The sequence below is a fragment of the Formosa haliotis genome, assembly GCF_001685485.1.
Taxonomy (GTDB): domain Bacteria; phylum Bacteroidota; class Bacteroidia; order Flavobacteriales; family Flavobacteriaceae; genus Formosa; species Formosa haliotis.
The window spans coordinates 3,119,011-3,176,681 of sequence record NZ_BDEL01000001.1; the positions used below are offsets into that span (position 1 = coordinate 3,119,011).

Annotated in this window: 53 protein-coding genes, 2 tRNA genes and 1 pseudogene (2 of these 56 only partly in view); 43 read left to right on the forward strand and 13 right to left on the reverse strand. The window is 33.7% G+C overall.

The window, feature by feature from the left end; genetic code table 11:
• The 18 genes and pseudogenes from dnaE to A9D35_RS18940 form a co-directional block, all read left to right on the forward strand.
• Positions 1–2,720: the 3' portion of a DNA polymerase III subunit alpha gene (gene dnaE, locus A9D35_RS13030; RefSeq protein ID WP_066223684.1), read on the forward strand. 1,669 nt of this gene lie to the left of the window's left edge; 2,720 of the gene's 4,389 nt are visible here — the last part of the coding sequence; the start codon falls outside the window, past its left edge; the stop codon is at positions 2,718–2,720.
• Positions 2,721–2,853: 133 nt separating this feature from the next.
• Positions 2,854–3,171, forward strand: a complete 318-nt coding sequence (trxA, locus tag A9D35_RS13035; RefSeq protein ID WP_038532223.1) for a thioredoxin — start codon at positions 2,854–2,856, stop codon at positions 3,169–3,171.
• A gap of 117 nt (positions 3,172–3,288) precedes the next feature.
• Positions 3,289–4,218: a DUF58 domain-containing protein gene (locus A9D35_RS13040; protein WP_066223686.1), complete on the forward strand. Its 930-nt coding sequence runs from the start codon at positions 3,289–3,291 to the stop codon at positions 4,216–4,218.
• 70 nt (positions 4,219–4,288) lie between these two features.
• A tRNA-Asp gene (locus tag A9D35_RS13045) sits at positions 4,289–4,362 on the forward strand.
• 260 nt (positions 4,363–4,622) lie between these two features.
• A tRNA-Asp gene (locus tag A9D35_RS13050) sits at positions 4,623–4,696 on the forward strand.
• Positions 4,697–4,935: 239 nt separating this feature from the next.
• Positions 4,936–6,201, forward strand: coding sequence for a site-specific integrase (locus A9D35_RS13055; RefSeq protein ID WP_066223690.1), 1,266 nt, complete (start codon positions 4,936–4,938; stop codon positions 6,199–6,201).
• A 317-nt stretch (positions 6,202–6,518) separates the two neighbouring features.
• Entirely contained in the window at positions 6,519–7,355 is an 837-nt protein-coding gene (locus A9D35_RS13060) for a DUF932 domain-containing protein (RefSeq protein WP_066223693.1), read from the forward strand.
• 525 nt (positions 7,356–7,880) lie between these two features.
• Complete coding sequence (locus tag A9D35_RS13065; RefSeq protein WP_066223694.1) at positions 7,881–9,128, forward strand: GTPase-associated system all-helical protein GASH; 1,248 nt, start codon at positions 7,881–7,883, stop codon at positions 9,126–9,128.
• Between the two features lies 1 nt (position 9,129).
• Complete coding sequence (locus A9D35_RS13070; protein WP_218017735.1) at positions 9,130–9,864, forward strand: TRAFAC clade GTPase domain-containing protein; 735 nt, start codon at positions 9,130–9,132, stop codon at positions 9,862–9,864.
• A gap of 223 nt (positions 9,865–10,087) precedes the next feature.
• Positions 10,088–10,918, forward strand: a pseudogene (locus A9D35_RS19260) (TRAFAC clade GTPase domain-containing protein).
• The gene (locus tag A9D35_RS13080; RefSeq protein WP_066223696.1) at positions 10,915–11,949 is read left to right on the forward strand and encodes a GAP1-N1 domain-containing protein; all 1,035 of its coding nucleotides are present in this window, start codon (positions 10,915–10,917) and stop codon (positions 11,947–11,949) included. Before A9D35_RS19260 ends, A9D35_RS13080 begins: the two are co-directional and overlap by 4 nt.
• Before the next feature lie 8 nt (positions 11,950–11,957).
• Positions 11,958–13,451: an effector-associated domain EAD1-containing protein gene (locus A9D35_RS13085; RefSeq protein ID WP_066223698.1), complete on the forward strand. Its 1,494-nt coding sequence runs from the start codon at positions 11,958–11,960 to the stop codon at positions 13,449–13,451.
• Positions 13,452–13,457: 6 nt separating this feature from the next.
• On the forward strand, positions 13,458–13,865 hold the full coding sequence (locus tag A9D35_RS13090) for a hypothetical protein (RefSeq protein ID WP_066223700.1): 408 nt from the start codon (positions 13,458–13,460) through the stop codon (positions 13,863–13,865).
• 116 nt (positions 13,866–13,981) lie between these two features.
• Positions 13,982–14,602: a hypothetical protein gene (locus tag A9D35_RS13095; RefSeq protein ID WP_141675534.1), complete on the forward strand. Its 621-nt coding sequence runs from the start codon at positions 13,982–13,984 to the stop codon at positions 14,600–14,602.
• Between the two features lie 2 nt (positions 14,603–14,604).
• Entirely contained in the window at positions 14,605–15,639 is a 1,035-nt protein-coding gene (locus A9D35_RS13100) for a trypsin-like peptidase domain-containing protein (protein ID WP_066223707.1), read from the forward strand.
• Between the two features lie 3 nt (positions 15,640–15,642).
• On the forward strand, positions 15,643–16,569 hold the full coding sequence (locus tag A9D35_RS13105; protein WP_066223709.1) for a DNA/RNA non-specific endonuclease: 927 nt from the start codon (positions 15,643–15,645) through the stop codon (positions 16,567–16,569).
• Between the two features lie 148 nt (positions 16,570–16,717).
• Positions 16,718–16,999 carry a DUF4372 domain-containing protein gene (locus tag A9D35_RS19690; protein ID WP_369692204.1) on the forward strand — a complete coding sequence of 94 codons (282 nt, stop codon included), beginning with the start codon at positions 16,718–16,720 and terminating at the stop codon, positions 16,997–16,999.
• Positions 17,000–17,083: 84 nt separating this feature from the next.
• Complete coding sequence (locus tag A9D35_RS18940; protein WP_262487509.1) at positions 17,084–17,452, forward strand: transposase; 369 nt, start codon at positions 17,084–17,086, stop codon at positions 17,450–17,452.
• Between the two features lie 202 nt (positions 17,453–17,654).
• Here A9D35_RS18940 and A9D35_RS13115 read toward each other — a convergent pair whose 3' ends face one another.
• From A9D35_RS13115 to A9D35_RS13135, 5 genes are read right to left on the reverse strand one after another with little or no spacing between them, the layout of a single operon-like run.
• Positions 17,655–18,980, reverse strand: coding sequence for a patatin-like phospholipase family protein (locus tag A9D35_RS13115; RefSeq protein WP_066223712.1), 1,326 nt, complete (start codon positions 18,978–18,980; stop codon positions 17,655–17,657).
• Positions 18,981–19,019: 39 nt separating this feature from the next.
• Complete coding sequence (locus A9D35_RS13120; RefSeq protein ID WP_066223715.1) at positions 19,020–21,128, reverse strand: AAA family ATPase; 2,109 nt, start codon at positions 21,126–21,128, stop codon at positions 19,020–19,022.
• A gap of 7 nt (positions 21,129–21,135) precedes the next feature.
• On the reverse strand, positions 21,136–21,591 hold the full coding sequence (locus A9D35_RS13125) for a hypothetical protein (protein WP_066223716.1): 456 nt from the start codon (positions 21,589–21,591) through the stop codon (positions 21,136–21,138).
• Complete coding sequence (locus A9D35_RS13130; protein ID WP_066223718.1) at positions 21,584–22,681, reverse strand: trypsin-like serine protease; 1,098 nt, start codon at positions 22,679–22,681, stop codon at positions 21,584–21,586. Before A9D35_RS13130 ends, A9D35_RS13125 begins: the two co-directional genes overlap by 8 nt.
• On the reverse strand, positions 22,671–23,741 hold the full coding sequence (locus A9D35_RS13135) for a ComEC/Rec2 family competence protein (protein ID WP_066223720.1): 1,071 nt from the start codon (positions 23,739–23,741) through the stop codon (positions 22,671–22,673). Before A9D35_RS13135 ends, A9D35_RS13130 begins: the two co-directional genes overlap by 11 nt.
• 671 nt (positions 23,742–24,412) lie before the next feature.
• On the opposite strand from A9D35_RS13135, the gene A9D35_RS13145 reads away from it, so the two are divergent.
• The 5 genes from A9D35_RS13145 (at position 24,413) to A9D35_RS13165 (ending at position 28,710) form a co-directional block, all read left to right on the forward strand.
• Positions 24,413–24,745, forward strand: coding sequence for a single-stranded DNA-binding protein (locus tag A9D35_RS13145; protein ID WP_066223724.1), 333 nt, complete (start codon positions 24,413–24,415; stop codon positions 24,743–24,745).
• Positions 24,746–24,821: 76 nt separating this feature from the next.
• Complete coding sequence (locus A9D35_RS13150) at positions 24,822–25,265, forward strand: JAB domain-containing protein (RefSeq protein ID WP_066223727.1); 444 nt, start codon at positions 24,822–24,824, stop codon at positions 25,263–25,265.
• Between the two features lie 427 nt (positions 25,266–25,692).
• Entirely contained in the window at positions 25,693–26,268 is a 576-nt protein-coding gene (locus A9D35_RS13155) for a BfmA/BtgA family mobilization protein (protein ID WP_066223729.1), read from the forward strand.
• Positions 26,234–27,268, forward strand: a complete 1,035-nt coding sequence (mobB, locus tag A9D35_RS13160; protein ID WP_066223731.1) for a MobB family relaxase — start codon at positions 26,234–26,236, stop codon at positions 27,266–27,268. The genes A9D35_RS13155 and mobB overlap by 35 nt, the downstream gene beginning before the upstream one ends.
• Positions 27,265–28,710, forward strand: a complete 1,446-nt coding sequence (locus A9D35_RS13165) for a type IV secretory system conjugative DNA transfer family protein (RefSeq protein ID WP_066223733.1) — start codon at positions 27,265–27,267, stop codon at positions 28,708–28,710. The genes mobB and A9D35_RS13165 overlap by 4 nt, the downstream gene beginning before the upstream one ends.
• 3 nt (positions 28,711–28,713) lie before the next feature.
• Here A9D35_RS13165 and A9D35_RS13170 read toward each other — a convergent pair whose 3' ends face one another.
• The 3 genes from A9D35_RS13170 to A9D35_RS13180 all read right to left on the reverse strand — a co-directional run bounded on the left by A9D35_RS13170 (position 28,714) and on the right by A9D35_RS13180 (position 30,312).
• Positions 28,714–29,319: a nucleotidyl transferase AbiEii/AbiGii toxin family protein gene (locus tag A9D35_RS13170; protein WP_235817901.1), complete on the reverse strand. Its 606-nt coding sequence runs from the start codon at positions 29,317–29,319 to the stop codon at positions 28,714–28,716.
• A gap of 69 nt (positions 29,320–29,388) precedes the next feature.
• Positions 29,389–29,874, reverse strand: coding sequence for a helix-turn-helix transcriptional regulator (locus A9D35_RS13175; RefSeq protein WP_066223737.1), 486 nt, complete (start codon positions 29,872–29,874; stop codon positions 29,389–29,391).
• A gap of 69 nt (positions 29,875–29,943) precedes the next feature.
• Positions 29,944–30,312, reverse strand: a complete 369-nt coding sequence (locus A9D35_RS13180; RefSeq protein ID WP_066223739.1) for a helix-turn-helix transcriptional regulator — start codon at positions 30,310–30,312, stop codon at positions 29,944–29,946.
• 861 nt (positions 30,313–31,173) lie between these two features.
• Here A9D35_RS13180 and A9D35_RS13185 point away from each other — a divergent pair.
• From A9D35_RS13185 to A9D35_RS13195, 3 genes are read left to right on the forward strand one after another with little or no spacing between them, the layout of a single operon-like run.
• On the forward strand, positions 31,174–34,227 hold the full coding sequence (locus A9D35_RS13185; protein WP_066223741.1) for a SusC/RagA family TonB-linked outer membrane protein: 3,054 nt from the start codon (positions 31,174–31,176) through the stop codon (positions 34,225–34,227).
• Positions 34,228–34,246: 19 nt separating this feature from the next.
• Complete coding sequence (locus tag A9D35_RS13190) at positions 34,247–35,677, forward strand: RagB/SusD family nutrient uptake outer membrane protein (RefSeq protein ID WP_066223743.1); 1,431 nt, start codon at positions 34,247–34,249, stop codon at positions 35,675–35,677.
• Positions 35,678–35,705: 28 nt separating this feature from the next.
• Entirely contained in the window at positions 35,706–37,049 is a 1,344-nt protein-coding gene (locus A9D35_RS13195; RefSeq protein WP_066223745.1) for a TlpA family protein disulfide reductase, read from the forward strand.
• A 78-nt stretch (positions 37,050–37,127) separates the two neighbouring features.
• On the opposite strand, the gene A9D35_RS13200 is transcribed toward A9D35_RS13195, so the two are convergent.
• From A9D35_RS13200 to A9D35_RS13215, 4 genes are all read right to left on the reverse strand, one after another.
• Entirely contained in the window at positions 37,128–37,367 is a 240-nt protein-coding gene (locus tag A9D35_RS13200) for a DUF6520 family protein (RefSeq protein WP_066223747.1), read from the reverse strand.
• A 36-nt stretch (positions 37,368–37,403) separates the two neighbouring features.
• Positions 37,404–37,865 (reverse strand): MauE/DoxX family redox-associated membrane protein, encoded by a 462-nt coding sequence (locus A9D35_RS19695; RefSeq protein ID WP_141675536.1) that lies wholly within the window; start codon positions 37,863–37,865, stop codon positions 37,404–37,406.
• Positions 37,866–37,963: 98 nt separating this feature from the next.
• Positions 37,964–38,881, reverse strand: a complete 918-nt coding sequence (locus tag A9D35_RS13210; RefSeq protein WP_066223751.1) for a helix-turn-helix domain-containing protein — start codon at positions 38,879–38,881, stop codon at positions 37,964–37,966.
• A 53-nt stretch (positions 38,882–38,934) separates the two neighbouring features.
• Positions 38,935–39,312: a DUF7793 family protein gene (locus tag A9D35_RS13215; RefSeq protein WP_066223753.1), complete on the reverse strand. Its 378-nt coding sequence runs from the start codon at positions 39,310–39,312 to the stop codon at positions 38,935–38,937.
• Between the two features lie 247 nt (positions 39,313–39,559).
• Here A9D35_RS13215 and A9D35_RS13220 point away from each other — a divergent pair, with 247 nt between their 5' ends.
• From A9D35_RS13220 to A9D35_RS13240, 5 genes are all read left to right on the forward strand, one after another.
• Positions 39,560–41,989, forward strand: coding sequence for an aminotransferase class I/II-fold pyridoxal phosphate-dependent enzyme (locus A9D35_RS13220; protein ID WP_066223755.1), 2,430 nt, complete (start codon positions 39,560–39,562; stop codon positions 41,987–41,989).
• A 61-nt stretch (positions 41,990–42,050) separates the two neighbouring features.
• Entirely contained in the window at positions 42,051–42,896 is an 846-nt protein-coding gene (locus A9D35_RS13225; RefSeq protein WP_066223756.1) for an RteC domain-containing protein, read from the forward strand.
• A gap of 301 nt (positions 42,897–43,197) precedes the next feature.
• Positions 43,198–43,476, forward strand: coding sequence for a helix-turn-helix domain-containing protein (locus tag A9D35_RS13230; protein ID WP_066223757.1), 279 nt, complete (start codon positions 43,198–43,200; stop codon positions 43,474–43,476).
• 11 nt (positions 43,477–43,487) lie between these two features.
• On the forward strand, positions 43,488–44,018 hold the full coding sequence (locus A9D35_RS13235; protein WP_066223759.1) for a hypothetical protein: 531 nt from the start codon (positions 43,488–43,490) through the stop codon (positions 44,016–44,018).
• Positions 44,015–44,677 carry a P-loop NTPase family protein gene (locus A9D35_RS13240; protein WP_066223761.1) on the forward strand — a complete coding sequence of 221 codons (663 nt, stop codon included), beginning with the start codon at positions 44,015–44,017 and terminating at the stop codon, positions 44,675–44,677. The genes A9D35_RS13235 and A9D35_RS13240 overlap by 4 nt, the downstream gene beginning before the upstream one ends.
• Before the next feature lie 104 nt (positions 44,678–44,781).
• Here the strand turns inward: A9D35_RS13240 and A9D35_RS13245 are convergent, their stop codons facing one another.
• Positions 44,782–45,432, reverse strand: a complete 651-nt coding sequence (locus A9D35_RS13245) for an N-acetylmuramoyl-L-alanine amidase family protein (protein ID WP_066223763.1) — start codon at positions 45,430–45,432, stop codon at positions 44,782–44,784.
• Positions 45,433–45,609: 177 nt separating this feature from the next.
• Here A9D35_RS13245 and A9D35_RS13250 point away from each other — a divergent pair, with 177 nt between their 5' ends.
• The 12 genes from A9D35_RS13250 to A9D35_RS13305 form a co-directional block, all read left to right on the forward strand.
• Positions 45,610–45,897, forward strand: coding sequence for a hypothetical protein (locus A9D35_RS13250; RefSeq protein WP_066223765.1), 288 nt, complete (start codon positions 45,610–45,612; stop codon positions 45,895–45,897).
• A 17-nt stretch (positions 45,898–45,914) separates the two neighbouring features.
• Positions 45,915–46,214 (forward strand): hypothetical protein, encoded by a 300-nt coding sequence (locus A9D35_RS13255; protein ID WP_066223767.1) that lies wholly within the window; start codon positions 45,915–45,917, stop codon positions 46,212–46,214.
• Positions 46,186–48,633, forward strand: coding sequence for a TraG family conjugative transposon ATPase (locus tag A9D35_RS13260; protein WP_066223769.1), 2,448 nt, complete (start codon positions 46,186–46,188; stop codon positions 48,631–48,633). The genes A9D35_RS13255 and A9D35_RS13260 overlap by 29 nt, the downstream gene beginning before the upstream one ends.
• Positions 48,623–49,204 carry a TrbJ/VirB5 family protein gene (locus A9D35_RS13265; protein WP_066223771.1) on the forward strand — a complete coding sequence of 194 codons (582 nt, stop codon included), beginning with the start codon at positions 48,623–48,625 and terminating at the stop codon, positions 49,202–49,204. Before A9D35_RS13260 ends, A9D35_RS13265 begins: the two co-directional genes overlap by 11 nt.
• A gap of 10 nt (positions 49,205–49,214) precedes the next feature.
• The gene (locus A9D35_RS13270; protein WP_066223773.1) at positions 49,215–50,045 is read left to right on the forward strand and encodes a hypothetical protein; all 831 of its coding nucleotides are present in this window, start codon (positions 49,215–49,217) and stop codon (positions 50,043–50,045) included.
• Positions 50,046–50,071: 26 nt separating this feature from the next.
• A complete protein-coding gene (locus A9D35_RS13275) occupies positions 50,072–50,683 on the forward strand; it encodes a conjugal transfer protein TraK (RefSeq protein WP_066223775.1) in 612 nt (203 codons plus the stop codon).
• An 11-nt stretch (positions 50,684–50,694) separates the two neighbouring features.
• Complete coding sequence (traM, locus tag A9D35_RS13280; RefSeq protein WP_066223777.1) at positions 50,695–51,621, forward strand: conjugative transposon protein TraM; 927 nt, start codon at positions 50,695–50,697, stop codon at positions 51,619–51,621.
• Positions 51,622–51,637: 16 nt separating this feature from the next.
• Complete coding sequence (locus A9D35_RS13285; protein ID WP_066226094.1) at positions 51,638–52,441, forward strand: DUF4138 domain-containing protein; 804 nt, start codon at positions 51,638–51,640, stop codon at positions 52,439–52,441.
• A gap of 654 nt (positions 52,442–53,095) precedes the next feature.
• Positions 53,096–53,341, forward strand: coding sequence for a hypothetical protein (locus tag A9D35_RS13290; protein ID WP_159427060.1), 246 nt, complete (start codon positions 53,096–53,098; stop codon positions 53,339–53,341).
• A gap of 91 nt (positions 53,342–53,432) precedes the next feature.
• Complete coding sequence (locus A9D35_RS13295) at positions 53,433–55,748, forward strand: hypothetical protein (RefSeq protein ID WP_218017739.1); 2,316 nt, start codon at positions 53,433–53,435, stop codon at positions 55,746–55,748.
• Positions 55,749–56,455: 707 nt separating this feature from the next.
• Positions 56,456–57,643 (forward strand): DUF4221 family protein, encoded by a 1,188-nt coding sequence (locus tag A9D35_RS13300; RefSeq protein ID WP_066223784.1) that lies wholly within the window; start codon positions 56,456–56,458, stop codon positions 57,641–57,643.
• Between the two features lie 11 nt (positions 57,644–57,654).
• Positions 57,655–57,671, forward strand: the start of a protein-coding gene (locus A9D35_RS13305; protein ID WP_066223786.1) for a hypothetical protein. Its footprint extends 442 nt past the window's final position; 17 of the gene's 459 nt are visible here — the first part of the coding sequence; the start codon lies at positions 57,655–57,657; its stop codon lies off the right edge, out of view.

The following is a 57,671-nucleotide window of genomic DNA, read 5'->3' on the forward strand; positions in this document are numbered from 1 at the left end:
TAGCAAGGAATGTACTGTTGCCAAAATTCGATATCCCAGAAGAATTTCAGCATCCAGAAGATGAAATCGATGGTGGTAAACGAGGGGAAAATGCATTTTTAAGACATATAACCTATCAAGGTGCAAAAATTCGATATGGAGAAACCCTTTCAGAAGAGGTTATAGAACGTTTAGATTTTGAACTTTCTGTAATTGAAAATACTGGATATCCAGGGTACTTTCTAATTGTAGAAGATTTTATTCGAGAAGCCCGAAAGATGGATGTTTCTGTGGGGCCCGGACGTGGTTCGGCAGCCGGATCGGTAGTCGCGTATTGTTTGTGGATTACGAATATCGACCCCATGCTGTACAATCTGCTTTTTGAGCGTTTCTTAAATCCAGATCGTGTAAGTATGCCCGATATCGATATCGATTTTGATGATGAAGGTCGAAGTCGAGTTATGGATTATGTAATCAATAAATACGGAAGTAATCAAGTAGCGCAGATTATTACTTATGGTACCATGGCCGCAAAATCGTCTATCCGAGATACGGCGCGTGTACTAGATTTACCGCTTTTTGAAGCCGATAGAATAGCAAAATTAATTCCGAATATGTCAAAGCTGAATAAAATTTTCGGCTTAGATGAAAAAGGACTAAAAGATAAATTTAGAGCTGAAGATTTAGAAAAAGTTAACGAACTAATAAATCTGGCAGATGGTAAGAATTTAGAGGCCGATACCTTAAACTTGGCAAGACGCCTTGAAGGTTCTGTAAGAAATACGGGAATTCATGCCTGTGGGGTAATTATTACTCCAGACGACATTACCAAATTCGTTCCGGTATCTTTAGCTAAAGACTCCGATTTATACGTTACCCAGTTTGATAACTCGGTAGTAGAAGATGCGGGTCTACTAAAAATGGACTTCCTAGGGTTAAAAACGCTAACCCTAATTAAGGATACCGTTAAAATTGTAAAAGCAAAACATGATATCGATCTCGATCCTGAGAATTTTCCGCTAGACGATGTTAAAACTTACGAGTTATTCCAGCGTGGTGAAACGGTAGGGGTGTTCCAATACGAATCACCCGGTATGCAAAAGCACATGCAGTCTTTAAAGCCTACGGTTTTTGATGACCTTATTGCCATGAATGCCTTGTACAGACCTGGTCCTATGGAGTATATTCCTAGTTTTATTAGAAGAAAGCACGGGGAGGAAGAAATTGAATACGATTTACCAGCGATGGAAGAGTATTTAAAAGAGACCTACGGGATTACGGTGTATCAAGAGCAAGTAATGCTTTTATCGCAAAAATTGGCAGATTTCACTAAAGGTGAGGCCGATGTTTTGCGTAAAGCAATGGGTAAAAAACAAATTGCTGTACTTGATAAAATGAAACCTAAATTTATTAATCAAGCCAGCGAAAAAGGTCATGACCCTAAAAAATTAGAAAAAATTTGGAAGGACTGGGAAGCCTTTGCTAGTTACGCCTTTAACAAATCGCATTCCACCTGTTATGCATGGATTGCTTACCAAACAGCATACTTAAAAGCACATTATCCAGCAGAATATATGGCCGCTGTATTATCGAACAATATGAACGATATTAAGCAGGTAACCTTTTTTATGGAAGAATGTAAGCGTATGAAATTAAGTGTGCTTGGGCCAGATATTAACGAATCGTTTTACAAATTTTCTGTAAACGACGATAATGCTGTTCGATTTGGTATGGGAGCGGTAAAAGGCGTGGGGCACGGTGCTGTAATGACTATTGTTGATAATCGTAAAAAGGATGGACATTATAAATCTATTTTCGATTTTGCAAAACGTATCGATTTGCGAGCGGCGAATAAAAAAGCATTTGAAAATCTTGCTCTCGCAGGAGGTTTCGATTGTTTTTCGGATACACACAGAGCTCAATATTTTCAAGATGAAGGAGACGGAATTACCTTTTTAGAAAAGGCGGTTAAATACGGAAACAAACATCAGGAAAACGAGAATTCTGCCCAAGTAAGTCTGTTTGGAGATGCTAGCGAAGTGCAAATAGAAGAACCTTTAGTGCCACCAGCAGAAGAGTGGGGAACCATGGAAAAACTGGCCAGAGAAAAGGAAGTGGTAGGCGTTTATATTTCTGGGCATCCGTTAGATGATTTTAGAGTAGAAATGAAAAGTTTCTGCAATGCCAATTTAAGCATGTTTAGAAATTTGGAAGCCTGTTTAAATGCAGAACTTACTTTTGGCGGCGTGGTTACCGATGTGCAACATCGGGTAAGTAAACAAGGAAAAGGTTGGGCATTATTTACTATTGAAGATTATAATGACAGTTTTGAGTTTAGAATTTTTGGAGAAGATTATCTAAAATTCAGACATTTCTTTGTGGTAAATAGTTTTGTGTACGTAAAAACTTTTATTCGCGAAGGTTGGGTAAATAAAGACACAGGAAAGAAAAGCGATCCAAGAATTCAGTTTAATAGTTTTCAATTGTTGCATGATGTCATGGATCAATACGCGAAAAAATTGTCAATTCAGCTTAATATAAAGGACTTAACAAACTCTAAAGTGGCTCATTTAAAGCAATTATTAGATAGTCATGTCGGAACCAAAACTTTAAATTTTTTAGTGTACGACCAAGAAGATAAGGTAAAACTTCCTATGGTAAGTAGAACGCAAAAAATTACGATTTCGCAGGAATTACTAAGTGCTCTAGATGCGCAACAGGTGTATTATAAATTGAATTAAATCTGTTTTAATTATTGTCATAAAGTGAGACAATTTGACAATAAATAAAACATATACCACAGATGTAAGTTTTGGAATATTTTTTGACTAATTTTGTATTATAAACGAAGTGAAACTATAAAAACATAAAATAATGGCATTAGAAATAACAGACGCAAATTTCGAAGAAACTGTTTTAAAAAGTGATAAGCCAGTAGTTGTAGACTTTTGGGCTGCATGGTGTGGACCTTGCCGTATGGTAGGACCAATCATTGATGAAATTAGTACAGAATACGACGGTAAAGCTGTAGTAGGAAAAGTAGATGTAGATGCAAACCAAGATTTTGCATCAAAATATGGTGTACGTAATATCCCAACGGTTTTAGTATTTCAAAATGGAGAAGTGGTAGGACGTCAAGTAGGTGTAGCACCTAAAAAAGCCTATACAGATGCTATTGATGAACTTTTGTAATAGCATAAACATATAACATGTAATTAAAGGTTTGGCTTAATGCTAAACCTTTTTTATTTTTATACCTATTAGAGTTTTATGCCTAACTTAGGTATGTGTAGTTTTTAAACACAATTCATGGATTTAAAGGAAGAATTACAACATGTAGGCGGATTTGTTAATCTGGAATTGTTGGCAAAACAAGTGGTTGAAGGTTTTATTGCAGGTATGCATAAAAGTCCGTTTCATGGGTTTTCGGCCGAATTTGCAGAGCATAAAATCTATAATCAAGGAGAAAGCACAAAACATATAGATTGGAAGCTTTTTGCTAAAACCGATAAATTATACACCAAACGTTACGACGAAGAAACCAATCTACGCTGTCATCTTATTATAGATAATAGTAGCTCTATGCATTATCCAGAGTACGATAGTTTTTCTCTAGATCGACTTAATAAAATAGCGTTTTCGGCACTAGCCTCGGCATCTATCATGCATATTTTAAAACGTCAGCGCGATGCGGTTGGTTTAAGTATATATAGTAATACTTACGATTATTATGCACCCGAAAAAGGAAGTGATAGGCACAGACATATGCTGTTAAATGAATTGGAGCAGGTAGTGAGGTCTAAACCAAAAACCAAAACAACAGACACCTATACCTATTTGCATCATATAGCAGAAAAACTTCATAAACGGTCTTTGGTAATTTTATTCACAGATATGTTTCAGGAGTCGGTTAACGAGGATCAATTGTTTGAGGCACTCCGTCATTTAAAGTATAACAAACACGAAGTGGTTTTGTTTCATGTGATTGATAAAGATAAAGAGTTGCATTTTAATTTCGATAATACGCCTAGGCGCTTTGTAGATGTGGAAACCGGAGACTATATAAATGTCTATGCAGAGAATATTAAAGTGAATTATGAAAAAGAAATTTTGAATTATTTTGAGGCCTTGAAATTAAAATGTGGGCAATATCAAATAAAATATGTTGAAGCGGACATAAATAAAAATTTCGATAATATACTGACTACCTTTATGGTAGAACGCAGTAAATTTTTATAAAGTAAAAAAATAAGAAAAATACTTGTGCAATTAAAAAAGTGTTGTATATTTGCACTCGCAATAACGCAACGGTCTGGTAGTTCAGCTGGTTAGAATATTTGCCTGTCACGCAAGGGGTCGCGGGTTCGAATCCCGTCCAGACCGCAATATTGCTAAAAGCTCCAATAACTTGGAGCTTTTTTTGCATATAAATTTAGTTGTGTTGTTTAGATAAACTTAGTGTTTATCTATGGTTTAAGTTGTTAAACCAATGAAAGGCTTTCCTTTTTTCTTTATAGAAGATTGGGATGCTTTTTTGTTTTAAAGCAGTTTGTATGAAATATTTTAAAATTTACACATATTGTGTAATTAAATTGTTTGTATAATAAAAAAAGGGTGTATATTTGCACTCGCAATAATGCAACGGTCTGGTAGTTCAGCTGGTTAGAATATTTGCCTGTCACGCAAGGGGTCGCGGGTTCGAATCCCGTCCAGACCGCTTTTTAAGTAACAATTTGAATCAAAACCCTATTAATTATATGATTAATAGGGTTTTATCATTTTTGGAAATATTTTTTGAGAATTAATATTTAACTTTAATAATTCACAAAACGTCAACAGATAATTTTTAATCGTCAACGCTTTAAAAATTGTCTAAGATCCTAAATAGAAACTTTATTAAAAGTTGATTTGACTTTCGTCTGAATTAAAATTTTTAACAATTTAAAGACGAAAACTATGCGTACTTCTTTAACATTCTCGGTTTTGTTTTGGATTTATTCGAAGAGAGCCAAAAATAATCAAACAAATATTTATGCCCGAATTACCATGAATGGTGAAAAGGTCAATATCAGCCTTAGGCAAAAGGTGGATGTTGATGCTTGGAATGCAAAAAGCCAAAAAGTTATAGGGAATAGCCCGGCAGCCAAACAAATGAATTTGTATCTTGATGAGGTGAAATCGGATATTATTCAATGTTATAGAGATCTTAAATCTGAAAATAAAGTGCTTTCGGCTGGTCTTATCAAGTCGAGATATTTAGGGGAAGATAAAATAAATTATTCTCTTAGAGATATTTTTAATTTTCATAATGATACTATGATTTCTAAATTGAAGGCAGATACGATGGGTCATTATAAAACCACTCAGAAGTATATATTAGTATTTCTCTCTAATAAATATAAAGTTTCCGATATATATCTTCAAAATTTAGATTATGAATTCGTTATTGGTTTTGAAGCCTTTCTTCGGTCTTACCAATCAAGACCCTCACAAGGTTCTATTGGCAACAATGCAGCTATGAAACATATTCAAAGACTTAGAAAAATGGTTACACTAGCCTATAATCTAGAATGGATTAATCGAGATCCTTTTGTTAAGTTTAAACCGAAGTTGGAGAAAAAGGAACGTGAATTCTTAACGAAAATAGAGCTTCAAAGAATTGAAGAGTTTTCCTCTTCAATAGAAAGATTGATAGTTGTAAAGGATTTGTTTTTGTTTAGCTGCTATACAGGTATGTCTTATGTTGATATTATGAAACTTCAAAAGGATAATATAATACCAGGGGTAGATGATAGTGGTTGGATAATAACGGAAAGAATGAAAACTAAAACACCTGTTAAGATTCCAATACTGCCTACAGTAGAATTATTGATCCGTAAATATGAAAATCATCCAAGAACTAAATTGTTAAATGGCTTAATGCCATATATGTCTAATCAAAAATTAAATAGCTATTTAAAAGAAATTGCAGATATATGTGGTATTACTAAGAATCTAACTTTTCACATGGCCAGACATACTTTTGCAACAACTGTAACCCTTAGTAACGGTGTTCCTATTGAAACCGTATCGAAGATATTAGGACATACCAAAATCGTTAGTACTCAAATATATGCTAGAGTAGTAGAACAGAAAATATGGGAGGACATGCAAAAATTAAAAGATAGATTTTATCTAGAGAGAAATGAAATGACCAAGAATCATCCTAATACTTTGAAATAAGCGTTTAGAAAACTGTCTATAGAGGCTTCTAAAAACTAGTATTGTCATCAAATTAAATGATATCCCTTCAAATTTTGGAGGGATTTTTTTTTTGAATATTTGCAATAGGAAATACCAAAGCGAATCAATTACGTATGGATAGGTTAATAATATAATCAATATCTGTACAAAGGTAAACTCGTAAAATACTCCCATCAAAAGACTACGGCATAAAGCGCGTGTTATTGTAAAGCTTATTTATTCCGTTTCCTTTTGAGCTGAGATTTAACTTCCGTTTGGGAATTGCTCAAATATTGTTTAATCTAAATTCAAAAGCTATGTATTTACAAAATTTACAACAGGATGACATCTATGTGCCATCAGAGATGAAATCCTTAAAAACAATGACACAGATGGAATCCCGCAGAGGATTGGAGAATGCTATTATTTCTAATGGCAAAATTGTTAATGTGGTTTCGAATAGCTATGGCCATATACCGAATCAATTGTTTTTTAGGAAAGCGGAACAGATGTTAATTGATGCGCAATTGAATTATCACACCAGAACCATCAATAGGGATGACAGATCTTTTATTACTGACTTTATAATTGATGATCAAAGTCAATTTACGGTCAAAAATCATGAGGATCTGATATTACCTATGTTAAGATTTAAAAATTCTTATGATGGTAGTGAGAAGACCTCAGGACATTTTGGGTTTTACAGAAAAGTATGCTCGAATGGTCTCCATGTTTCTCAGACTGAAATTGAGTTTTCTATAAAGCATAATAAAAACAGTGTGCAGATGATTATGCCGAAGCTAAATAATCTTTTCGAAAAATTTATGGATAATGAATTTTATACAGTAACCCAAAAGTTCGATAAAATGAGAAATTTTAAAATCCTTGATATCAAAGAATTTGTCAAAGCTACTTTAGACCGAACAAAACTATTCAGATATGAATGTAGTGATAAGAATAGTGATCCATCTAAAAAATCTCGAGAAGTAATAGAGATACTGAATTATGAAGCTCTGTTACTTAATGAAGAACCAAATTTATGGTTGGGGTATAATGCCTTCAATGCCGTATTGCACAATACTTTAAAAAAAGGATTTGGACAACAAGAACGTCTCGATAGAAGATTGTTTGAAGATATTTATGATATGGCTTAATCTAAGTCGAAGGTTTAATCCAGTACCTTAAACTGGATTTTTAAACAGTCGCGTCTGAAAAAATCGTTAAAGATTTAGCTAGTTATTAAACAGATGATTTACCCGTCTGTTTTTATGTTTGATATGCTATATTTGGAGTTTTAAAATCCAAAAATAATTGTAATTTTATTTTGGCATATAATTTAATTGCATTTTTTAGCTCTGTTATCGTGTGCTGAATACTTTAAGGTTAGATCCATTTAAAATTCGTCTTTCATTTGGTATGGTACTAAAAGTTTTAATTTTAGTCAAACTATTTTAGGAAATGACAAAATTAAAGCAAGAGTTTATTAAGGTGCCTATAGATAATTAAAAAGGATAGAATTACTATTGTAAATAGTAAAGCTGAATCACTTTAAATTTTGAGTTTTTTTTAACGACTTTATTGTATATTTATTTACTAAAGAGTCTTATTAATTATTTTAAGATATAAGATCTAGTAACATCCTATTGCTCTTCTATTTAATAATTAACTTAAAAAATACTATGCTGCAAGATTACTTGAACTCAATGCTTTTATCAATTACTGATGAAGGTGATTTTAAAAAATTAGAAAAATCTGCTATTGAAATTTCCAAAAAAATAATTAAGGACAGATCAAAAATCGTTTCTTATACCTTAGCTGCAATAGATCCTGAAGTTAGTGTTGAAAGCTCTGTTATTGAGGAGGCAAGGTCTATCATTGTGAAGAATTGGAAAACGTTTACGGCTAATGCCAAAGACACGCCTCTAACATTTATTAGGGCGGTCATTCTGGAGGCTTTAAGTAGCATAAGCGCCGATATTAACCATTCGTTACTTATTTGGTTTTCGGCCAGAAATATTGTTCAGTACCATAAACTTATTGGTAAAGAAAGGGAAATCCTTTTGGAATTCATGGTAAAATTGGGTAATGATATCAATCAAAATGCTAATAAAGAATGGGCGTTGTCAAATAATGATACTTTGCCAAAAACCAGTCTTGAGCTTAAGGAAGTTTCAAGATATGCTCTTAATGATGATACTTTAAAAAAATATTTAGAAGATGCTTCGGGTCCAACAAATTCCACGGGCGTTAAAAATTTTGAATCTCCAAATTCAGTTTGGCCAAATTCAGGACAAAGTTGGTCACATCAATTTGCTCCGAGGGCTGCAAAGGGCATTAAAACTGCAATCGATCTTTCCTTAAAAGCAATTGTTGCCGTCGTAAATGAAAATAAAAACACGGTTCAAAGCAGTTTAAATAAAGCACTAGAGTCATTGCAAACAGAGATTTCAAATAGAACTAGTTCGTTGCAATTAAGATCAGAACTTTTATGGTGGAAAGAGGCAGGATATTCGTCCTCTATGGATAAAAGTTATGATGAGCTAGATAACAATATTTTGGGAATTGTATTGGCAAATGATTACTCATTTTTTATTCCTTTAATTTATCCGAAAAGCGTTGATTATTTTCTAAAAGAGACTTATAAAGGACTAAAAGGAAATGCAACGGAAGAATTAACTCTTGAGGAATTTTTTAAGACTATTCAAAAGCATACCGAGGAATTGAAATCTATATTACCAGAAGAGGAAGCATTAGTTGATAAATCAACACTATTAAACTTTGTAACCAGTTTAATATGGAACAAAAATGAATTAGCTCAATTTGAAGAGCTTTTGGGGATCCCCCTAGATATAAAACTGTCCTCAAAAGAACTGACAACTTGGTTGTTCCACGATTTTCAATTAGTTAAAATTATAAATACTAAATAGTATGACTGGAAAGTGTTCAAACCCAGATTGTGCTGCACCAATTAGTTGTCATGAAGGAAAAGAAAGACATACGGAATGTGAATTTTGGAATAAGACAAATATTTCAAAGTCTAAAGCGAAATCTACGTCTAAAAAGGAAAGAAAATCAGATTTGCCGTGGACTGGAGATGCTTTGACTACAGAGGAACTATCTAAAATAACTTATAGAAGCACTCCTGTAATTATTGGGGTAATAGGAAAAGCAGATGCAGGTAAAACAACATACTTGGCTATGCTTTTTACATTGCTCCTTAGAGGAATAAAACTTAAAGAGTTTGACTTTTGTGGTACCAAAACAATAAATACGTGGGATGCATTATATCAAAAACTAAAAGTTCAACAACAAGTTGTTACCTTTCCTGATCCTACTCCAGCCCAATACATCCGCTTATTACATTTAGCACTGAGAAATCAATCAAAAAAATTAAAAGACATTTTAATAACCGACGCATCAGGTGAGGTTTTTTCTTTATGGTCAAAAAATAGAAATGATGTAAATGCGGATAATGCAAGATGGGTTTATGAGCATTCTAATGCATTCATACTCTTTATTGATTGTGAAGATTTGATAAATAGAAAGGCTCAGGCAAAGACTGACATCGTGGATATGGCACAAATGTTAAAGTACGATTTGAAAAACCGACCTGTGATTGCTGTTTGGTCAAAAAGTGATAAAAAGGCGAAGTGCATCCAGTAATTCGTGAAAAACTTCAAGGGGAATTAATGGAGATTTTGATAACTATAAAGAGTTAGATATTAGCAACTTTTCAACGGATGATCCTGATATATTAGTTCATAAGAACAATATAGCTGTATTGGATTGGCTACTTTCCAAAGTGTTTTGTTTACAAAATTCAGAGATTCCGATTGAGAATGATAATACGGGAAATGATATTTTCTTAAATTATAAAAGCATGTAAATGGCGACATCTATATTACTAATTGGAAAACCTCATTCATCCAAGACGGTATTCCTTTCACAGTTTTACTCAAAATTGCAGCAAAATAAGAGTAAACTAAAACTTTATAAATCAGTGGATGATTTGTCTCCTATTGCAGGAGCAAGAGAAGCTCTGGCATCAGGAGAAGAACCTCAGACAACTCCGTCAGAAAAAAGCGTAAAATTTTACTTGCCCATTCAGGTAGCAGAAAAAGAGGTTGATTTGAAATGTCCGGAATATGGAGGAGAACAGGTTTTAACCATTGTTGAGAATCGGGAGTTAAATAAGGAATGGACAATTTCTATAAACGAAAGTGATAGCTAGATTTTGTTTGTCAGATTAAATAATGTGAACAAGCCTTTAGATATCAGTGATGTAACCTATTCTGAAGAATATCATGAAAACTCGAAAGAACTGGTGTCTGATGCCGAGTATAAAATATCGGACCAAAGCTTTTTTATCGAATTATTACAAATCCTTTTACATGCAAAAGGAACAAACTACCATAGGGTAAATGATAAGCCAAAGCTGACTATTGCTTTAACCTGTTGGGATGAAATGAATACAGAAGAAAAGCCTTATGATGTATTGAAATCCCAATTACCACTCTTATTAAACTTTTTGGAGTCTAACTGGGATAAAAATTATCTAAACATAATTGGTCTTTCCGCCCAGGGATTTTCTCTAACAATACCAGAGAACAAAGAAAAATATCAAATTGAAGGACCAGAGGAATTTGGCTATCTAGTATTGCCTGATGGCACTCGATCGAATGACATTACAGAACTAATAGAGCAAGCATTATTGTGAAAGTAACAATACATCAATCCATTTGCGGAGAAGTAAATAAAGCATGGGGCTTAATAAAAACCACCTTGCCTGATGTTAATATTGCTAAGAGTATTGCCTTTAGAACGGATTTACAAGATCAAACCAGTGGCATTAATTGGGAGCCAGCTATTCGTGGCTTTTCAGAAGGAGACTTCTTCCTAATTATGAAAACATTTGAAGATACAGCTTCTGATGTTAGAAGAGGCAGGAAGTTTTCTCATGTTTTGATGCTGCCTAAAAATGAGATTGTAAGCATTGATAATTTAGAACCAATTATCGACTTACTGTCCAAAGAAATAAATAAAAATATACTCTTGGAACCAATTTCAATAGAAATTTCATCAAGCAACACTACCGGTGTAATAGATAAGTTTCAAGGGAAATTCAACAAACTCATCAATGGTTATATCAACAGAAATAGATATAATAATACGTTGATCTGGATAGGGCAGGAATACTTTGATATGGCGGTTATAGAGTTGTGGAGAAGTTTAAATGTTGCTGAGAGACAAGATTTTTGCTTTGATATTGCCTTTAATAACGAAAATAAGGGAACAAGCCAGCTAAGTTTAATTGCTGTACCTGAAAGTGTGCAAAGTAAGTTTGTGAAATCAGACTTCTTTATTGTACGGCAGAATGATAACCATAAACCTACGGAGTTATTGGAACAATTGTTGATTGGTGATGCGTCAGTTCAGAAGCGTATTAATCGTTTCAAAAAAGCGATTGAATCAAAGTCATTATTAAGGGAAGATATAGCCTTAATAGCGAAAGGGATTGATACTTTTGAGCACGTGGAAAATAGTAAAGATCTTAAAAAGCTAAATACCCTTTCCCACATTATCGCAAAATATTCTCCTTTGCCAGAGCAAGGGATGGATTTTAAGAACCACCTGTTAACTATAATTGGCAAATTAGCTGAATCAGTAAACTTTTCGGATTTAATAGTATTAAGAAATTTCAAAACGGAAAGTTTCAAAAACTCAAAAAAACGTTATCATATGCATTAATAGCCTGGATGAAGAAAAATATATTTTCAATTGAAAATAATTCAGAGGGTTATAGTTTGTTTTTTGAACAAATAAAAAAGAGTGATCTGAGTTGGTGGGATAAAGTAATAATTCAAGAGCTTGAATCCTACTTAGGAACCGTTCAAGTTTCCAAGATTGCTGCTGTCTACGCTTGGTTAATGGAATCGCCATACATTCTGCCCATAATTAAATCTTTTATTGATAAATCCAAAAATGCTGAAAGCTTTTTTATTGAAAAATTACCTAAGAAAACTTCAAAGGAACTTATTGAAGAATTACAAAAATTCTCGATAAGCAATAATTGGCTAAGGTTGTACGCCCATCTATTGGATAGGCAATTTGAATTAGGTACTGCTCTAACAGAACTATTCAAAATTGATCAGGATGAAAATTATTTTGAAGCTATTGAGGTGATAATAGCAGGAAAAGATGATGACTCGGTTATTGATTATGCAGTTGATACTAGTGAACTTCGAATGATTAAAATTGCCGGTAAATCTTGCCATAATATACCTAAGCATCTGATGAGAATGGATATTTTAAATGACAATTGGCAGCTAATTTGGGCAGAGGCGATTGAAAATGGAAATCAAGTCGATACTGGTTTAAAAGAGCCTGAAATAGAAATACATAAATTGTTTGACCATCTTATTGGTGGCAATGTGGTTTCTGAAAGACTTATTGATAAAATTTCCCAATCCGAATTTGGAAATCTACTAACATATCCGAATAGGGCTGTTTTATGGGGGAAACTTTCTTTGTCTGCAAAAGGCAATTTCTTAATCAAAACGTCAGCTGAATTACTTGAACAACTCAGTAAAAATTCAACCATTGAGATACCGAACGATACTGTTTTGTTAGATCATATTAGTAGAAAGGGTGTTTTCGACTTTTTATATTATAATAGAAATAATATTAAATCAGTAATCCCAGTATTTGAAAAATTTTCTCAACTAAGTGACAATAACCTTCGGAATTATCTAAATAATTTTTCAGGACAAATTGATGCTATTGATGCTACTCAATTAGGGAGACTGATAGCAAGAAGACGTTTTTTTAATTCTGCTCATACCATTAATTCTAAGTCCTCTAAAAATAATAATTGGCGATTTGCACTGGTAGAATGCTATGACTTGTTGGATTTTTGGACAAAATTGTTTTCTCCAAATTCGGGAGATAAATTGTCATCTAGCATTACACAAGATGAATGGTGGCAAAATACAGAGGAATTAATTATCGAATTATATCCAAATGGAACTTCATTAACAACCATTTGGAAAAAGGCAGGCGGAAAAGAATCTGATCTACTCGCAAAAGGAACACCAAGCGAAATTTGGAGTGATGTGTTTTATAAATTACGTAAGGAGCACTTCAAAGGAATAACAATGAACAATTTACTTAAAGAAGTAAAAAAACAATATGGGGAAAACCAGAAGTTTAAAATAATATATGATTTGCGAAAAAACTATATAAAAACATAACCAACTATGAGTTTAATAGAGCTATACAAAGGAACAAAGCTAATTGAAACTATAGAAAATTATGCTTTAGCTGAAGAAATAAAACCTCTAAATGACAAGGATTCAAATAGTGAATATTTTTGGTTCTCTAATGATGAGGAGTTTTGGAGTAGTGTAATTACTGATCCTGATAAATATTGGAATCAAGAGATTGATTTATATTGTTTTGTTGTTTCTGATTGGGTAGCTCGTGTTCCTGGTCTCTATTGGGAGCCTTCTTCATATGTAATGAGGCAGCACAAGAAGGAAGAAATAGCTCTCCAAAGTAAACATTGGGTAGAGTTTTATCCTCCAGGAAAATCTAGAAAGGTGATGGGGGGAATTGGAACTTTAATGTTGCCTCCAGCGGAGGATGGTAAAATATTATTTCGATAAGTGCTGGGTGTAATGCATCTGTTGGTATTCCTATGTTATGTTTTCCTGAAGTTTATGATCAACTAAATCTTAGACAGGGAGATTGTGTGGTTATAAAGAGGGCAAAATGGCAAGCTATGGATGTACATTGGGCATCTAAATTTGCTTCTACCAAAAAAATGCCAAGAGGATATATGGTTATTGATTCCATTGATAAAATAGAAGTCATAGAAAGAGACCTTCCAGTGGCTTATCATCCTTTTTCTATAATGGAATATGAATATCAAGACAGCCTTTTTTATGACTTTGTATATGTAACGGCAGATAGTAAACTAGAAAATGGCATTTCAAAAATTGAACGATTTTTTGAAGATTACGCAAGGAAAGAAGAAAGAAATGGTCAGTATCTTTTAAATCCAAATTTAGTAAATCCAATTTTTCAATCCCGCTACATGTCTCCCATCGAATTAGTTCGGGCAGCTGAGAAGGCTAAGTTGAATATTCTTTATGAAAGAATCAGGGGGACTTATTTTAAAGAACAATCGATTGATCAGTTGGTGATAAAATTACCTCAATTTTATCAATCAAGTGCAACGGTTAAAACTTTAGTTAAAAATGTAGGTTTGAATATTGCATTAATAGAGGAAGGAGCTGCAATTGATATGCTGTCACAACTTATAGATGTATGCATTAAAAAAGGAATAGTAGAAAATCTTATCGATAGGGTTGCAGTAGAGTACCCACAAATATTTGACTAATTATGACCTGGACTAAAAAACATACACAGCTAAACGATATTTTCAGTGATCTGGTTCCCAATAAAGAAGGGATTACGAAATATGTAAGAGATGCAGGTTTAAAGCCTCAGTTTATAGATACTAGCGGTAATGCAATGGATGTATGGAGTAATGTTATATCAGAGGCAGAAAAAAACAGTAAGGTTGATAATTTAGTTCGATCAATGCTAACTACTTATCCTGATAATTCTTTTCTGAAATCAGCTTTAAATTCAGGAGAAATTGATTTTTCTTTAAGTCCTGATATTGATGAGACATCATTTTGGGAAGAGGTTTCAGACGATACATTGGAAGTTTTGACAATGGAACAAAGCTCCCTCTTACCTGTAAATTTCTTAGCGAAGGGTGTATTAAAGAGTAAATCCGTTGGCAAGGTTGAGGTGAAAATAGGAAGTAGTAATTATAGCGTTGGTACGGGTTTTCTGTTTAAAATTAGTGGAATAGACGATGTATTCTTTATAACTAATTATCATGTAATACATAATAGAGAGGATATAGAACGGACGAGAATTATATTTGATTTTGAATTAGATATAAACGGTGATTCATTGCCTTCTAGAAGTTTTAAAATTGACCCCAATGGCCCATGGTATTGCTCAGAAATAAAAGAGTATGATGCAACAATCTTTAAACTAATTGATCAGGATAGTACTTTGGCGGAATTTGGTTGGATAGATTTAAAAGAAATTGAGATTACTAAAAATGATTTTGTGAATATTATTCAGCATCCGAAAGGTGAAATGAAAAAGATTTCTCTTTATCATAATATCGTTACACATAAAGATGAAAGAGTGGTTCAGTATCTTACCGATACTCAAAGAGGATCTTCGGGGTCTCCAGTATTTAATTCCGATTGGGAAGTTGTTGCCTTGCATCATAGTGGGGGAGGTAGTAGGCCAGGGGAGCCTGCACTACCATCTGGAATTAAATCACGTAATGAAGGTATTTTTATTAATAACATAATCCAATTTTTTACAGAAAACCATCAAAATATTTAAAAAATGAATAACGAAATTCTATTTAAAGGTTATGACGAGAATTTTATTTCGGGTCAAACAATTCCTTTACCAATTCTTAATAAGGAACAAAAAGATGATTTAGTTTTGGATAAAAACAATAATAGTATAATTAATTATATAAATTATAGTTTGCAACTATCTGCCATCCACAAATTCCCATTTTATACAGCAACCAACATAGATGGGTTGAATTTTAAAAAGGTTCCAAGAAGGGATAATTGGCGTAAAGATGCTAGAATTCGTAAAGACCTACAGTGGGGGCTCGAATTGTATAGAGCTCCAAAAAGTAATTTTGACCGCGGTCATATGACAAAAAGGGAAGATGTTCAATGGGGAGCATCTATTGGCTTGGCTCTAAATGCTGCTGATTCTACTTTTTATTATACTAATTCAGTTCCTCAACATAAAGATCTTAACCGTGCAATTTGGCGGAGTTTGGAGGATTATATTTTACATACCGAAACAAATGCAAATGAATTAAAGGTGTCTGTATTCACTGGTCCCGTCTTGTCTAGACAAAACCCATATTTTGTTACGGCAATTAATGATGAACAGATTCAGATACCTTCACTTTTTTGGAAAGTGGTTGTATTTCAAAAAGAAGATGGTAATCTTTACCGAGTAGCCTTCATAATGAGTCAAAATAAGTTGTTATTAAATGATGGTATTATAGAAGAATTAGAGCGAGATGATTTGTTGTTTATGCAGTTCGATGATTCTGCAACTTATCAAGTTAATGTATCTCTTGTTGAGGAGATTACTGGATTGGAGTTTCCCGTTGCCATGGATTCCTATTCGGACGATAGAAGTATTAAATTAGTTTTAAATGAAGTAGATATAGATCCTGATTTAGAATCGTTATCAATTGAAAATGAATTAGGTTTTGTGATTGAGCATATTTATCTATAGAGTTGTTGTATCTGAATTATGTATCATTAGTGTCCAGTAAAAAATTACCGAGAAAAACCTTTTAAAGAACCACCAGGTATGTTTACTTTTGAGTTACGACACAAAAAAGTAAGACATTGGTAAAAGTAAAAATTTTAACGGACAGCCTATATTTAATCAGTTATTAATGTTCCTTGACAAGAGTGAGATAAGAAAAATAGCGAAAAAACACAACAGTGAGCGGTATGTAAAGAAGTTTACTAATTATAATCATCTGGTTGTTATGTTATTTGTAGCCTTTGAAGGCTATCATTCCATACGAGAGGTAATTCTTGGGCTACTTTCGAATGCTCATAAATTAGCTCACTCGAGTTTAAGCTATCTGGTTAAGCGCAGTACCTTTTCAGAGGCTAATAATCGTCGTAGGAGTAAGGTTTTAGAAGATATCTAAATGGCAGTATATAGAAAACATGCTTCAAGTTTAGCGACAGCCGATTAAAAGACATAGAACTAAAGCGTTTATAGATTATAGATTATAGATTCATCAACGATATCACTGTTCAAGGTTATCCTAAAAGGTGTTGGACGAAATCCAAAAAACGGTAGAAAGAAAGGGGGAATCAAAGCTCATACGTTGATTAAGGCAGATGAGAACGTACCCTGCTTAATCCGTTATTGTAAAGCCGCCAAACATGATCATATGTTTTTGAAAGAGGCTCAAAACCTGCCGTCCGGTTCAATAATGACCTTTGACCAAGGGTATATTGATTACACGCAGTATGAAGCTTTTACAAATAATTCCATTTGGTACGTCACCAGATTGAAAGATAATGCGCTTTATAAAGCTAGAAAGGAATTTGATATACCTGACGATGCAGATTCTGGTGTGTTAAAAGTTGAATAAATTGTACTTCTTTATGGCATAAATCGAACCGTAAAAAGTGGCACTGTTTATACCGAAATCAGTGGTACAAATCGAACCGTGTTAGCCAATAATCAGATTATTTATTATTTCTATTTTAAATTATGAAAGTTTATATTGTTATATAGTTTTGATTTTAAGATTAATATTATTTTGTAATTAATATTTGAAATTATTAAAATTTCTAAATCCAATCTAAGTCATTCATTGCTTTTGCAAAAGTTTGATGACCTTTTGCAAATATATATTCACCATTAATTGTCTTTGTCCATTGAACAGGTTCATTTTTTAAATTTCCATTTTTCCAGTCTTCAAAGCATGATTTTAATAATTCTATTTCACTCTGTTCAGTTACATCCATGTCTAGATTATATAATTTGTTTATTAATTCATTTGAATTATTATTTTTTATAATTTGGGGAGATAACCTTAAAAATCTTTTATCATTACTAGGGTCATCCTTGCCAGAAAATAAACTTATGTAAGCACTATAAGAAGCCCAAGTTTGAGGTTCGAATAAAATAGATTGAGATAAATTAGAAATAGTTGAAGAATAGAATTTCGCCCCCTTAAATAAACGAAAAAACAAACCAATTTTTCTTTTAGTTTTTTGCCAATCAATATGTCCATCTATATTTCTAACAACTCTTTTTCCTAAAAGACATGTGTAATATTCATCTCTGAAATTATCACTATCTTCATCAGAAACCAATTTACTTCCAGTGCCTATAGAAATGACATGAATGGCTTTACGATCTACATTATTTGCTAGAGCTTCTGTGATTCCTACCATGACAGGATTATTAAATCCTCCTAAAGCGCCATCCCATAAATATCGTCTTCTGGTATTTTTAATTCCCTTAATTTTAGGGACTAAAACCGCTGGAAAGTCAAAATAATTTACAGGTGCATTAGATGCACCGTGAACAGCTCCAACTAAGCTAACTTGTTCAAAATGGTCTATGTTTGCAATAATCTCAGCTCTAGCTTTGCTTTTTTCATTGGATCGGAAAAGTTTAGCTCTTTTATTTATAATATCAAAAGTAGTTATAATTATTTCTAGGGACTCTTTTCCTATTATCGTTGGAAGTTCAGAAAGCGTGAAATCATTGAGTTTTGTTTCATTGTTAATTAATAAGAGTTCTTCTAATGCCTGTTTTTTCGAAGTTGTAGAATAACGAGTGCCTATTGACTTTATACCCGCTAAGGACATGAAATTAGTGGGGAAATATCTTAGCTTGAAATTTAATTTTTTAAAAATACTTTCTCTTACTGATTTATTTTCAAACAATGAAATAATTTCATTAAAAGACCAATTGCAAGCTAAACCAGCTAATACCATACTGCCTCCAGAATTAGCGATAACTAGGTCAAAATGTCTTAAAACTTCATGGCCTTTTATTTCTCTGTTAGGATATTTTAAACTGAAAATATTTTTTAATGCTAAAACTTGAAGTATTGCCCAGCTACCTCCTCCATCAAGTGATAAAATTTTATATTTTTCATTCATGTTGATTACTTTTTAAAATCCCAAAAGTTTCAAATTATTTTAACTGAAATGTTTAATTACTTTATCACTACCTAAATTTATTAATTGATAAGAATCTTTATCTAAATCTTTAACCAATTCAATTAAATCAAATTTTTCTTTTTCATCTAATTCTTTTTCTGTTGATGAGAAAATTATAGTTTGTTTAACTGTGTTTTCTGAACATCTATGGAATAATTTTTTTAAACTGCTTTGTTTAGCTTTATGTTGACCAGGTTCGTCAAACATAATTAATCCTGGGTGTTTAACTCCATTATCACGTAATGCTAATGTGTAAGCCCAAATATTCCTAACAAAATCAGAAGCGGAAGAGTTGATTCTAATAGATTGGGGTTGAGTATCATCTTTACCTCTTTTATATACTGGAAAATATTTAAAAGGATCCTTTCTATTAATTGAAATTTGGTAATTTCTATTGCTGTCATATCCAAAATCAAACAATAATTTTTTGTAATTTTTCTCAAATGAACTTAGAGTATTTTCGTCATCAGATTGCTTTAGTCCTTCTATTGCTTTTGTTACATTGAAATATTTATTTGCTAACTCTAAAAGAGTTTCTTTTAATTCAACGATTTGAACATTAAACTGTTCAAGATTTTTTACTTCTTGTTGTAGCTGTATTTTTTTAACAACTTCAGTCTCTGATAAAGCTCTATCATCAGCAATTAAATCTCTAGATAAAGACTTAATAACACTTTCTTGATTTCTTAGATTGTTTTTTAAATATTGCAATAATGTATTTTTCTCTTCAATAGTTTCATTTAGGCTTTTAAGAGTTGTTTCTATTATTTTTTTTTGACTTATCAGAAAGCCTTTATTTTCTTCAAGTGATAATTGAGGAATTTTAAAATCTGGCCGAGATAATATATCCTGAGTTACAGGTTGCGCACATGTAGGGCATTTTGCTTCATTATGTTTTTTAAATAAATTATTATTGAATACTTTAATCAAATTATTATGATCTTTGATTTCTTTTTCTATAACTATCAATTGGTTATTGATATTTTGTTGTTGTAGTTTTTCAATATTCAATTTATTTTCAAAGGTAGTCACATAGTTAATTAAATCATTGTATTTAGTTTTATTAACTTCATACTGTAAAAGTATTTCATCTTTACTGCTTTCAATAATTGCAATTGGTTTATTTACTAGTTCAGCAATTCTTTCTGATTTAGTATTTAAATATTCATCATAAGTAATTATTTCTTCTTCTGAAATTTGAAAAGATGAGGATATTTTTTCTATTTCTTTTTTGTCTGTAGTTATGTTTTCAGGTATAGAAGTAATAATTGCATTATTTTGTTTTTCTAAAAATGAAAATGCCTTTATAATTTTATTCCAATTATCTAAAATTTCATTTTTACTTTTATAAAAAACGTCTCTTTTAGTAGAGTTTTTAATTTCGTCTAAATTTAGAAGGAACTCAATTATTTTTTCTTTAGGTTTAGTAACTCCAAAGTATGGCATTGTAGCAAAAAAATCGGACCATCCCTTGGTTTGTTCAATAAATATAGCAGAAAAAATCATTTGAAGATATAGAGGGCTATAGTTTGATGTGCGAGAACTACTACTGACCTCAGGTAAATCGATTCCGATGAAATCTGTAAACCACTGATAAAATCCATTTGGGTTATCATTATTACCTTGCCCATTTACAAAAAACACACCTTTGTCTTCGTCCTTTGTTGAACTAATTTGCCCTAATCTTGATTTATAAATTGTAATGTTAGATTCTTTTTCGTCACCATCAGCACCTTTGATCACACGTTCTAAACTATAATAACCACCATCTATATTTTCTATTTCTAAATAAACTTTAGACCAAATAATTTGATATGTTATATCTTTTTCTTCTTCTGTACTTTCTGTTTTAATAATAAAGCTATCTTTTAAAGCTTTATCCAAAGCTTTGTTATTATGCCCACCTAATAGCTCTTCCATGCCTAATGCATAAAAAATACAAGTATTAACTGTTGTTTTACCCCTTGAATTTTCTCCTGCTACAATGTTCAGTCCCTGCTTAAAAGGGAAGTCAAAGCCATATAAATCATCTATAGTTTCACTTTTATCTGTTAGGATTTCAGTTCTTAATCTATTTATTTTAAACATATTGAATTTATAATAGTTTCCAATTATTATTTGCTTTTTGCAATTTTGTTTTAGGTATCCAACCTATTTCTTTTATTTTGTTTATTTCATCATGAAATAAATCATAATTTTCAATTGATTTCAAAATTTCTAACCCACTACTCGTTATTGCAATTTCTAATTGCTTTGAGATGATTTTTTTTTCTATATAATTTTCGATGTAACCAATAGCTAACACTTTCTCAAGTCCAAATTCGAAAGACCAAGGTGTTAATGAATTTCTTAGTCTCATTTTTAAATCATACAGTATTTGATAATTATTTTCATCTCTTAATGCCCAAAACATTAAATGAATTAATTGTAAACCAGCTTTATTTTTGCTTCCGCAGTGATTAATAATAGCAAGTAAGATTACCAGCTTAAAATACGCATTATATCTTATAGATACTGATGTTTTTTTCTCGTCTAATATTATATTAATCATTGTTTGTGAAATTTAATGTGCAAATACCTAACCATTCAATTAACTGAAATTCTGATAAATCAAATGTTGTCGTAGAAGGCATAAATTCTAAAATAGATTTTAATTCATTCTGTAAATCTCTTTGAGATAATTTTGCTTCGTTTGGTCTATCAACAGATAAAGAGTATTGTGTCTTAACTTGATTTACAAGTTTTGAAACTTTTGTTTTAAACTCACTAAATAAATCTGGATAAATTCTTGAATAAGTATCGATATTTTCTTTCATAGATAGATAACTTCTAATTTGATTTACAGTTATTTCATCACATAAAATAGAATCGGGATATAAAACTTTATTTTTTTTATATAGATAATTGAAGAATTGACTGTCGGTCTTCTTAAATGCTAAAATTTCACTTTCTGTTCTTTCTCTTCTGTTATTCTCTTCCCAGTTTATAAGATTTTCAAAATCAGATAAATCTATATAGTCTTCGAAATAGTCTTTAATATGGTGGACAGAACAACAATTAATGTCACTATTATAAGCTTGTTCTGTAACAACTGAATTTAATATTCCAATTAGAAAAGGTGTTTTATGTCTATAAACAAAAACTCCACTTCCTGAGAGTCCGCCTGCGATTAAATCTCCATCATTACCAGCCTGTTGAAAAGTTTCACCATCATATAATGTAATCTTGAAACAATGATTTGAATCACTACTAGTAATAAGCTTACAGGGAAAAGGTCTATATTCATCATTGTTTATGCCTTGATACCCACAGAATTCAACAGTAGTATTAGGTAAAAAGCTATGTGCTATTTTATATTGATAAAGCAATTTTTCTTCGTCTTCAAAATCTATTTCTAAAAGTGCGTAGTCTTTTTCAGAGTCAAATTCCTTTATAGAGACAACTGAAATATTTTTAAATTCAGATTGGTAATCTGTTTGCTTTTGTATTTCAATTTCTTTAATAATGGGCATTTCATCGCCTAAGCAATGAGCAGCTGTAAACACATAAAAAGTATCACATCCCGCAATTAAAACACCACTCCCAATTTTTCCATTACATTTAATTCTTACGCAATAGTTTTCCGCATTATTATAAGTCATTTTTAGTAAATGTATTTTTATGTTCTATGTTCCAATTGCCATTTTTTAAATCTTCATCTGCTATAAATTCACCGATTCTTAATTTTATCCTATCTAAACTATAGTTGGTATAAATATTTAAAATATCATCATTACGATTTTTTTTACATACTATTCGTGCAATGGTTTCTCTTGACGGATGTTTATGTTTTGAAGTGCCTCCATTGGTTGAAATTATATAGTTGTTAGACTTAATTAAAGATAATAGATCTTGTGAAGTGTTGTTTAAGCTTCCGTGATGTGAAACTTTTACGAAATCAACTTCCACTGGGGTCGATTCACTATAATCCATATTTTTCAAATTATCAATAATAACTTCCGCTCTTGAATCTGCTAAAAGAAGTAAGCTTAAATCTGGACATCTTAATAAAAAAGCAATAGAAGAGGAATTGTAAATATCATTGTCAATTGATTTTTCTGGCTTAAAGTCTATTTTATTAAGTTCCTCAAGAGATTTTGAAAAGCTTGGTTTACATATGGAAATCTGTGATTTTATAGCTTTTTCAATAGGCTTATTTCTTTTTTTAAGCCAGGCTTTATACAATTTGTTTATAATTTCAGAAGTAGGTGAAAGTATTGTAAACTCTAAGTCTTTAATATTTATAATTCTATTTTCTGTGGTAATTTCTTTAATTGCTACACCATTTTTTTTCTCTTTTATTAGAGCCTTCCAATCTTCTGCTTGGGGTACACTAATAATAGCTTTTTCAGATCTTGATTCATAGAATTCCGCATCAGGTTGGTTATACCAAATTTCACCAATTTCTATTTTTTCAATTAAACCATTCTTAAAAAAGTTTTTTAAACCACCTATATGATCATTATCTATGTGTGTTAATACAAGCAAATCGATTTTAGCAATTTCCTTTAGGTGTTTCTTTAAAGAATATTTAAATGTTGTTGGTGTTCCTCCGTCTATGAGGATAATGACCTCATTCCTATTTTTGTCATATGTTTTTATTAATATGGAGTCTCCATTATTAGCAGGCAAAATGTTTAATTCGGTTTCGATTCTTATCATTTATAGAAGTAATAATCGCAATTTAAAAAATCTTTGAGTTAGTTTTTTTAGCTAAATTAAGCAATATAATAAAATTGCCTGTATTTTAAAGACAGTCTTCAAAGTGCTTAACTAATTCTATTAAGAGTTATATTATTTATAGATTTTTTGTGGGGTAGGTTCTCATTTTTTTTTAAGGAAAGCCAATCCCCAAATTTTCTTAACCGCTGGATCGGGAAAGCCTTCTCTGGGCTTTCCGCGCTCCCTCGTAAAAATTCCGGTCTTGTCAAAACATTTTAAGGGGTTTATAATGTTTGAGGCCTTTGTTGGTTTTTGGTACAGCAAAAACCAGGCATAGCCTAAGGCGCTTCTATTTTGAACCTCCATAACTCCGTTTGTTTAACTTCCCGTACACGCACTTCATTATGGGCTTCAAAAGAAGGCCAAAGGCTATTGTGAACCTTGTAAAGACCATGCAAATTTTAGCCAAACTTAAGGTTTCTACGTCCTTGAAAATCCAAGGATTTTACTACGTCGCAGACACTCCTGAATTTTTGCTAAAAGTCTTGACAAGCTCCACCTCAAACATGGTTCTCTTTTAGAGAGAAGTATACAAAGCACCCCTTAAAATTTCAATCACATTAAAATCAGAAAACCTAAGGGGAATTATTAACCTTTTAAATGTTTTAATCATGAGTACAATTAAAAACAGAGTGCAGTTAATCGGTAACGTAGGACAGGAACCAACGATGACCATTTTAGAAGACGGAAAAAAGTTAGCCCGTATATCACTGGCTACTAATGAGCATTACCATAACAAAAAGGGTGAAAAGCAAACCAACACCAGTTGGCACACCTTAATAGCCTGGGGTAAGAAAGCTGATATCATTGAAAGCTATGTGACCAAAGGCAAGGAAATTGCAATCGAGGGAAAACTGAGCTCAAGAAGCTATGATGATAAGGACGGTGTAAAGCGCTATGTTACGGAGATTACAGTAAGTGAAATCTTGTTATTGGGTAACTAATATTAAAATAAAAGGGTGCTCCCTTTATTTATAGCACCCTTTTTAATTAACGTTTAAACATTTAAATCAAAAACGTATGAAGCGCAAAGTTAATGAAATTCAGGTACGCTATAAAGAGAAATTAAAAGCTACTTTATCAATTGGTTGTTCTCAGGATGCTTGCAATGTATTATATGATAATTGGAATAAGGATACGATAAGTTTACATGAATCCTTTAAGATAATTCTTTTAAATAATTCAAATAAGGTTAAAGGAATCTATGAACTTTCATCAGGAAGTATAACAGGTACTTTAGTCGATTTACGCATACTTTTTGCGATTGTATTAAAATCTTTAAGTACGGCTATTATTTTGGCTCATAACCATCCCAGCGGAAAATTAAAGCCTAGTGAAGCTGACAAACAAATTACAAATAAGATTAAACAAGCAGCTTTATTTTTAGATGTTAAAGTTCTGGATCATATAATCATTATACCAAATGGCGACTTTTTTAGTTTTGCCGATAGTGGCATATTATAATTGATATATCAAATGAATAGAGATTAGGACCTTTGAATTTTCAGAGGTCTTTTTTCTTTCACAATGCAATCGAAATTAGCGTTTAATATTTATAGTGTTTGGCAATTTCATAACGTTTGTATTGAAATCGATACATTTGAAATCAATCCGGTTTTTCAATTTACTTCCTATTGTTATACCTTGAAACTAGTCATTGAGCAGCTCAGTAATAATGATATTAAGCGGTAAAATGGTGTGAGAATTTTTGTCCCTGCGGGACAAAATCGAATAGCAAGAGGGTAACACGCTGCGCGGTGTTACAGGGTTCGATTTCGCTGTCATCCCTTTGTTTATAGGGTTATTATGGTTGATGGATTTTTTTTTGTGGAGTGTTTTTTATGAAAAAAGTGGCTCAGACCAGTAAAATCAACAAATTTTTTATGAAAAAATGGATAATGGATACGAAAAAGAGGGATTTGCAGGCTTAAGAATAAAGACTTCAGTCGCTAGGAAATTTCGGAAATTCTGTAAGCATTATGGGAAATCCCAATCGCTTAGTTTACTGGATATGATTTTGTTTTTTGAGACCAATGAGATTAGTCCTTCAGAACGATTTGGAGAAACAATAACGAGTTTGAAGTTTCAGATGAAAAGAAGGTTTAATGCTTTAATAGCTATTATTAAATCTATTGAAAAACATCAAACAGAACCTACCGCATTTTTAATGAAACAGTTGTTTGAGGTTAGCGCCCAGCAGGAAGCCGAAAATCATATTGATTTTACACCCCAAGAATTGATTACTGAAAATGAGGAATTGGAGTATTATCAGAATCAGTTTAGAGACAGTCAGAAACGATATCTCCAACTGAAATCCGACACTGGATTAATACTTAAAAAATTGAAATATATCAGAAACAATTTTGGGATGGGGTATTACCGACTCAATTTAAATAAGGAAGATATACAACGCATTAAAAACAATTTGGACCATGTACATCACGATAACTCCTCAGAAATTAGGTAACAGTTATAATAGTTCGGTTGCTGATTTTGTGTCTTATTTGGAGAAAGAGAATGAAGATAAATCATTGGATGAAATAGAGCATTTCTTTAACCAGGATGGTGAACAGTTTCGAGCTAAAGATGTTATTAAGGATATTGATGGAAATACTGCCAAACTTAAAAAAAGTGAGCCCCGATTTTATTCCATAACTGTGAATCCTAGTAAATCGGAATTAAAGCATATTCAAAATGATAGTGAAAAGTTAAAGGCATATACAAAGGCTATTATGGAAGATTATGCTAAGGCGTTTCATCGAGACATAGAAGGTCGAGCAATAGAAGTTAAGGATATTAAATACTATGCAAAGCTGGAACACGAAAGACTATATAAAGGCACAGATAAAGCCATTAAAGAAAATGCTCCTTTTCATAAGAAAATTGTTAGGCTTGAAAATGAGATTCAGAAAATTAAAAGTGGTAAGATGGTAGGGGACGTAAGTAAAAAACAAAACCAAATTAAAAGACTGGAGTTTGAAGCACCTCATAAGATTAATGGAAAAATGATTACACAAGGAATGGCTAAGGAAGGTGTGCAATCTCACATCCATATTATTGTAAGTAGAAAAGATCAATCTAACCGTTATAGTTTGTCACCTGGGAGTAAATATAGTGCCTCAGAGGTAGAGTTTAATGGTAAGAGGGTAAAGCGTGGGTTTGATAGAGATCAATTTATCACGAATGCCGAAAAACGTTTTGATGAACGCTTTAAATACAATCGAAATTTTGTGGAAACCTATAGGGCCAGAAAACTTTTGGTTAAAAAGCCACATCACTATTACGCTAATCTTTTAGGATTGCCCAAAAATGAAAAAGCAATAGCATTTAAACTATTGGCCCAAGCAGGCGTTCCGACAACCATGCTTAATGTACCAACATCTCAAACCCAATTAGTCTTAAAAGCGATAAATAAATTAAAACAAGGTATGGTTAAAGCTTTAGAGTCAGGATCTATTTCTATATGACAACTACAATAGCACATATTATTTTGTATATCGTCATCCCAATTCTGGTGATTTTTATAGTTATAGCAAGTGGGATATTTAAATCCGATCCCAAAAATTTAAATAAACGATATCAAGTACGTTTTAAATTGAATAGTGGAAGATTAACTATCGATAATATCAAACGTGGGGTTTCTATTATTGGTTCTGCAGGGAGTGGAAAAACGGAAAGCGTCGTTTTCAATCTCCTACAACATTTTAGTGCGTACCAGTTTTGTGGTATTATTCACGATTATAAACATTTTGAGTTAACTGAAATTGCGTATCCGCTGTTTAAAGCGCAACAGGAATTACACTTCTATACAATCTCATTTGACCATATCCATAGTAAGGTAAACCCAATTGCTCCGCGATATTTACCAAACGAGGAAAGTGTTAATGAATTATCTAGGGTGCTTATAGAAAACTTATTAGAAGTTCACGGAGAAACAAATGCGACCTCCAGATTTTTTAATGATGCTGTTGAAGGGCTTTTGGCAGGGATGATATGGAAAATGAAAACAGACTATCCCAAATTATGTACTTTACCACATATTATTGCTTTATTTGAAAGTTTACCGACTAAGCGATTAATAGCCTTTTTAAGCACAAACATAACTGCTAAAAGTATGGCTAGTGCGTTTATAAATGGAATTGAATCTGAAAAACAAACAGCAGGAGTAAAGAGTACATTATCTAATGCGTTTAAGAAAATGAGTTCTCAACGCATCTTTATGGTATTATCAGAGGATGAAGTGCCTTTAGATCTCAATCATCCTGACCACCCTTCGGTGGTTTCAGTAGTTAATAATCCGAAATATGAAACTGCATATGCGCCCATTTCTGCTATGATCATGCATACCGCTGTAAAACAAATGAGTGTAAGGAATCGCAGACCGGCTTTTGTTTTAATGGAGGAGGCACCTACAATCAAGTTATTAAACATGCCGCGAATTCCTGCCACATTAAGAAGTTTTGATATCGCTACCATTTATGTAATGCAAGACAAAATTCAGAATGATATCCTTTATGGGGATAAGGCTAGTAAGGCTATTTTATCTAATTTGTCTTACCAGTTTTTTGGTAAAGCTAACGATCCAGATACAGCTAGATACTATGAACAGTTTTTTGAAATGATTAAAGTACCAACAAGAAGTATCAGTAAAAACAGTGGATTAAGCATGGAGAGCCGGATAACAAAAGGCGAGAGAGAAGTCTCGAAGCGTCGTGCTAGCATCTTTTTTAGATTGAAACAAGGGGAGTTTATTGCTTTTGCCGATGGCAAGGATCGAAAAGTTAGGTTTAAACTTCAAAATATTGAAAAAGTAATGCCCCAGTTAAATGGGACCATTTCGGAACAAGAATTAAAATTTAATTATGAGAAAATTTATAGAGACGTAACTATGATTATAAAATCAGGTTAGAGGCTAATTAATATTGTTTTCAGTATAATTGTTGATTCTTGTTGTAATATCATCCTTGATAAACTCCCAATACTTTCCATAATTACAAATAGGGTCAAAATCATCGTCGGCTTGTGAAAAGTCGATAAAATTTTTCAAAATTAGAAACCTATCATGGTCATATGGATAACGTTGCTCATGCAACTCTAACATTTTAGCAAGGTCAAAGGATTTGAAAAGCTCATGAAGATCCCAAAAATCTTTCTTTCTTCCACCTCTTTGAATAACATCTAGTTTCATTGCGATTACTTCTTCTAGAGATGCCATTCGAATGGTATCTACCATAACGGGAGGCTTTATAAATTTGTCTGTGTAAAACAGATCTAATTTTATGGAGTTGATAGAATCCTTGCCTACAAAGTAGGATTTACCCATACCAACCGGAATGTTTTCAAGATGATCTAAATAAGGAAAGGTATTCTTTAAAAATGCTTCAATGTTATCAAAATCTATGGAATCATATGGGGCATCACTAAAGAGGTCAATATCTATAGATTCTCTATGCCCAATTTGTAGACTTAGAGCCGTTCCGCCAACTAAACGAAAGTTTTCAAATTCTTTTGCAGCCATTAGAACTAGTAAGCTGTCTTTTAGTAACTCATTTACCGTATTATAATATAACATGTGATAAAAATAACTCTATTTATGAGAAGGTCGATAAGGTCTTCGTATATCAGTTTGTAAAGCTATTTTTATTTTCTTTGCCCCGTAAAAGCGTCTGATTTCATTTTGCTCAGATGCATTACCACGTTCGAAAACACGCCTAATTACTGCCTTATACTGTTTGTTCCAGTCTATTTTTTTTATATCGGTATCCCAAAATAATGAGGTTCTTAAAACAGAGCGGTTAGGTGTAGGATGATTTGTTTTTTTATTTTCCTGATCGATATCAAAATACGTTTGTAATAGGGCAAGTGTACCTTGTTCTAAATCTAATTGCTTTTCAATTTTTAAGGCTAGTGCCGTATTTAGGCTTCGCTTGCCTTTTGTTATGGCATTTAAAGTCTGTGGATATTCGTTAATAGATAAGGCAAAAGGTCGCTGGCGAAGCAATCGCTTTTTTAAAAGGTGTTCAATAACAAACCCCGGGTGTATACCTTTGTATTTTTCTATTAACTGATACATAATACAAATGTAAACAAAATTGTTTATGTTTTAGTAATGGGTTACAAGCTATTCTAGTTTGAATAATTCTTAACCATTACTTTTTTGTTTAAATTTTTCTTTAATCAATTGTTTTAAGGATGTGTAATACTCCCTTTTGGTTTGGGTAAGCTTTTCTTCTAGATTAATGGTTTCATTAACAATGAAAAGTAATTCATTTAGAGTTTTAAGTTTGAATAAATTGCAAAATTCAATTTCTAAATTTTGACTCAGTAAATATAATTTATCCCAACTACAAGAGTTTTCAAATCGTTCAATTCTTCCTATACTTGTTGAATTTGTATCTAAAATCAATGATAATTGATGTTGTGAAAGTCCTTTTTTAAGCCTTGCTAATTTGAGCTCACATCCTATTTGTATGTTTAAAATTGATAACTCAAATTCACTGTAATTTCTCATAATGTAAATTTTGAAAAATTCAGAATATTTATTCGTTACAAATTTGTATCGAACAATTTGTTTTAGTATATTGCATTGATATTAATACACTTATTGGTGTATTTTTTAAAAAGGAATCAAATACTTAAATTCTCGATATCTAAAGCTGGTACTTTTAAAATTGAGATGATAAGTGAAGTGCTCACACTAAATTGGTGTGAGCATGTTTTAATACTTAAGTATAAAATTGTTTAGAAATAAAATTTAACAATATAACGGGTAACTTTAAGCCTATTGAAAAAGAGTAAAGGATACAAGCAATTGAAAATAAAGAAGGCACAATACAATATTGAGCTTACGGTGTATTTTATCCTTTACCCTAAAAAGCCTAAATGCCCTATATAATCCACTTTTTCTTACGGGAGTGACGTCATGAATATGATGGTTTTAAATCTACTTTAAAATCAGTTTTGGAACGGTACAACTTCTTTCTCCTGTAATTTACAATTCCACATAATCATGGTATCCAGCCATGAAACGATATTCCCTAATTAGTATTAATAGCCCTTACGAGGGTAAGGTATGCTTTGTATTAACTAAAAAAACTATGCCTATGAATTTAAACCTTTGAATTAGTTAGAGTACAGCTGGGTGGCCGTAATTCCAGCTAAATTACGGTTAGGGTGTTTACTGGTAGACTGCCCAGTTATTATAAAATGATGTTAATTATTAATTTTTTAAAAAATTGCTTATGGGGTAAACTTACTTAAGAATTAAAACAGTTAAAGGAACTGAAAATAAAAAGAACCCTCCATTCACCGTGCAAAGTATCTGGAGGGCAAATTCAATTAAAACAACGTTTAATTAAACCAACTCAAAATTATGAAAAATACCTTTGTAAACAAGGTAAAGGGACTGCTTATTTATGTTCTTTTTCTCGCCTTTGCTCTAGAGTCTTATGAGGTCTGGAGTCTTCCAGTTACTAATGTCTATAATATTAGTGCATTACAACAAACCCAACAAGTGTCTGGAAAAATCTTAGATAATTATGGCATGCCTATTTTTGGCGCCAATGTAATGGTTAAAGGTTCTCATAAGGGCACTTATTCAGATGAAGATGGTCATTTTTCCATTACCGTAATTTCTACAGACGTACTTATAATAAGTTACCTAGGATTTCAAACGAAAGAAGTTGAAGTCAGACAACAAACTCAATTTACAATTACCTTAGAAGAAGCTGTAACAGATCTTGAAGCTGTAACTATTAATGCAGGTTATTATTCGGTGTCTGAGAAGCAGCGGACAGGAAATATCGTCAAGATAGATTCCAAGATTATAGAAAAACAACCAGTAAATAACCCCTTAGCAGCAATGCAAGGGCATATGTCAGGTGTTAACATTGTACAGAACACAGGTGTTCCTGGAGGCGGGTACAATATAGAAATAAGAGGAAAGAATTTTATTAATGGAGGAACCGACCCCCTTTATATCGTAGATGGTGTACCATTCAGTTCACAACCTCTAAGCTCTAATGATGTATCTGGGGAAATATTTTTTGGTAATATAAGCCCATTAAATGCGATTAACCCCAATGATATTAAAAGTATAGAAGTGTTAAAGGATGCAGATGCTACAGCAATTTATGGCTCTAGAGGAGCCAATGGTGTTGTGCTTATTTCAACCAAAAAAGGGCAGAGTGGAGGTACAAAAATCAATGCCAATTTTAGTAGCTCAATAGGTCAGGTCTCCAATTTTCTGGATCTTTTAAATACCGAACAGTATTTGGAATTGCGAAGGGAGGGAATTACCAATGATGGTTATGGTTCTTTCTTAGAGGGGTCTGCTTTTGATTTTTTCTGGCCGGATGTTAAGAGTTGGGATAATTCCCGTTATACAAATTGGCAAAAAGAATTAATTGGAGGTGCAGCCTACCGTAATAATATTCAACTTTCCGTTTCTGGTGGTAGCGAGCAAACGCAGTTTCTTCTTAGTGGAACCTATCAAAAAGAGACAACCGTATTCCCTGGTGATGCCAATTATAAGAAGGCTAGTGTACACAACAACTTAAACCACCAATCAAGCTCTGGGCGCTTTAAATTAAATTTTTCAACCATTTATACTAATGAAAAAAATGTATTACCAAGAACAGATTTTACATATAATGCTTATACTTTAGAGCCTAATGCCCCGCAGTTGTATGATGATGAGGGTAATATCAATTGGGAAAATAATACTTGGGACAATCCGATGGCCTCGTTAGAAGAAATCTATGAGGTAACTATTAATACCCTAATAAGTAATTTGGGACTTTCTTATAATGTTTTACCTGATTTGGAGTTAAAAGCCAATTTAGGATATAACATTTCTGATTTAAATTCCAATAAAATACTTCCATCATCGGCGAGGAATCCAAGATTCGGGTTTACACCACAAACCTATTCATCCTTAACAAACAATAATTCTAAACGATATTCATGGATTGCAGAACCACAAATAAATTGGTTAAAAATATGGAACAATATAAAATTGGATGTTTTGTTTGGTGCTACATTTCAAAAAGAAAACACTCAGCAATTAATCCAAAAGGGCACTGGCTTTCCAAATGATAACTTGATTCAAAATTTAGCTGCCGCCGAAACTCTTGAAATTTTAGAGGATGCCGATAGTGAGTATAGTTACCAAGCGGTGTTTGGTCGTGTTAATTTCAGCTTAAAAGATAAACTTATCCTGAATATAACAGGACGTCGGGACGGTTCTTCCCGGTTTGGTCCAGGAAATCAATTTGGGAATTTTGGAGCCATTGGAGTAGGGTGGATATTTTCGGAGGAATCTATTTTTAAACACGGCTCCTTATTAAGTTTAGGGAAATTACGTGGAAGTTATGGGACAACGGGTAGTGATAACATTGGTGACTATGCATTTTTAGATACTTACAATGTAACAGGCTTCGATTATGATGGTACAACTATACTGAAACCTACTGGAATTTTTAACCCATTATTTGGTTGGGAAGTAAATAAAAAATTAGAATTAGCCTTGGAACTCGGTTTTTTTAATGATCGGGTTTTATGTAACGTTTCTTGGTATCAAAACCGATCTTCAAACCAATTAATAGGAATTCCCTTGGCTGCTACAACAGGGTTTCCTGAGCTGCAAGGTAATTTTGACGCTACGGTTGAGAATAGGGGAGTGGAACTCGATTTTAGTTCCATAAACCTTCAAAACAAGAATTTTAAATGGACAACAACCTTTAACATTACAATCCCCAAAAATGAGTTATTGAAGTTTGATGATTTAGAAAATTCTGCATTTGTAAATAGATATATTATAGGAGAACCTATTACCATTATAAAACTTTATAATGCTCCTGGGGTCAGTCCTGAAACTGGTTTTTACCAATTTGAAGATCTAAATGCTGATGGTGTTATTAGTAAACCATTTGATAATCAGGTGATAGATGATTTTTCACCAAAATTCTATGGTGGTTTTCAGAATACGATAAGCTATAAAAACTTTACTCTTGACTTTTTCTTTCAGTTTAAAAAACAAAGAGCATTTAATAATTTGAGATGGAAAGCAACACCTGGTCTTAGAGGCAATGGTCCAGTAAGCTTGCTTGATAGATGGCAAGAGGAAGGAGATTTAAAACCATATCAAATGGTTTCTGGTGGACTTTCTCCAAGCGTCGGGCCTATTGATTGGAATATAAAGGAAAGTAATGCAGCGGTTTCTGATGCTTCTTTTGTCCGTCTGCGTAACATCTCTTTAAATTATCAGGTACCAACCACAACTAGGAATTTAGAGGTAAACCTATATCTGCAAGGACAGAATCTGTTGACCTTTACTAATTATGATGGACCCGATCCTGAGGAACCCTATAGTTCTGTATTACCCCCTTTAAGACAATTTACACTTGGTGTTCAAGTAGGGTTTTAAATCTAAAAAAAACAATATTATGAATTATAAAATTAACCATAGATGTATTCAAGAGTTAAGTATTGACTCGATTGAATACCGTATTAATACTTTAAATACATTTTTTTTACTACTCCTTTTTATCTGCTACACTTCATGTAGTGATTTTGTAGAAGTTGATCCTCCCAAAAATGTATTAATCTCGGAAACCGTTTTCGATGATCCTGCAACAGTTGAATCGGCCCTGGCAAATATTTTTTATGAACTACGTGAAGAGGGAATGGTATCTGGAAATTTCGGGTTGACCTCAATGATGGGTATTTATAGCGACGAACTGGATTATTATGGATTTGAACCCAATAGCATGGAAATGTTTTACCATAATGTTTCAGCTTCTAATAGTTATCTTTTGCAGTGGTGGAGCCATGCATTTAATTTGATATATGCAGCTAATGATGTAATAGATGGTGTAGAAAATTCAAATACCTTAAATCCAAATGAAAAAGCACAGTATAAGGGGCAAGCCTTTTTCGTAAGAGCTTATCTCCATAGTCTTTTATCTGATGTATTTGGTGAAATTCCATATATCACTACAACCGACTACTTAGAAAATGATTCAGTAGTTCGACAACCAATAACTAGTGTAAACGAACAAATTATATTAGACCTTAATTTGGCCGTAGATTTGCTAGAAGGGTATGTGGGTAGTAGTGAACGTGTATTACCTAATCAATCTGTCGCCAAAGCTTTATTGGCTAGAATGTATTTGTATACAAACAATTGGGAGTTAGCCGAAGAAATATCAAGTGACCTTATCGCCGCATATATTTTAGAACCAGACTTAAGTAAGGTGTTTTTGAAGGAATCATCAGAAACAATTTGGCAGTTTAAACCGGGAGACAACCCTAAAAACACCATGGAGGCCAACCAGTTCATTATACAGCTCATCCCGGGGCAGCAATTTGCCTTAACCAATACTTTTTTAAATGGCTTTGAACAAGGAGACTTAAGGTTAAGTCACTGGGTTGGTAGTGCTTCAAGTTCTGATGGTACTACTACGCTTTACTATCCGTACAAATATAAGGCCTATATAACAGAAACACAGTCATTGGAATACTCTATCGTTTTCCGTTTGGCAGAACAGTATTTAATAAGAGCAGAGGCAAGAGCTCATCTCGGTGATATTTCAGGTGCACAGGACGATTTGAATAGGATTAGAAACCGTGCGGGTTTGCAAAATACTTCAGCAAATTCACAAAATAGTTTATTGGAGGCCATTTGGAAGGAACGTAGAGTAGAATTGTTTACTGAGCAAGGACTACGTTGGTTTGATTTAAAACGAACAGGAACGGCAGGTAAAGCTTTAGAGGTTCTTAAACCAAATTGGAAAGAAACCGATGCGTTATTTCCCATTCCAGAATCAGAACTAGAAATCAACCCGAATTTATTACCTCAAAACGTAGGCTATTAAAATACTAAAGTTAAAAATATTTAAGATTATGAAAATGAATTTTTATTTAAAAACAGTAGGAGTGATAGCACTTATATTGTTGATAAGCATGTCATGTGCTAAAGAAGAACAATCCAAGAATACTATGGCCAAAGTAGAAGTTCCTATCAGCAACATTGAGGCAGAAAATGCTTTTAAGAATTTAGATACCCTAAAATCCTATTTTTGTGATTATCCAGAAGAATGTGAACGTTATAAGAAACTAACATATTTAGAGAAACGAAAATTTGAAGAGAAAGTCTATAAAAATAGGTTACAATTGGCTCTTAATTTCTTAGATTCTTACCCCAATGATCCACACTATTTCGAGGTATTAAAATTTTTCTTTAATTTAAATTTTGAGCCTTGGTTTTTGCAGGAAGTAATACCAGATAGTTTATCATTATTTTTATCTAAAGAAATTAAATACGGTACTTTAGAATACTATAAAAGACGTAGATCATTACCTATAGATATTCAAGCAAGAAGTGAATGGTTGAATAAAGGGCATGAGTTAGCTCAAAAGTTTTTAAAAACAGATGCACCTATAGAGGATAAGCTTAATGTTGAAGTAGCATTAATGGCTCGGGATTTTCGTTTGGCACTAAGAAAACACAAAGGTCTCAACATAAAAAAGCAGGGTTTAGAAGCTCAGTACTGGCGTGATTTTGATAAATATTATTGGGAGTGGTTTCTGTTAAAGATGTTTGATCTCACAAAAAAATATTCTGAAACCGAAATAATAGCAGATTATGTTAATCAATTTAATTCCTTAATGACCTCGATAACACCGCACTTAACACAATCGTATTGGGAGGGTTTCTTAGATTTAACGGCTATTGGTCAACCCCTTTCTAATAATGCAGGTTTTAAAGCCATTCATGAAATGGCAAAAATAAACCTAGAGGCATTAGAGCGTATTGATTTGTCCAAACCCTTGGAAATGGAATTTACCTCTATCAATGGCGATAATATAAATCTTAAAGATATGAGGGGAAAAGTAGTCCTAATAGATTTTTGGTCGATAGTATGCGCACCTTGTATAACAGAAATGCCACATATACAAGAAATGTATGATAAATATCGAGATCAGGGGTTTGAGGTTATTGGTCTGGCAGCTGATGGTGATAGTTCAAAGGATCGGGTACTTGAAATTATAAAAAAACAAGGAGCTACATGGCCACAATCTTTGGATAAAGGTAAAGATGTGGTTGTAAGTTATCATTCGTTATTAAATATTAAAGGCTACCCAACAGTATGGCTGTTAAATAAAGAAGGCATTATTGTAGATAAAAATGCTAGAAGAGAGCGTTTGGAGCCCTTAATACGACAATATCTAGGTTTGGAAGATTAAGATTGTTTCATGTTTCTGATTTAATTGAGAAAAGGTGCCAATTAGTAAGGCACCTTTTCAATTAAATCAAACGCCTATCTATGGCAGTGATTTTGTCATAGGTTCATTATAATTTTGATCCTTAAAAACTTGTTGCTCAAGATAAGTACAAGGTTCCTCAACTTCTGATTCACAGTCTACCTGAACCTGAATTGGACCAGATGGTCCTTGAATGTAACCAACGTTTAGTAATTCAGTACTGTTTGATGCAAAGGCCAAGCCTACGGCTAATAATATTGCAAAAGCTGGCATAATGAATTTAAAAAATGAAGTTTTCATAATAATTAAAATTTAAAATTAATGACCTACTCTTTTTTACAGGTTTTCGGTCTTCTCCTGCAATCGCGCAATTGTTTTTTTATAGCTCTGAAATAGAATTCCAAAGATTGTAAATAGTATAAATGCAAGGTTAAAAATAAGATGGTTCTTCCAACTTAAATTAGAAAGAACACCACCACAGGAGCATGGAATGTTATCACTAAATTTTAAAACGCTAAAAATATATAGGGTAAATGCAGTCAGTATGATTAGACTACTATATAAACCTAATGTTCTATATTTTTTTGAAATTAATGTTATGGCAATTAATATTTCAACAACAGGAATTAACCAAGAGAGTAAACTAGAAAGCGGTGAAATATATGGGGATTGGCTTAACTGCCATGAAAAATGTTCAAAGTTGATCAACTTGGAAATTGCTGCATAAAGGAACAATACCACCAAAAGATTGGAAATTATTTCAATTATAAAATTTCTATGTTTTTGCACCCATTTCATACTATTTATACCTGTTTGATTTGTAATGGTATAAAGTTAGGAAAGGCAAATGTTCTCTAAGGGAGTATTTCTGGTCTGTAAGGGATTAATTGCATGTTTTATGAGTTATTGCGTAGCGTTCTGGGGCGGTAATTATAATATGTATAGAATTCCCGTGAAAAATGTGAGGGTGTTTTAAAGCCCACGGTTTTTGCTATTTCCTTGAAAGTCATTTTGGTATGTTTGACTAATACATGTCCTTTCTTTAGACGTTCTATTTTTAAATATTGAAAAACAGTCATGCCGTATAATTCTTTGAATCCTCTCTTGAGTTTAAATTCATTAATGCCAAAGCTGTGAGCAAAATCTTTTAAGGAAGGTAGGTCATGTTCTAGGTGATCTATTATAAATGTTCCAGCTCGACGAATGTTATCGATGTCTTTACTGGAAAGCGATTGTTTATAAATTTCCTTTTGAGAGTTTATTTTGAGTTTTTTTAGGTTTAATTTTATTGAATGATCCCTTTGCACAAGGTCAAATGTGGTTAGCAGGATCAGATCTTTAAGTCGTTCATTATTTTGAAACCGGATTACAAAACACTTGGCTTTAAATTCCAGGCCTTGTTTTGTATTAAAGATCAATTGGAGTGATTTATTATAGAGCAGTTTGTTTTGAATAGATGTCCAAGTTTTTAATGATGCTTTTGATAACAAGGATGTAATGGAGTGACCGATAAGATCTTTGGGGGCATATCCTAAAGATGTAATAGTACCCTCGTACACCTCAATTATAATATGTTGCAGATCTAAAACCAAGGTGAATTGGTTGGTATGTTTATAGGTGTTTCTGGAATTGATAAAGCCTTCGTGTAAAAACGAATCCTTGATTTCTTCAGCTACCATATTGACCAATGCGGAAAGGGCTTCCAATTCATCGTTGTGATCAGTACGGGCTATTTGAAATGAAAAATTACCATTTATTATTTCCAATAATTGATTATGAATGTTTTTTAAACGTATTTGATCTTGTGAATCCATGGCAACGAGTTGGTATTTAGTTTAAGGAGAGGTAATCTTTTCTGGTATTTTCTTTATTGCAATTCAGTAAATGTTGATAAAAAAGCTAATGCTTCAGTGTCATTTTTAAAAATATCTATGGGAACTGAGGGGAGATTTCCTTTGATATACATTTCAGAATATACTTGGGAAACTGGATTGTTGGATATTAAAGCAAGAGCCTTAATAAGTGCAAAGCCATCAGTAGAAAAAAAGCGTTTGGCGGCCATATCAAAATTCCGGACCCCTCGGATATCACATAGAATGGGCAAGGCCTTACCTTGCTGTAATTTAAGGCGGTCTTCCATGATCAATTTGGCAGCATACAGGTTGATCTCCACACCTTCTTTATAGATAGCATAGAGTACACCATTCCTGAGCCAAGTGGAGGCGTAGTTGTTTTCTAAATGCATTTTGCTGGTACTTTTAAGTGATTATTAGCTATTTAAGTTACATTATTTTTTAATAGGTGTATTTAAAAAATGTAAGAAAATCCTAAAACATATCTGTAAGGGATTTTTTTTGGTCTGTAAAGGATTAATTGAATCCCAGAACATGCGTTTTAGTTGAATTTGGATCGATTTTGATTAGCTTGAATGGGAATTAAGGTTTTTAGGATCTAAAACCATTCATATTTCACTAATTAATACCTAATACACTATGGCTAAAATTAAACCCAACAATTTTTTGGATATTGTCGATGAAGTCTTTACCGATGCTACCAAGCACGGTGTCATACACCTGTATGCCGATGGCGAATCACTCTCAGGAAGAACCATTGGGATTGATGGTAAATCCCTATTTCATTTTGGAACAACAGGCTATTTGGGACTGGAACAAGATGAACGTTTAAAACGGGCGGCCGTCGAGGCCATTTTACGATATGGTACGCAGTTTCCTTTGTCTAAAACCTATGTATCCCATCCGCTATACCAAAGTTTAGAGGAAAAGATTTCAGAAATGTACAGCAATCCCGTAATCATTACCAAAAATAGCACCTTGGGCCATATCGGTGTTATTCCGAGTGTGGTTTCCGATCGTGATGCCATCATTTTAGATCATCAAGTGCATTGGAGTGTTCAAAATGCCGCCAAAGTATTAAAAACACGGAGTGTTCCCATTGAAATGATCCGGCATAACAATTTAGATATGTTGGAGGACAAATTAAAAAAGTTAGCTTCTAAACATCAAAAGATATGGTATATGGCAGATGGTCTTTATTCCATGTTTGGAGATGCAGCACCTGTAAAAGAGTTGTTAGACTTATCCAAAAAATATCCGCAATTGCATCTGTATTTTGATGATGTCCATGGAATGAGTTGGGCAGGAAAACACGGTTCAGGGTATGTCATGCAGGAGCTAGGGGAGCTGCCGGAGCACATTCTGGTGTTTGGAACCTTAAGCAAGACCTTTGGTGCCAGTGGAGCGGTTCTGGCTTGTTCGAATAAAAAAATGTATAGTAAAATAAAAACATTTGGAGGTCCATTAACGTTTTCTGCACAGCTAGAACCAGCCTCAGTCGGTGCAGCCATAGCATCGGCCGATATTCATTTGTCGGATGAGATTTATGTACTGCAAAGGGAGCTTCAAGAACGAATAAGCCTATGTAATGAGTTGCTCAAAGCAACTGATTTGCCTTTAGTAGAACGCAATAATTCCCCTGTATTTTATATCGGAACAGGCATGCCCATCACCGGGTATAATTTTGTAAACCGCTTACTCAAAGAAGGCTTTTTTGTAAATCTGGGATTATTTCCTGCTGTTCCCGTTAAAAATACGGGCGTGCGTATAACCATTTCAAGACATAATCAACCAGAAGAAATTAAAGCCTTAGTTGATGCTATGGATTATCATTTTCCAAAGGCACTGGAGGCCACATTTACAAGCCCACAAAAGGTGTTCCATGCTTTTAACCTAAAGCAGAATAGAAAAGAAGAGGAACAATACAAGCAAAGTGTTCCAGGCCTCACTATGGGTTTTTACGAAACCATAGCGGATTTGGATCAGGAGGTTTGGAATGAGATCTTTGGGAGTCATGGTGTATTTGATTATCAGGGCTTACAATTTTTGGAGCAGACTTTTAATGCCCAACAATCGAGGGAGTCCCAATGGAAATTTTTTTACATCATCATTTGGGACCAACTGCAAAAACCAATTCTTGCCAGTTATTTTACCTATGGACTTTGGAAGGACGATATGTTGGCACCAGAGTCGGTGTCCAGGGAAATCGAGTCAAAACGTATGAATGCACCACTGTATATGACATCATATGTCCTCAGTATGGGATCCTTGTTTACTGAAGGCGATCATTTGTTTATCGATACATCCCATCCCTTATGGCTCAGTGCCATGCAACTGATGTTAAATCAAATAGAGCAACTGGACAAGACCCTTAAACCTGCCATGATTGTTTTTCGGGATTTTGAAGAGGATGAAGTACTTAATGAGTTTTTTCACAACCATGGCTTTTTTAAAGTGTCTATGCCCGAATCAGCCTATATTTCAGAACTAAAATGGCGAGATACAGATCATTATGTCAAAAGCTTATCATCCCGATCTCGAAGGCATTTTAGAAAAGATATTAAACCGTTTGAACCTTTTTTTGACGTGGATATTACATCCCATTTATCACCCCAAATGCAGTCCCGATGTTATGGATTATTGGAACAGGTTAGACAAAATAATCAAGGACTAAATACGTTTGCCTACCCACCTGATATATTGGATAAGATGTCATCACATCCCTATTGGGAATTTTTGGTTCTCACTCTAAAAAAGGACTATACAAGGAATGAACTACCAATTATTGTGGGTGTCATGTTTTGCTATAAAAACGTAGGAAACACCTATGTTCCTGCTTTTGTAGGCATGGATTATGCCTATGTGCAAAGCCATCAAGTATATAGACAACTATTGTATCAAACCATCAAAAGGGCAGGAGAATTAGGACTTCAAAATATAGACCTTGGAATGACCGCAGCATTTGAAAAGAAAAAATTAGGAGCGGTAATTAGGCAAAAAGTAGCCTATTTACAAGCGAAGGACAATTTCTCTATGGAATCACTGGAACTTATGACTAACAAAGTGTAAACTAATAGAATTAAAGTAGGATCAAATATCCTCCCTAAGGTTATTTTAAACAATCTAATGCATGGACAGCAATTATCAACACGTGGTTGAAGGGTTTAAAATAAAACTCGAAGAACTAAACTATAGCAATATTACGTCACTTGGTACAGCAAACCAAGGCATATTGTTGTGCAATGATGCCCTGTACCATTTAAAGAAAAAGGTTGAGCGACACGGATTTAAGTCCGTCGATGAAGAAATCTATTTTTTTAAACAGATTAAAGTCGTTCCGCTGAGCTTCTTGGTGTATTTTTCAGAAGTCAGGTCCTGTCAACTCAAAATGCCTAAATTGGGGAAGCAAAATAAATTAACTTTTCTCAATAAGCGTATGTGCCGCGTAAATAAATTTTTTAAGCGGCATTGCGATTTTGTGGATTATATGGACCAGGAACTGAATTACCTAGACAAACAATATTTCACCCGATCCTACCAGGTCTTTCCAAAATATGCACTCCCAGAATCAGCTTACTTAGACCCCAAATTTTTTACCTCCCATGATATGCTATGGGCACGCATAAAAGGTATGGATGAGTTTGTGTTTTACATTCAGAATATTAGGCGTGCCATTGAAGAACAGGAAGCAGCCTATTTACCCCAAAACAAAATACATAAGCCCCTACAATGGACGTCTTCAAAAATAGCGCTCATTGAACTCATTTATGCCTTGCACGAATCTAAGGTGATCAATCATGGAAACGAGGATCTCAAGTCTTTGGCATCCATTTTTGAACACCTGTTTGATTTGCCCTTGGACAACATCTATAAAACCTATGCAGAGATCAAGGCGCGAAAGGGGCTTAGGGCTCGGTTTCTGGAAGAACTTATCCAGCGCTTCAATTACAAAATGGATAGGGACGACGCTCTATAATTGATGTTTAATATCCTAAATTTAGAACGTAACTACGTCCACCTTACGTCCATTCCGTTTTTCTTCTATTTTATTTAAAACACACTGATTTTTATTCATAATTACCAGGTCGAACTAATAAAACATCCTAAAATAGGTCAGAATTTATGATGTTAAAGTTTGACGTAACTACGACTGTCTACCGTAATATACTGATTAAAACCTCACAGCTTTGTACAACGAAAGTCAAATCAGAACAAAGCCGTTCAATAGTTATTTATGAGGTGATTATGACGGCTTTGTTTATTAAAAAACAAAGCACATGTCAGCACGAATCATTACTACCGATGAGCTTAGAGAATTTAAGCTCGAATTACTAGAAGAACTGAAAGTATTACTGTCCAAAGAGGCCGAGTATAAATCTAAAAAATGGCTCAAATCCCCAGAAGTCCGAGAGCTATTAGGTATCTCCCATGGGACATTACAAAATTTAAGAATCAATGGCACTTTACCTTACTCTAAAGTCGGGGGTGTATTGTATTATGATTATCATGATATTATAAAGGTCATCGAAAATCATAAGATCCATAATACATACTAAAACCAAATGTTATGGAAGAGATCAATTATATTAAACATTTGAATGCTGTATTTATACAATTTTCAAAAGATGGGCGTTTAAATCCCACACATATCAGTTTGTATGTGGCACTTTTTCAACTCTGGAATATGTATCATTTTCCAGAGACGTTTTATATCAATAGGCAGGAGGTTATGATGCTGGCGAAATTGGGATCAAAATCCACCTACCATAGGTCAATTAAAGATTTATCACATTGGAGCTATTTGTTGTATAGTCCTTCAAAAAATAAGTTTAAAGGGAGTCAAATCATGATGTTTCAATTTGGGACAAGTAGTGGACAAGAAGTAGACCTTATCGGTACCAAAAGTGGGACAAGAAGTGGACAAGAAGTGGTATCTAAAAGAAAACATATACAAACAGTAAAAAACAAAGAAAACGATAACAAACAGGAGCATTTAAATTTTAAAAATTCTTCAGGACAAAACAAACGAAACAGCAGTGTCCCATATCAGGACCACTTGAAGGTGACTTCCAATAAAAACTATCATGAACCGTTATGAAACAGATCCAACCACATATCATCACAGAAGGAGATCGTACATACACATTGGGCAATCTCCAGGGCAAAAAAATTACTTATGATTTTGAGAGTATCTTGGAGTATTTGGTAGACAAAGGACAACAGGAGTATGGTACCAAGTTTAGAATTCATAAGGAGGATCGCGATATTTTATTCAAACTTTGTAATTATTTTATTAAAGATGAAACCAACTGCAGACGCTTGAATATTGATTTAAAAAAAGGCATTTTGCTTAGTGGCCCTGTGGGCTGTGGCAAAACCAGTTTGATGAAATTATTGCGCCATATCGTACCACATCAAAAACCGTATAAAATCATACCGGCGCGAAATGTCGTGTTTGGGTTTAACCATTTGGGCTATAAAACCATAGAGGATTATGGCGATATGAACTATGTGTGTTTTGATGATTTGGGTATAGAACCTCTAGGAAGACATTATGGTAAAGATTGTAACGTGATGGGAGAGGTCATTCTCTCGCGCTATGAACTGTTTTTAAACCATAAGGTAAAAACACATATAACCACTAATCTTAATGCCCAGGAACTCGAAGAGCGTTATGGTAATCGTGTACGCTCGAGAATGCGGGAACTGTTCAATTTGATAGCCTTTGACTCGGCCACCAAGGATAAACGACGATAAGCACATTATGGCCTTGATCGTGACCAGTCATAAAAGAATTTAAAAAGCGACGCCAAAAGGGTTTTAAGTATTTTGATCAGTTGAATACATGCCGTTTCCATATGTTATAAGTTTAAAAAATGCACCAACCCCATGAGAATGGCTAGGGCCATGGCACTATTATGCTTTTGGTGTGAAAAATAGAGGCCTTCATCACAATGGGTTAAGAATCCCAATTCAATCAATATGGCTGGATAGTCCAAAATAGATTGTCTCAGGACACTAAAATCAGCTGTTTTTATTCCACGGGATGCAAACCCTAGATGTTGGTTGCACTCTTTTATAATGGATAACGCCAGGCGTGAGGATTGATTACTATATTGGTTTTGCCGTTGGGGAATAAATACCTCAAATCCTTTGGCAGTAGAGATTCCTGCATTGCAATGGATTGAAACAAACACATCTGCTCCAATCGCTTTAGCCATTTGGCTTCTTTGGTAAAGAGATATCAAGGTGTCTTTAGACCTAGTGAGATACACATCAAATTTGTTTTTAAAAAGGATCTGGTGCCATTTTAGCAGTTCCAACCCAATATTTAGAGTAATCTCTTTTTCATTATGGTATACCCCTATAGCACCAGGGTCCGTACCGCCATGTCCTGGATCAATTACCACCACTTTTTTCCAAGAGTTCTCTTGGGCAGTTAATATCCCCATATTTAGAAAAATAAGAAGAAAACTGACGTTTTTGAGAATGAATTTGGCATGTGTTTTCATGATTTTGATGTTTTAAGAGGCTGAAATTCATACGTTTTGGAGGCGTTTGTTTTCAATTCAAATCAATTGGATTTAAATAATATTATTTATATAAATAATTGATTTTCAAGTAATTAAATGTAAATATATTGTAATTTTATTGAAGTAAAAAAAGATACTAACCAAAACAATTTTCAAATGAACAAAGCAATGTATGTTACCATGGCAAGCCTTCTGATCTCCACTAGCACTTTTGCGCAGATTGGTGGCATTGAACAGTCCGTAAACGATGTGTCCAATACGATAAGATCCATATTTCCCATCATTTTAGGGGTAATCTTTCTGATTGGTTTTCTTTTCAACGCCGGACATTTCTTTGGAGAGAACTCCGATTTAAAAAAAGGAATTACCCGGGTGTTGGTATTTGTATTGATAGCAGGTGCGGTAGTAGGCATATTTACCTACCTGATTGGTATTGTGGTTTAAGGATTAATAGCAGATCCATGAAGCAGTTCAAGGTTTATAAGGACATTAGAAAACAAGCGGTGATTATGGGACTGCCTATAACACTGTTCGGAATACTCATGGCCAGTGTGGTCTTTACCTTATTGGTCATCATTTTCTCCTTTAGTGTCATTACGGTGGTGTGTGGATTGATTTTAAACCTTGGACTGTTCTTTTGTTTGGGACAATGGAGCCGTTACGGCCCCAGATTATCCCTTAAACACGTGTTTCCTAAAGGTATCCGTATGAAATATTTAAATGTAATCGCCTATGAAACAGATGAACCTCAGGGCTTATGACCCTATTTTGGATATTCAGGAGCATATGGTATTTGCCAGTAATGGGAATGTCATTTTAGCTTATGAATGCGTATTGCCAGAAGTTTATTCCCTTTCAGAACAGGATTTTGAAACCATACACGGCTTATGGTTCCAAGCCTTCAAGGAACTTCCTGTGGGTAGCGTTATCCACAAACAGGAAGTCTACAAAAAATGTAAGTTTTCGGCTGGGCACCTTCCTAAGGATAGCTTCCTGGCCAAGGCAACGGTATCGCATTTTGAAGGAAGGGACTACATGGAGCATCAATCCTATTTGTTTATAAGCTTACCGTTAAACAAGGTGATGCACATTCCGAAATATGTAAACCCATTTAAGCCCATAGGCGTGAACCAGCATAAAAGACTGGAGCGCTGGATAGAGACTTTTAAATCGGGTGTTACCGATGCCATAGCCTATATCAATAATAGCAGAAAGATTCATGTATTGCCCTTAGAAGCCCATACTATTCGACAGTTGACCCAAGACTATTTTAATGGGTTTAATACCGATTGTCTCACCGATATGCAGCTCGATACCTCAGGGATTGGGATCGGGGACCATCACTTTGAGGTTATGGCCATAAATAATGAAGCCTGTTTCGGGGAACAGGTACAAAGTAGTAAGACTAACGCTAAATTTACCTCGGATGAATTTGTATTTCATCAAGGTTTTATGGATGGTCTGGGATTGAACCTGAATGAAAATCATATCCTCAACCATATTCTATACCTTGATGATAAACAGCAATGGTGTAAGCTATTGGAACAGAAAATTGAAGCCTTAAAAAAGAGCATCAATTTTGGAACCCAAAATAAAATAGTGCTTAAAAAAATTGAAAACGTGCTAGCCCAGATCCAGGAGGATGAGAGTTCACGAATTATTAGGGGGCATTGCAATGTGGTATTTTGGGATGAACGGATAGATAAATTAAAAGGGATCGCCTCTAAGATTAAAGCAGAGTGTAAGGCCTTGGATATCCAGCCCTATTATCCAAGAGGTGAGGAACGCAAGCATTATTTTCTGAACTCTTATTTCTGCCACAGTTCAAACTTTTCCAATGAAGACTTATATGTTGCTGATTTGAAACACGCCCTTTGTCTTTTTGTAAACAATACCAATTATAAATCTGATACCACAGGGGTACTTTTTAATGACAGGCAATTTAATATTCCCATACTCAAAGATGTTTGGGATGAAAAGAAACGGCGTATAAAAGCCAGAAATTTTGCCATTTTTGCGCCCACAGGGGAGGGCAAGTCCTTTTTGGCCAATAACATTTTACGGCAGTATTTCGAAAACCAAGTCCGATTGGTGGTCATAGACCTTGGGGGATCCTATGCCAAATTTGCCAAATTGTATCCCCAAGACCATATCATCCTACGCTACGAACAAGGAAAAACCTTGGGGATCAACCCCTTTTACATTCAAAGTCTAGAGGATGTAACACCGGAGCGCTTGGAAGATCTAGCCACGTTTATATTGGAGCTCTTGGCCTATGGGGATGACACTTCAAAGGCCGAAGAAGTGGCTATGAAGAAAGTCTTAAGGCAGTATTATTATCGGTCAGGGGATACCAATTATTCTTTGTCGGGACTCTATCGGTTTGTGGACAAGAACAAGGAAACCCTTTTGGAAGACCTGGGCATCCAAGAGTGCTATTTCAATCGTTATGATTTTTTACACGTACTGTCCGAGTATGTGGACGATGGTTTGTACAGTTTTTTGTTTCACACAGATGCAGATCAAACCTATAAGCTGGAGGACAAACGGCTTATCGTGTTCGAACTTGATGAAGTTAAGGATAACAAAGAGATTCTGTCCGTCATGCTCAAGCTTATAAAATCAGCCATACAACGGACGATTTGGAGGAATAAGGCAGAACGGGGCATGATTCTTTTTGATGAGTTTGCCAAACAACTTAAGTTTAAAAGTGTTTTGGAAAGCGTAGAATTTTATTATCAAGCCATTCGAAAACAAAACGGGGCCATCGGCATCATCCTGCAATCCATAAACCAGTTACCGGACAATGCGACTTCTGCCAGTATCCTTGAAAATACACAGGTTATTTACAGCTTGCACAATGAAAAGGGGTACGATGACCTCCAACGGCGTTTAAACTTATCCAATCATGATCTGAACCAATTGCGATCGATACGGAATAATTTATCTGGGTCACGCAAGTATACCGAAATGTTTATCAAAATAGGGAAGGAAAGTAACGTGTTCCGATTGGAAGTACCCCAGGAAGTGTTTGCCGCTTACCTTACCGATGGCCTGGAACATGAAAATATCATGGCCATATATAATGAGGTTAAGGATATGGAAAAGGCCATAACGATTTATCTGACCCAGCAAGGGGTAACTAATTCAACCATAAAAAATAAAAAAGATGTATACTAAATTTCTATTTACCGTGCTTTTGGCTTTGGGTAGTTTTTTAATGCCTAGTTCCACCTATGCCCAGGGCATGCCGGTGTATGACAATACCAATTTTATCAGTCTGGCCAAATCGCTTATCGAATCTGCCAAGCAGACCTCCCAATTATTGCAAACGGTAAACTTTTTAAAGCAGCAGAAGGACCGTATAGAGCAGGTCAATACCATCATAAAACAACTCAATGCCGTTAAGGCGCTATACAAAAACAATCAAAGGCTTTATGATCTGGTCCAAGAGGATTTAAGGGCGATTTTAAATTCGCCACATATCCGGCCTGAAGAGGTCGTTAGGATTTCGAAATCTTTTGATGTCATTATAAATAAATCTTTGGAAGACTTGGAATTCGTAACCCAAATCCTGACCAGTCATGCCTTAAACATGACGGATGCCGAACGGGCAACATTCTTAAAGGAAAAGGAAGAGGAATCCAAGGCAATGGTGACCGAAGTCACCTTAAAGACCAAGCGGTATAAGGAGATTATAGCCTTTAGGGACTTACAGGAGCGCATTAACACTAGGGATAGTAATTATTGAATTATTACAGATGTTTTTAGGGATAGGTTTAGAATATATGGATGCCGTGTTTACCACGATAAAGGATAGTGATTTTGCCAGCTACACCATTGCGGGTATGAAAGCTTTGGCCGTTTTGTTCTTCCTCATTAATATTTTAAAAAAGTATAATGAAGGCATAGCAAACCAGGAAGGCTATACTTGGGGATTGACACCGGGGGAGTTGGCCAAGAATTTTGCAGTGGTTATTGTAGTCTTGTTCTCTACGGAAGTGTTGGCAGTCTTTGATGGGATTTTGGTTGCCATAGAAGAGGATTTTAGAGACACGGCTCCGGCACTCCTCCCTTTACAGATGCAGGCCTTGGATCTTGAAGCGGATGTGGGTGCCATGGAAGCCGCCAAAAAGGCCCTGGTCTTATTGCACGAAGCTTTGGTCAGTCCCATTTTTGGGCTTAGAATGGTCACCTTCATAGTCGGTTTGTTTTTGTGGCTTTTGGATGTGTTTATTTATCCCCTGTTTTTGGCCGAACGTTATTTCTTATTAGGAATAATGCAGTTGTTTTTTCCTTTAGTGATCAGTCTCTCTGTATTTGAAAAATTTAGGAGCCTAGGCTATCATTTTTTCAAACTCTATGCTGGCGTGTATATGTTGGTGCCCGCTTTCTTTTTCGTTAATATTTTTATTAACGCCCTGTACACAGAAATCAACACCAATTTTTGGGCCAATTTATTCGGAACCCAATGGGGAAGCCACCTGTTTGCACCCGTGATCGAATTGGGTTCTATTGGCTTCATAGTCCTGCTCAAGTTCAAACTGTATCGCAAGGCCACCACTTTTACCATTAGACTCTTTACCAATTGATAAATAACCTAATACTATAGTCAGTTATGAAAACGCCTTATAAAGATATCTACAATACCTTAAAATTAAACCGCTTCATTGTTATGACCGTGATTATAGGGGCTACCATAATAAGTGTCGTCGCCCTTATTCTAGTCGTTCGTCAACACCAGCAGATGTTGGATCATGCCTTTGCCATAAGTACGCAGGGACAGGTCATCCCTTTAGAAGTGGCATCCCAGCAGGAAAACCTTGAAGTAGAGGCTCTCTCTCATTTGGAATTGTTTCATAGAGGCTTTTATGGTATTGATGCTGTGAATTATGAACATCAATTAGAAAAGGCTTTATGGCTCGGAAACAGTTCGGTGGACGGATTGTATCGCCAAAAGAAAGCGGATGGGGTCTACAACCGTTTGTTGCAATATTCCCTAGTTCAAAAGGTGCGCAGCGTAACATCGACCGTAGATGTCCAAAAAGAGCCCTATGCATTCCAAACTGTAACCATTTTCGAAATTAATCGGGGCACCATAACGGATGTGTATGAATTAACCACTACAGGACATTTAATTCATGTGGAGCGTAATTTTCCAAGAAATACCCATGGATTATTAATTACCGATTTTTTTGAAAAGTCCCTTAAAAAAATAGAAAATAATTAAAACTGAGGCTTATGAAAATAGAAAAAAATAAAATCGTATTTGCAGGATTGCTGCTTTGTGTTCTCTTGTTTATAGGTGCCTATGGAATTATACTGATGGAGGAAAAGGACGAACCAAAATTAGATGTTAACCAAATACCCATGCCTGAACTTGAAGGAGATAAAAAACAGTATGAAAGTAAACTGGAGGCTATCAATGATTTAAAGGACGTCAAGCATACCAATGCTCCCAGTATTTATGATGAGCGGTATTTGGACTCCTTAGGGGTGTATGATACAAGTTTGCTAAGTCAGAAAAAACTCAAATTGGTGGATAGTGTGTACAGGAGCAGTAGGATTTATTATTCAGAGGAGCGTCCATCAAACCCATCAATTCAACAAAAGGATTTGAATGGAAACCGTGAAACCATAGGGAATACGCTTGGTAGTCCCATTGAAGAAGAAATTAGTACCAAGTCAATGGCCTTAGAGCATCAATTGTTTTTTGCCTCATCACCAATAAGTGATTTGTCCGAAGGTGCTGTCCAATACATTCCTGTGACGGTAGATGGCACCCAAACCCTTAAGGCGAACCATCGCATTAATTTACGCTTATTACAGGATACCAAGATAAATGGACAATGGTTTGGGAAACATACCCCGGTATATGGGTTTGTAAATTTTATGCCTAATAGAACTTTAATTAATATCCATAACATTACCCATATTCCAGTAAAATTAAAGGCCTTTGATTGGCAGGATGGAAGTGAGGGGGTTTATATTAAAAATAGCTTTAAGGGGGAGGCAACTACCCAAGTTATAGGGGACATCGTTCAGGATATCAATATCGCAGGTGTGCCCCAAGTAAGTGGTATCAAAAAACTGTTCCAACAAAATAATAGAAGTATTAAAGTGACTATCCTGGATAATTACAGGATGTTTTTAAAAATAGATGAATAATCAAACACTAAGAAAAATGAAAAAGTTTAGTTTAATTGTTAGTTGTATTTTATTGGGGTTTGCAAGCTTGGCTCAGAATAAAGTGGTTTTAGATACCATCATGGTCAACAATAATATGAATGTGGCGTTGTTTTTTCCTGATGATATACGCCAAGCCGTTACAGGTTCAGATGATTTTGTGTTTACCTATAACCGGGAGAAAAGGCAAACCTTTGGACTATTACAGGGACGATCAGGGCCAGACAGTAATTTATTGGCTGTAACCGCTGATGGCCAAGTCTATTGTTATGTTTTAACTTACAGGGATAGCATCACCAAACTTAATTATTTTATAGATTCCTCCCAGAGTATTGGGAACGAATACCCTGATGGCTATCTGACTACCCAAAAGCAGAAAGAGGTTGCCTTAAACGTAAGGCCAAGCTCGGATGATGACAGGTTTTGTCGGTACTTATTGGATCAGGATCATAGAGCCATTCGAATCAAACGAAATGATGGGATAATCCTGAAATTATTAAACACCAGATATTATAGGGATAAGGTGTATTTAGTACTGGAATTAAAAAACAAATCCCAAATAGATTTTGAATTGGAAACTTTGGAGTTATATAGGGTGTCTTCCAATTCTAAACGGAAATCCTCTTATCAGAAGTTGAGTTTGCCTGTACTACATAAATATAATTTTTCTTCAGAGGTCAGAAAAGGTTCGAAAAGACGCATTATTTATGTGTTGCCCAAGTTTACCTTGGGAGATAATGAAAAATTTGAATTAGTATTAAAAGAGAAGCGGGGGAGTAGGCGTATTGTTTTGAATTTGTAATCCCAATTTAACATTTGAGCTTTAGCTTTTTGGAATTTTTAATTTTTTCATATTTATAGTTTTTTAACGTATTTCATATTCACGTATAAAGTGTTCTTACCTTCCTTTAGTCATCTTTATTTGTCCATTGTTAATTAATATTAAGTTTTAGAAACATTTAGTAGAGAGTATTTTTAGATGTATTAATTAAATATAGTAAATAGTTATTTAAAAATTGTTTGGTCATTAGAGTTTATTTCTTTCTTCAGGAAATTATATCCATCATATCCATTCAAAAACTGTTTTAAAAATTCATAAGATTATTTTTTTATAAATAACGAGTAGAGTGTCAAAATTTGTCCTTAACAAGTTGTTTATTTGAGTGTTAGTGTGAAATAAGTGTGTTCCATATAAATCATGATTTAAAAAAATTGAAATCAATAATTGTTTAATAAAATTGAATGCTTGTGAAATAAACTGTTGCTATAATTTAGAGGATGGATGTTTTAGTTTTGAACTATATAAAACCTGTTCAAAGTTAATTTAAAAATTTAATTAAAACATTTAGCATATTAGATAAAATAATATTGACTAATATTATGTTTCTCAAAGTAGCATACCTCTTTTAGACTTTGTGGAAATATTTATAATGGAAATTAAATAATAAAATTAAAAATGATGAAAAAATTAATAGGATTTATAGGGACTGGAGTTTTTGCTTTCGTTTTGTTTGTAAATACTGGAAACATAAGTAAAAATCAAGGGTTAAATTTAAACAGTTTGATCAACTTAAATCAAGCTAATGCCGAATGCGTAGAAACATCATTAAATAATGGTAAATGTAATCAATTTAGTGGACATTGTTTTTTAACAGCCGTTCCAGAGGATCAAAAATGCGATACTTATAGGTCAACTTGGTAAGTATAGTTGTTTTTGAATTTACAAACAGGTTCTACAAATTTTATAGAACCTGTTTGTAAATCAATTATTAACAATGAAATTAATAGAGTTTATGACAAAATGGATAGTAATCTTCTTTTGCTTTACTGGAAGTTTAGGGGCTCTATATGCTCAAACTTTAGACATTCCCACCAGTTTATTAGATAACATAACAAAACCCGCAATAAATTACCCCCAAGAAACTGTTTATCTTCAAACGAGTAAGGACATTTACGAAACTGGTGAAGATGTATGGTTTAAAGGTTATCTGTTACGTAGTCAAAATTTAACACCTTCAGATTTAAGTAATACCTTGTACGTGCAATTGGTTGAAGCAGAGACCAACTTAGCGGTATGGCAAGAAAAATATCATATAGATCAAGGTTTTGTAGATGGGCATGTATTTATTCAGGACACATTAAAACCAGGACATTACAGATTAGAAGCCTTGACTTCGCATTCCTTTTATAACAATCAGCAGGGCTTTAAAAGCTTTCGTAAGCTTATTATTGTTGATCGGATTTCGGATTTAGCGAATGATTCTAGTTCTAAACCCAAGCAAACCGATTTCGATTTTAAGCTGTTTCCAGAAGGTGGCTATTTAGTATCTGGTATCCAAAGTACCGTGGCTTTTAAAGCTATAGAGGCCAACGGACAACCAAAAGCAGTTTCAGGAATCCTGTTCGAAAACGACAACCCCTTACTCGACTTTAAAACCACACATGCAGGCATGGGGGCGTTTGTTTTTACGCCAGATCGTACAAAAACCTATCGCATTGCTTTAAACGATTCGCTATCGCAAACCCATGTGGGACTTCCAGAGATAAAGGCCGAAGGCAAAGTGTTACAGTTAATAACCAACTCTAACGACGCCATAACTTTAAAAGTTTCTAAATCCACCAATGCAAGAAAAGAAATGGTGTATGTGCGGGTTCAAGTTCGGGGTGTGGTATACACCATTGCGAAAACGCTTTTAGAGGACACTCAAATTGTAAATATTCCTGTTAAAGATATTCCTAAAGGCATCGCCGAGATCACCTTGTTTAATCAAGATTTACAACCCGTTGCCGAACGCTTGGTCTTTATAAAACAAGATCAAAAATTACATATAAAAGCCATATTGGATAAAAGTGAATACGACACTAAAGCACAGGCCAAACTTAACATACAGGTTACAGACCAAAATGGCAATCCGCAAATAGCTCATTTAGGTTTAAGTGTTTACGATGCCATTTATAAAAACCCAAAAGACACTAAAACTATAGAGACTCATTTTCTTCTCACAGAAGAATTGCAAGGTAATTTATACAACCCTGGGTATTATTTTAACGACCACAATAAAAACAGAAGGCAAGCCCTAAATTTGTTATTGCTTACACAAGGCTGGCGGGCCTATGTTTGGGGCGAGCATAACTTAAAACAGCTTGGCACAAAAAAACAATTTGCAGTAAACGACACGATAATAGGAAGAATTAGTGCGAAAAGGCAAAAAGACAAAGCTCTTTTATCGCAGCAGTATGTAATGGCTTTTACAGCCGACAAGGATAGTGGTAAGCATTTAATTGAAGTGGATACTTTAGGACGATTTATAGTATTGCCCGAATATATCAAACAAGCCCAAGGTGGTTATTTGTATTTAAAATTATTACTGAACCATCCTAACAAAAATATAGGTATAGCTATAAACGACCCAACCTTTAAAAACATCAATACAATTAAAAAGCGGAAAGATTGTATTTACCCGTTTGATTACGAAACTAATTCAATAAACATAAAAGCCTTAGAAGACTTTACGTCTTATAAAGATGTAAATCAGTTGGACGAAGTGATGCTAACAGCTAAAAAAGAACGCGTATTTAGAGATAAATATATGGGGACTTTGGATAGTTTGGCAAAACTAGATATGAATACCGATTTTATATGTGCTCATCCACATCATGCTTTAAATTGCTGGCAGTGTGGCCGAAAAGATAGCACTAGGCCAATTGATGGAGAAATTTACAATGTATTTCATAGTAGGTATGAGAGTCAATTAGATGAGCATTGGATTAATGATGGATATTATGGTTTTCATAAAATGAAATATAAATACCCTGTTTTAACGGAAGCAGAGCTTTTAAGAAAATTTAATTTAGCCGTGATTAAAGGTATCTACCCCCAAAAAGTGTTTTACGAGCCCGTTTACGATTTGGAAGAACAAATTAACGGTTTTCCAGATTACAGAAACACCTTGTATTGGAACTCAAATATCATCACTGATACAAACGGACAAGCACAAATTACCTTTTATTGTTCGGATATAAACACCAAATTTTTGGGTGTTTTGGAAGGTGTAAGTGGTCTAGGACAATTAGGACGGCAAGAGTTTGAGTTTGTTGTTAAAAGGTGAGATAGAATAAATTAATTTAAATAGAGTTTAGATGTTATTATAAACTAAAAAAATAATAAATGATTGAAAATGTAACAAATTTTAAATAAACAGTTCAAACGCATTAATGATTTCCGAACAGATAAAGAATATTAATATGATTATTTTTAAAGAGTTTTATCCCTTTAAGTGAAATCTTTTAGTGGTTATCTATATAATAGAAATAGGGCATTATTCGTATTATATTTTTTGTGAAAAAGAAAAGACACATTTATTAAAACCATTCTCTTTAAAAGAATTTTTAATCGAAATTAATCATATAAAAACTTGTTGGATAAAAAAGAAGGTTATTTGAGGTAACCAGAAATTGTTTAATGTGTTGATATAAGTTGGTTAAATTTAATTAAAATTTAAAGTGTCAGAATTTGTCCCTAACAAATTGTTTTTTTGAGTATTAAGGTTAAATAAATATATTCTTTGTAATATTTAATATAAAAAATATAACGAATAATTTTCTGGGAAAAATTTATAGCTCATGGGATTTATTATTATTTGGAGGGTATGTAATAATAATTATGAATGCGTAAATAGGATACCATTTAAATTTAACTTAATATTTATAAGTCATTGGTTGGTAAATTTGGTGATACGTATCAACGCAGTATACCTCTGTTTAATTTTTGTTTAATCGATTATAGCCAAAACAATATGTTTAATTAATAAATTTTATGAAGTATTTGTTCTTTATTCTAACACTAATTTCTTTGATCTCTTGTAATTCAAAAGTTATAGAGGTTCAAAATTTGAAGGAAGGATCGCTTGTGTCAACCAATAGTATAAAAATGGTGAGTGAAAAAAGTTTCATTTTGGATAGTACTACTGCACCAAAATCAAAATATTCCCAAATATATCTAGATAATTATGGGAAGAGGTATTTTACTTTTTTTAATAGGTATGATAATTCTATTTGTTTTTATGACTATGAAAATCTTAATTTAATTAATAAAATAAAATATCAAAAGAAAGGGCCAAATGGTATACTCATGCCTATGGGGTACCATATAAAAAATATGGATTCGATATTTATTTATAATAAACATCAAAATCAGTTAGTTTTAACAAATCGCGAAGGCGTAGTTTTAAATAGAATTTCGTTAATAAATAATTCTAATATAAAAAATAACAAATGGATTTTAAAGTATCCTCAATATTATCCACGCACAGTAACCCCTCTTTTTGAATATAAAGATAAATTACTGCTAACAGGACAATTTATGTGGTCTATGCCAGATAGTCTAATTGATACTTTCAAGTTTACAACAGAAGTAAATCTAAAGGATAATAATTTAAGTTTTAAAAACTATTACCCTCAAGAATTGTATGGATTTGGAGTTAATTGGGATCATGTTATTTATAAGGAAGTTTTTTCAGACCTAAATAATGATAGAGATTTTTTGGTTTTAAGTTTTCCCATTTCTCATGATTTATATATATCAGATTTAAATACTAATCAATATAGAAAAGTTTATGGAGGTAGTAATTTTGCAGGAACAATAACTTCTGTAAATACACCAAAGGGTAAGAGTACCCCCGAAAGAAAAGAAATGCAACACGTAGAAGAAACGGATTTGTATTCTGCTATTAAGTATGATAAATATGATAAAGTTTACTACAGGTTTATAAGGAGGGCTTTAAGAAAAAATGATATAAACTTTAAATGGAAGGATAAGGAATTAGCTATTATTGCTATGGATGAAAATTTTAAATATTTAGGTGAGACTAATATAGGGAAATGGGGGGACTGGAATTGGGAAAATAGTTTTGTTACAAAAGAAGGGTTAAATATAGAGTTTTTAAATCATGATGATATAAATGAAGTAGCGTTAATTTTAAAAATTTTTAAAATAGAAAAATAGATTGCCATGTTATGAAAATTAAAATAAT

Coding starts and splice junctions, on each gene's coding strand:
- A9D35_RS13085 (WP_066223698.1), top strand. CDS start 11,958: ATGAAGAAAAATATATTTTCAATTGAAAATAATTCAGAGGGTTATAGT.
- A9D35_RS13250 (WP_066223765.1), top strand. CDS start 45,610: ATGAACAAAGCAATGTATGTTACCATGGCAAGCCTTCTGATCTCCACT.
- A9D35_RS13135 (WP_066223720.1), bottom strand. CDS start 23,741: ATGATAAGAATCGAAACCGAATTAAACATTTTGCCTGCTAATAATGGA.
- A9D35_RS13145 (WP_066223724.1), top strand. CDS start 24,413: ATGAGTACAATTAAAAACAGAGTGCAGTTAATCGGTAACGTAGGACAG.
- A9D35_RS13060 (WP_066223693.1), top strand. CDS start 6,519: ATGTATTTACAAAATTTACAACAGGATGACATCTATGTGCCATCAGAG.
- A9D35_RS13175 (WP_066223737.1), bottom strand. CDS start 29,874: ATGTATCAGTTAATAGAAAAATACAAAGGTATACACCCGGGGTTTGTT.
- A9D35_RS13210 (WP_066223751.1), bottom strand. CDS start 38,881: ATGGATTCACAAGATCAAATACGTTTAAAAAACATTCATAATCAATTA.
- A9D35_RS13215 (WP_066223753.1), bottom strand. CDS start 39,312: ATGCATTTAGAAAACAACTACGCCTCCACTTGGCTCAGGAATGGTGTA.
- A9D35_RS13095 (WP_141675534.1), top strand. CDS start 13,982: ATGGATGTACATTGGGCATCTAAATTTGCTTCTACCAAAAAAATGCCA.
- A9D35_RS13105 (WP_066223709.1), top strand. CDS start 15,643: ATGAATAACGAAATTCTATTTAAAGGTTATGACGAGAATTTTATTTCG.
- A9D35_RS13195 (WP_066223745.1), top strand. CDS start 35,706: ATGAAAATGAATTTTTATTTAAAAACAGTAGGAGTGATAGCACTTATA.
- A9D35_RS13040 (WP_066223686.1), top strand. CDS start 3,289: ATGGATTTAAAGGAAGAATTACAACATGTAGGCGGATTTGTTAATCTG.
- A9D35_RS13180 (WP_066223739.1), bottom strand. CDS start 30,312: ATGAGAAATTACAGTGAATTTGAGTTATCAATTTTAAACATACAAATA.
- A9D35_RS13100 (WP_066223707.1), top strand. CDS start 14,605: ATGACCTGGACTAAAAAACATACACAGCTAAACGATATTTTCAGTGAT.
- A9D35_RS13065 (WP_066223694.1), top strand. CDS start 7,881: ATGCTGCAAGATTACTTGAACTCAATGCTTTTATCAATTACTGATGAA.
- A9D35_RS13230 (WP_066223757.1), top strand. CDS start 43,198: ATGTCAGCACGAATCATTACTACCGATGAGCTTAGAGAATTTAAGCTC.
- A9D35_RS13070 (WP_218017735.1), top strand. CDS start 9,130: ATGACTGGAAAGTGTTCAAACCCAGATTGTGCTGCACCAATTAGTTGT.
- A9D35_RS13115 (WP_066223712.1), bottom strand. CDS start 18,980: ATGAATGAAAAATATAAAATTTTATCACTTGATGGAGGAGGTAGCTGG.
- A9D35_RS13290 (WP_159427060.1), top strand. CDS start 53,096: ATGATGAAAAAATTAATAGGATTTATAGGGACTGGAGTTTTTGCTTTC.
- A9D35_RS13275 (WP_066223775.1), top strand. CDS start 50,072: ATGAAAACGCCTTATAAAGATATCTACAATACCTTAAAATTAAACCGC.
- A9D35_RS13295 (WP_218017739.1), top strand. CDS start 53,433: ATGACAAAATGGATAGTAATCTTCTTTTGCTTTACTGGAAGTTTAGGG.
- A9D35_RS13190 (WP_066223743.1), top strand. CDS start 34,247: ATGAATTATAAAATTAACCATAGATGTATTCAAGAGTTAAGTATTGAC.
- A9D35_RS13090 (WP_066223700.1), top strand. CDS start 13,458: ATGAGTTTAATAGAGCTATACAAAGGAACAAAGCTAATTGAAACTATA.
- A9D35_RS13200 (WP_066223747.1), bottom strand. CDS start 37,367: ATGAAAACTTCATTTTTTAAATTCATTATGCCAGCTTTTGCAATATTA.
- A9D35_RS13235 (WP_066223759.1), top strand. CDS start 43,488: ATGGAAGAGATCAATTATATTAAACATTTGAATGCTGTATTTATACAA.
- traM (WP_066223777.1), top strand. CDS start 50,695: ATGAAAATAGAAAAAAATAAAATCGTATTTGCAGGATTGCTGCTTTGT.
- A9D35_RS13165 (WP_066223733.1), top strand. CDS start 27,265: ATGACAACTACAATAGCACATATTATTTTGTATATCGTCATCCCAATT.
- A9D35_RS13055 (WP_066223690.1), top strand. CDS start 4,936: ATGCGTACTTCTTTAACATTCTCGGTTTTGTTTTGGATTTATTCGAAG.
- A9D35_RS13155 (WP_066223729.1), top strand. CDS start 25,693: ATGGATAATGGATACGAAAAAGAGGGATTTGCAGGCTTAAGAATAAAG.
- A9D35_RS13125 (WP_066223716.1), bottom strand. CDS start 21,591: ATGATTAATATAATATTAGACGAGAAAAAAACATCAGTATCTATAAGA.
- A9D35_RS13130 (WP_066223718.1), bottom strand. CDS start 22,681: ATGACTTATAATAATGCGGAAAACTATTGCGTAAGAATTAAATGTAAT.
- A9D35_RS13240 (WP_066223761.1), top strand. CDS start 44,015: ATGAAACAGATCCAACCACATATCATCACAGAAGGAGATCGTACATAC.
- trxA (WP_038532223.1), top strand. CDS start 2,854: ATGGCATTAGAAATAACAGACGCAAATTTCGAAGAAACTGTTTTAAAA.
- A9D35_RS13285 (WP_066226094.1), top strand. CDS start 51,638: ATGAAAAAGTTTAGTTTAATTGTTAGTTGTATTTTATTGGGGTTTGCA.
- A9D35_RS13150 (WP_066223727.1), top strand. CDS start 24,822: ATGAAGCGCAAAGTTAATGAAATTCAGGTACGCTATAAAGAGAAATTA.
- A9D35_RS13245 (WP_066223763.1), bottom strand. CDS start 45,432: ATGAAAACACATGCCAAATTCATTCTCAAAAACGTCAGTTTTCTTCTT.
- A9D35_RS13220 (WP_066223755.1), top strand. CDS start 39,560: ATGGCTAAAATTAAACCCAACAATTTTTTGGATATTGTCGATGAAGTC.
- A9D35_RS13225 (WP_066223756.1), top strand. CDS start 42,051: ATGGACAGCAATTATCAACACGTGGTTGAAGGGTTTAAAATAAAACTC.
- A9D35_RS13120 (WP_066223715.1), bottom strand. CDS start 21,128: ATGTTTAAAATAAATAGATTAAGAACTGAAATCCTAACAGATAAAAGT.
- A9D35_RS13270 (WP_066223773.1), top strand. CDS start 49,215: ATGTTTTTAGGGATAGGTTTAGAATATATGGATGCCGTGTTTACCACG.
- mobB (WP_066223731.1), top strand. CDS start 26,234: ATGTACATCACGATAACTCCTCAGAAATTAGGTAACAGTTATAATAGT.
- A9D35_RS13260 (WP_066223769.1), top strand. CDS start 46,186: ATGAAACAGATGAACCTCAGGGCTTATGACCCTATTTTGGATATTCAG.
- A9D35_RS13185 (WP_066223741.1), top strand. CDS start 31,174: ATGAAAAATACCTTTGTAAACAAGGTAAAGGGACTGCTTATTTATGTT.
- A9D35_RS13300 (WP_066223784.1), top strand. CDS start 56,456: ATGAAGTATTTGTTCTTTATTCTAACACTAATTTCTTTGATCTCTTGT.
- A9D35_RS19695 (WP_141675536.1), bottom strand. CDS start 37,865: ATGAAATGGGTGCAAAAACATAGAAATTTTATAATTGAAATAATTTCC.
- A9D35_RS13170 (WP_235817901.1), bottom strand. CDS start 29,319: ATGGCTGCAAAAGAATTTGAAAACTTTCGTTTAGTTGGCGGAACGGCT.
- A9D35_RS13265 (WP_066223771.1), top strand. CDS start 48,623: ATGTATACTAAATTTCTATTTACCGTGCTTTTGGCTTTGGGTAGTTTT.
- A9D35_RS13255 (WP_066223767.1), top strand. CDS start 45,915: ATGAAGCAGTTCAAGGTTTATAAGGACATTAGAAAACAAGCGGTGATT.